General features: G+C 40.0%; 46 protein-coding genes, 1 tRNA gene, 2 pseudogenes and 1 CRISPR repeat array (1 of these 50 running past the window's edge). Of the genes and pseudogenes, 14 read left to right on the forward strand and 35 right to left on the reverse strand.

What is annotated here, in order from left to right:
- The 3 genes and pseudogenes from I8752_RS30335 to I8752_RS30345 all read right to left on the reverse strand — a co-directional run.
- Positions 1–244 (reverse strand): annotated as a pseudogene (locus I8752_RS30335) (IS701 family transposase); the annotation flags it as partial.
- 135 nt (positions 245–379) lie between these two features.
- Positions 380–1,444 (reverse strand): cyanophycinase, encoded by a 1,065-nt coding sequence (locus I8752_RS30340; protein WP_214435903.1) that lies wholly within the window; start codon positions 1,442–1,444, stop codon positions 380–382.
- A 156-nt stretch (positions 1,445–1,600) separates the two neighbouring features.
- The gene (locus tag I8752_RS30345; RefSeq protein WP_214435904.1) at positions 1,601–2,449 is read right to left on the reverse strand and encodes a hypothetical protein; all 849 of its coding nucleotides are present in this window, start codon (positions 2,447–2,449) and stop codon (positions 1,601–1,603) included.
- On the opposite strand from I8752_RS30345, the gene I8752_RS30350 reads away from it, so the two are divergent.
- Both I8752_RS30350 and I8752_RS30355 read left to right on the forward strand, forming a co-directional pair.
- The gene (locus tag I8752_RS30350; RefSeq protein WP_214435905.1) at positions 2,439–3,266 is read left to right on the forward strand and encodes a M4 family metallopeptidase; all 828 of its coding nucleotides are present in this window, start codon (positions 2,439–2,441) and stop codon (positions 3,264–3,266) included. The two genes, I8752_RS30345 and I8752_RS30350, sit on opposite strands and share 11 nt — an antisense overlap.
- 210 nt (positions 3,267–3,476) lie before the next feature.
- Positions 3,477–3,740: a protealysin inhibitor emfourin gene (locus I8752_RS30355; RefSeq protein ID WP_404827131.1), complete on the forward strand. Its 264-nt coding sequence runs from the start codon at positions 3,477–3,479 to the stop codon at positions 3,738–3,740.
- 34 nt (positions 3,741–3,774) lie between these two features.
- Here I8752_RS30355 and I8752_RS38245 read toward each other — a convergent pair whose 3' ends face one another.
- The 4 genes from I8752_RS38245 to I8752_RS30410 all read right to left on the reverse strand — a co-directional run bounded on the left by I8752_RS38245 (position 3,775) and on the right by I8752_RS30410 (position 11,006).
- The gene (locus tag I8752_RS38245; protein WP_263986626.1) at positions 3,775–3,900 is read right to left on the reverse strand and encodes a hypothetical protein; all 126 of its coding nucleotides are present in this window, start codon (positions 3,898–3,900) and stop codon (positions 3,775–3,777) included.
- Between the two features lie 53 nt (positions 3,901–3,953).
- Positions 3,954–5,336 (reverse strand): IS701 family transposase, encoded by a 1,383-nt coding sequence (locus tag I8752_RS30360; RefSeq protein ID WP_214435907.1) that lies wholly within the window; start codon positions 5,334–5,336, stop codon positions 3,954–3,956.
- Between the two features lie 254 nt (positions 5,337–5,590).
- Positions 5,591–9,958, reverse strand: a complete 4,368-nt coding sequence (locus tag I8752_RS37740; RefSeq protein WP_225896005.1) for an ELWxxDGT repeat protein — start codon at positions 9,956–9,958, stop codon at positions 5,591–5,593.
- 508 nt (positions 9,959–10,466) lie between these two features.
- Positions 10,467–11,006 carry a DUF3592 domain-containing protein gene (locus tag I8752_RS30410; protein ID WP_214435908.1) on the reverse strand — a complete coding sequence of 180 codons (540 nt, stop codon included), beginning with the start codon at positions 11,004–11,006 and terminating at the stop codon, positions 10,467–10,469.
- Positions 11,007–11,392: 386 nt separating this feature from the next.
- On the opposite strand from I8752_RS30410, the gene I8752_RS30415 reads away from it, so the two are divergent.
- The 3 genes from I8752_RS30415 (at position 11,393) to I8752_RS30425 (ending at position 12,823) form a co-directional block, all read left to right on the forward strand.
- The gene (locus I8752_RS30415; RefSeq protein ID WP_214435909.1) at positions 11,393–11,887 is read left to right on the forward strand and encodes a helix-turn-helix domain-containing protein; all 495 of its coding nucleotides are present in this window, start codon (positions 11,393–11,395) and stop codon (positions 11,885–11,887) included.
- A gap of 48 nt (positions 11,888–11,935) precedes the next feature.
- The gene (locus I8752_RS30420) at positions 11,936–12,451 is read left to right on the forward strand and encodes an IS630 family transposase (protein ID WP_214435957.1); all 516 of its coding nucleotides are present in this window, start codon (positions 11,936–11,938) and stop codon (positions 12,449–12,451) included.
- Positions 12,452–12,517: 66 nt separating this feature from the next.
- Positions 12,518–12,823 carry a cupin domain-containing protein gene (locus I8752_RS30425; protein WP_318780913.1) on the forward strand — a complete coding sequence of 102 codons (306 nt, stop codon included), beginning with the start codon at positions 12,518–12,520 and terminating at the stop codon, positions 12,821–12,823.
- Positions 12,824–12,965: 142 nt separating this feature from the next.
- On the opposite strand, the gene I8752_RS30430 is transcribed toward I8752_RS30425, so the two are convergent.
- From I8752_RS30430 to I8752_RS30470, 9 genes are all read right to left on the reverse strand, one after another.
- Positions 12,966–13,355, reverse strand: coding sequence for an MAPEG family protein (locus I8752_RS30430; protein WP_214435910.1), 390 nt, complete (start codon positions 13,353–13,355; stop codon positions 12,966–12,968).
- A 191-nt stretch (positions 13,356–13,546) separates the two neighbouring features.
- Positions 13,547–14,194 (reverse strand): PEP-CTERM sorting domain-containing protein, encoded by a 648-nt coding sequence (locus I8752_RS30435; RefSeq protein WP_214435911.1) that lies wholly within the window; start codon positions 14,192–14,194, stop codon positions 13,547–13,549.
- A 499-nt stretch (positions 14,195–14,693) separates the two neighbouring features.
- On the reverse strand, positions 14,694–15,152 hold the full coding sequence (locus tag I8752_RS30440; RefSeq protein ID WP_214435912.1) for a PaaI family thioesterase: 459 nt from the start codon (positions 15,150–15,152) through the stop codon (positions 14,694–14,696).
- Positions 15,153–15,194: 42 nt separating this feature from the next.
- Positions 15,195–16,232 (reverse strand): acyl-CoA desaturase, encoded by a 1,038-nt coding sequence (locus I8752_RS30445; protein ID WP_225896006.1) that lies wholly within the window; start codon positions 16,230–16,232, stop codon positions 15,195–15,197.
- Between the two features lie 21 nt (positions 16,233–16,253).
- Positions 16,254–17,966 carry a fatty acyl-AMP ligase gene (locus I8752_RS30450; RefSeq protein ID WP_214435914.1) on the reverse strand — a complete coding sequence of 571 codons (1,713 nt, stop codon included), beginning with the start codon at positions 17,964–17,966 and terminating at the stop codon, positions 16,254–16,256.
- Positions 17,967–18,078: 112 nt separating this feature from the next.
- Complete coding sequence (locus tag I8752_RS30455; protein ID WP_214435915.1) at positions 18,079–19,299, reverse strand: cytochrome P450; 1,221 nt, start codon at positions 19,297–19,299, stop codon at positions 18,079–18,081.
- Positions 19,300–19,355: 56 nt separating this feature from the next.
- The gene (locus I8752_RS30460) at positions 19,356–20,225 is read right to left on the reverse strand and encodes an SAM-dependent methyltransferase (RefSeq protein ID WP_214435916.1); all 870 of its coding nucleotides are present in this window, start codon (positions 20,223–20,225) and stop codon (positions 19,356–19,358) included.
- 11 nt (positions 20,226–20,236) lie between these two features.
- Positions 20,237–20,506, reverse strand: a complete 270-nt coding sequence (locus I8752_RS30465) for an acyl carrier protein (RefSeq protein ID WP_214435917.1) — start codon at positions 20,504–20,506, stop codon at positions 20,237–20,239.
- A gap of 39 nt (positions 20,507–20,545) precedes the next feature.
- Positions 20,546–21,505, reverse strand: coding sequence for an acyl-CoA desaturase (locus tag I8752_RS30470; RefSeq protein ID WP_214435918.1), 960 nt, complete (start codon positions 21,503–21,505; stop codon positions 20,546–20,548).
- An 863-nt stretch (positions 21,506–22,368) separates the two neighbouring features.
- Between I8752_RS30470 and I8752_RS30475 the strand changes: the two genes are divergently transcribed.
- Positions 22,369–22,692, forward strand: coding sequence for a hypothetical protein (locus tag I8752_RS30475; RefSeq protein ID WP_214435919.1), 324 nt, complete (start codon positions 22,369–22,371; stop codon positions 22,690–22,692).
- On the opposite strand, the gene I8752_RS30480 is transcribed toward I8752_RS30475, so the two are convergent.
- The gene (locus I8752_RS30480; protein ID WP_214435920.1) at positions 22,643–23,260 is read right to left on the reverse strand and encodes a baseplate J/gp47 family protein; all 618 of its coding nucleotides are present in this window, start codon (positions 23,258–23,260) and stop codon (positions 22,643–22,645) included. The two genes, I8752_RS30475 and I8752_RS30480, sit on opposite strands and share 50 nt — an antisense overlap.
- A 302-nt stretch (positions 23,261–23,562) precedes the next feature.
- Here I8752_RS30480 and I8752_RS30485 point away from each other — a divergent pair, with 302 nt between their 5' ends.
- Positions 23,563–25,470, forward strand: coding sequence for a Mu transposase C-terminal domain-containing protein (locus I8752_RS30485; RefSeq protein WP_214435921.1), 1,908 nt, complete (start codon positions 23,563–23,565; stop codon positions 25,468–25,470).
- A gap of 5 nt (positions 25,471–25,475) precedes the next feature.
- Positions 25,476–26,396 (forward strand): ATP-binding protein, encoded by a 921-nt coding sequence (locus I8752_RS30490; RefSeq protein ID WP_214435922.1) that lies wholly within the window; start codon positions 25,476–25,478, stop codon positions 26,394–26,396.
- Positions 26,397–26,442: 46 nt separating this feature from the next.
- On the opposite strand, the gene I8752_RS30495 is transcribed toward I8752_RS30490, so the two are convergent.
- The 3 genes from I8752_RS30495 to I8752_RS30505 form a co-directional block, all read right to left on the reverse strand.
- The gene (locus I8752_RS30495; RefSeq protein WP_214435923.1) at positions 26,443–27,756 is read right to left on the reverse strand and encodes a hypothetical protein; all 1,314 of its coding nucleotides are present in this window, start codon (positions 27,754–27,756) and stop codon (positions 26,443–26,445) included.
- Positions 27,757–27,860: 104 nt separating this feature from the next.
- Complete coding sequence (locus tag I8752_RS30500) at positions 27,861–28,145, reverse strand: helix-turn-helix domain-containing protein (protein WP_214435924.1); 285 nt, start codon at positions 28,143–28,145, stop codon at positions 27,861–27,863.
- Entirely contained in the window at positions 28,138–28,449 is a 312-nt protein-coding gene (locus I8752_RS30505; RefSeq protein ID WP_214435925.1) for a hypothetical protein, read from the reverse strand. The genes I8752_RS30500 and I8752_RS30505 overlap by 8 nt, the downstream gene beginning before the upstream one ends.
- Before the next feature lie 308 nt (positions 28,450–28,757).
- Between I8752_RS30505 and I8752_RS30510 the strand changes: the two genes are divergently transcribed.
- On the forward strand, positions 28,758–29,270 hold the full coding sequence (locus tag I8752_RS30510; RefSeq protein ID WP_214435926.1) for a TniQ family protein: 513 nt from the start codon (positions 28,758–28,760) through the stop codon (positions 29,268–29,270).
- Between the two features lie 280 nt (positions 29,271–29,550).
- On the opposite strand, the gene I8752_RS30515 is transcribed toward I8752_RS30510, so the two are convergent.
- From I8752_RS30515 to I8752_RS30540, 6 genes are all read right to left on the reverse strand, one after another.
- Positions 29,551–30,636, reverse strand: a complete 1,086-nt coding sequence (locus I8752_RS30515; RefSeq protein ID WP_225896007.1) for a hypothetical protein — start codon at positions 30,634–30,636, stop codon at positions 29,551–29,553.
- 1 nt (position 30,637) lies between these two features.
- On the reverse strand, positions 30,638–32,266 hold the full coding sequence (locus tag I8752_RS30520) for a restriction system-associated AAA family ATPase (protein WP_214435928.1): 1,629 nt from the start codon (positions 32,264–32,266) through the stop codon (positions 30,638–30,640).
- Positions 32,263–33,864 carry a restriction endonuclease subunit S gene (locus I8752_RS30525; RefSeq protein WP_214435929.1) on the reverse strand — a complete coding sequence of 534 codons (1,602 nt, stop codon included), beginning with the start codon at positions 33,862–33,864 and terminating at the stop codon, positions 32,263–32,265. Before I8752_RS30525 ends, I8752_RS30520 begins: the two co-directional genes overlap by 4 nt.
- A complete protein-coding gene (locus tag I8752_RS30530; RefSeq protein WP_214435930.1) occupies positions 33,861–35,318 on the reverse strand; it encodes a class I SAM-dependent DNA methyltransferase in 1,458 nt (485 codons plus the stop codon). Before I8752_RS30530 ends, I8752_RS30525 begins: the two co-directional genes overlap by 4 nt.
- Positions 35,319–35,582: 264 nt before the next feature.
- A complete protein-coding gene (locus I8752_RS30535) occupies positions 35,583–35,783 on the reverse strand; it encodes a ribbon-helix-helix domain-containing protein (RefSeq protein ID WP_214435931.1) in 201 nt (66 codons plus the stop codon).
- Positions 35,784–35,807: 24 nt separating this feature from the next.
- Positions 35,808–36,017, reverse strand: coding sequence for a hypothetical protein (locus I8752_RS30540; protein ID WP_214435959.1), 210 nt, complete (start codon positions 36,015–36,017; stop codon positions 35,808–35,810).
- On the opposite strand from I8752_RS30540, the gene cas12k reads away from it, so the two are divergent.
- Positions 35,976–37,973, forward strand: coding sequence for a type V CRISPR-associated protein Cas12k (cas12k, locus tag I8752_RS30545; protein ID WP_214435932.1), 1,998 nt, complete (start codon positions 35,976–35,978; stop codon positions 37,971–37,973). The two genes, I8752_RS30540 and cas12k, sit on opposite strands and share 42 nt — an antisense overlap.
- A gap of 687 nt (positions 37,974–38,660) precedes the next feature.
- Positions 38,661–39,135: a CRISPR direct-repeat array (repeat unit 37 nt; unit sequence CTTTCCAAAGCCATTACGTTAGGTGGTGGGTTGAAAG).
- 432 nt (positions 39,136–39,567) lie between these two features.
- On the opposite strand, the gene I8752_RS30550 is transcribed toward cas12k, so the two are convergent.
- From I8752_RS30550 to I8752_RS30560, 3 genes are all read right to left on the reverse strand, one after another.
- Positions 39,568–39,640, reverse strand: a tRNA-Ala gene (locus tag I8752_RS30550).
- 51 nt (positions 39,641–39,691) lie between these two features.
- Positions 39,692–40,420 (reverse strand): HAD family hydrolase, encoded by a 729-nt coding sequence (locus I8752_RS30555; RefSeq protein ID WP_214435933.1) that lies wholly within the window; start codon positions 40,418–40,420, stop codon positions 39,692–39,694.
- The gene (locus I8752_RS30560; RefSeq protein WP_214435934.1) at positions 40,417–41,334 is read right to left on the reverse strand and encodes a class I SAM-dependent methyltransferase; all 918 of its coding nucleotides are present in this window, start codon (positions 41,332–41,334) and stop codon (positions 40,417–40,419) included. The genes I8752_RS30555 and I8752_RS30560 overlap by 4 nt, the downstream gene beginning before the upstream one ends.
- A gap of 268 nt (positions 41,335–41,602) precedes the next feature.
- On the opposite strand from I8752_RS30560, the gene I8752_RS30565 reads away from it, so the two are divergent.
- Complete coding sequence (locus I8752_RS30565) at positions 41,603–42,784, forward strand: RtcB family protein (RefSeq protein ID WP_214435935.1); 1,182 nt, start codon at positions 41,603–41,605, stop codon at positions 42,782–42,784.
- Positions 42,785–42,841: 57 nt separating this feature from the next.
- Positions 42,842–43,735, forward strand: coding sequence for an ATP-grasp domain-containing protein (locus I8752_RS30570; RefSeq protein WP_214435936.1), 894 nt, complete (start codon positions 42,842–42,844; stop codon positions 43,733–43,735).
- Between the two features lie 840 nt (positions 43,736–44,575).
- Here the strand turns inward: I8752_RS30570 and I8752_RS30575 are convergent.
- Positions 44,576–44,894: pseudogene (locus tag I8752_RS30575) on the reverse strand (hypothetical protein); the annotation flags it as partial.
- Between the two features lie 128 nt (positions 44,895–45,022).
- Entirely contained in the window at positions 45,023–47,110 is a 2,088-nt protein-coding gene (locus tag I8752_RS30580; protein ID WP_214435937.1) for an S-layer homology domain-containing protein, read from the reverse strand.
- Positions 47,111–48,026: 916 nt separating this feature from the next.
- Here I8752_RS30580 and I8752_RS30585 point away from each other — a divergent pair.
- On the forward strand, positions 48,027–52,166 hold the full coding sequence (locus I8752_RS30585; RefSeq protein WP_214435938.1) for a PAS domain S-box protein: 4,140 nt from the start codon (positions 48,027–48,029) through the stop codon (positions 52,164–52,166).
- Between the two features lie 313 nt (positions 52,167–52,479).
- Positions 52,480–53,580: a hybrid sensor histidine kinase/response regulator gene (locus I8752_RS30590; RefSeq protein WP_214435939.1), complete on the forward strand. Its 1,101-nt coding sequence runs from the start codon at positions 52,480–52,482 to the stop codon at positions 53,578–53,580.
- Between the two features lie 23 nt (positions 53,581–53,603).
- Here the strand turns inward: I8752_RS30590 and I8752_RS30595 are convergent, their stop codons facing one another.
- The 4 genes from I8752_RS30595 to I8752_RS30610 all read right to left on the reverse strand — a co-directional run.
- Positions 53,604–55,274 carry a phosphatidylglycerol lysyltransferase domain-containing protein gene (locus I8752_RS30595; RefSeq protein WP_214435940.1) on the reverse strand — a complete coding sequence of 557 codons (1,671 nt, stop codon included), beginning with the start codon at positions 55,272–55,274 and terminating at the stop codon, positions 53,604–53,606.
- A 6-nt stretch (positions 55,275–55,280) separates the two neighbouring features.
- A complete protein-coding gene (locus I8752_RS30600; protein WP_214435941.1) occupies positions 55,281–56,234 on the reverse strand; it encodes an alpha/beta hydrolase in 954 nt (317 codons plus the stop codon).
- 141 nt (positions 56,235–56,375) lie between these two features.
- On the reverse strand, positions 56,376–57,311 hold the full coding sequence (locus tag I8752_RS30605; RefSeq protein ID WP_214435942.1) for an alpha/beta hydrolase: 936 nt from the start codon (positions 57,309–57,311) through the stop codon (positions 56,376–56,378).
- A 9-nt stretch (positions 57,312–57,320) separates the two neighbouring features.
- Positions 57,321–57,671, reverse strand: partial view of an alpha/beta fold hydrolase gene (locus tag I8752_RS30610; RefSeq protein ID WP_214435943.1) — the 3' end only. Its footprint extends 498 nt past the window's final position; only the last 351 of its 849 coding nucleotides appear in the window; its start codon lies off the right edge, out of view; the stop codon is at positions 57,321–57,323.

Here is a 57,671-nt window from a genome sequence, read left to right on the forward strand (position 1 = left end):
AATCTGAATTCGCTATAAAATGATGTAATGATTGAGCTGAGTTTATACTTACAGCTTTTGCTATCTCTGGTAATGATTTTCTTTTAATTGCTGACATTATCCCTAGGTGTAAATATTTGAAGCACTCATAATTCCTTACTTCTTTAAATAGCTCTTTATACTCTGCACAATATTCATCTATGATCGTAACTGTTGGGTGAGGATCTCTTGCCAAATGTTTGAGGATTTGTAATTCTACATCCATTGCTCTACTTACCTTCCAGAGCTTTTTCTTCTATTCCTTTTATTCAGAATACTCGGAAAGTGACAGAAGAGGGGTATTCATGCTCAACTCCTTTAAGTATATAGTTTTGCTTGAACAAGTTTAGTTTTTTACCTATCAGAGAGTGAAAGACTGAACTTGATTTCTCTTGAAACCAGAAATTCCTCCAGTGGTAAACCAGTATTCCCAACTTCCACCTGAAGCAATTGACCAATTATTGAGGTCAAAGTGTCCACTACCTTCTGGAGTTCCTGAAATTTTATAGACTTTAACAGCTTGTCCATTATTATTCCAAATTAAAGGCAAATCTGGTTTTAATTGTTCTGGCGCTGCACCATTAGTTTGTAAAAAATAGGCATCTTGCCCTTTAGTTGTGCCATTGCCAAATACTTGAGCAATTCCTTTTTCATCAATGGCAACAAATGCACCTTCTTCTAAGCCAATAGCATAAACTGGAATTTGATGATTTTTTTCATGGAAAACTCTAGCTAGAAATCCAAAAATTCTTCCGTATCTTGGTTCAGGATGCTCTTTGTCAATCCGGTCTAAGTGCGTGTCTGTAATTACATTTTTGAGAATTGGAACTTTAATGAAGTCGCTGTAATAAATATCCTTTGTATTGTGGTGGAAGGGATTATTCAAAATTTCTGAACTTAGCACACCTTGATGAACAGGTGCATAATAATAGTCGCCGAGAATAGCCATACCAGCACTGGTTCCAGCAATCGGCACTTTTTTTTGATTAATCAAGTAGTTGATTGCTTCTTCTACACCTGAGCCTTCCCAGTAATCTTCATAATCATTTTGATTTCCACCCGCTATAAATAGAGCATCAGCATCGCGGATGTATTGTAGAACTTTTGGATGATTAGCAGCTTCTCGGCTGTTAATAGCAAGTTCAGCAGATGAACTGACAAAATCTCGATAATTATCGCAAATCCAAGCAGCCTGTCTGCCAATCCTTGGTAAGCGCAGAACTAAATAATCTCCTCTATCTAATAGTTTGAGAAACCATCGTGTAGCTGAATCTTCTCCAGATGTTTCTCCTTCTGCACCGCCAATCAACAGAATACAAGGAGTTGGTTGTGGAGAGTTACTATTGACTCTTCCGCATTCACGCAGATAATCAAAGTTATCAATATCTGCTGCTACTAATACAGGGGTGCTGAATGCTTTAATCATAAATATCACATTTGCTTAAATCCAGTTATGGCTTTTAGCCCAGAATTATTGTTTTTGATTATTCAAAATAAGAATTTTCAAGTCTCAAAAATTGGCGAAGTATTGATAACAAAATTTTTTATACTTTCTTTCCGAACTTCGGGCAGACTCTAGCAATTATTCCAGAATGCAGTGAGCAAAGATATCTCGGTTGACAGTTGTATTTTCCTTAACAAAATAGGAACCGTGAGCGCAAGATAGCCTATAGCCAAACCACTCTAATAGACAACCTGTCGGCTGAAGTCCCAGATTTTCCTGGGTAATCTCGAACATATCTCCTAACATCCCGCCAACCAGATCCCCTTGTGCATCAAGGTTAATCCATTTATTCACCATAGAGGGTCGGCGACCATCTTGATTTTGTGGGCGCAAAGAGGCGCGTACTGGCCCAATGGATAACGCACTGCCCACAGTAAAGAAGTTGGAGACTTGTCCCTGTAAAGATTGTTCAGCCTCAAGTCCTCGTAACCCTTCGTAGGCAACTACAGTACCCCAACTGTGGGAAATGATGTCGATTTGATTGTTACTGCCAAGGAGTGGTTTCACAGTATCGGTAAAGCGATTAATGATTTGTTGGCGCATTTCGCTGCTCAACATATAGATAAGAAAGTCATCAATTCCCAAAATTGCACTAGGTTCTATGACACGAGTCTGCATTGCTAGAGATACCTGGCGACCACCGCCAGTTTTTGCGGCTATCTCTTGTCGCTGTCTATCTTCTAATATTGCTAGAATCTCTCGCTTTAATTGCTCCTTTTGTGTAGTATCAACCATATCTACAGCAGTGGATGCATTAACTAAATCACTCCACAATACTTCTCTACGGGTATCACCAAGGTTGCCATCCTCGAAAACTTTCCGAATATAAGGTTGTAATGCTTGCCACCAACTGTTAGAATATCCATGTTGATGCTGGCTAATCCCATGCACATAGACAAGATAACGGTTTTTAGTTATGCTTGCCAATTTGGTGCGGAAAGAAGGCGATCCACCATCTCAAGATGAAGCTGTAAATGAAGCCTACGATTACTCTGGTGATGTCTATGATTTCTACAAAGAAGTATTCAACAGAGATTCACTAGATGATGCTGGATACCCCTTAATTTCCAGCGTCCATGTTGGTGATTCCTTTGGAGGCCCCATGTCCAATGCCTTTTTCAATGGTCGGCAGATGGCCTATGGTGACGGAGATGGAAAATTATTTGTTAGGTTTACAAAGTCACTTGACGTTGTGGGTCACGAACTGACTCATGGCGTAGTCAGTCGGACTAGTAATCTGGAATATTTCGGCGAATCTGGCGCATTGAATGAGAGTTTTGCTGATGTCATGGGTAGCTTAGTTACTCAATGGAAGAATCACCAGACCGCTGACCAAGCTGACTGGTACATAGGTAACGAGATACTTGGCTCAGAGGCGAAAATTAAGTGTCTCCGCACCCTTAAAGGAGAAAAGGCTTACGAGAACGATCCAGTTTTCGGCACAGATCCCCAGCCAAAACACTACAAAGATTTGTACACTGGTTCTCGCGATCGAAACGGAGTCCATATTAACTCAGGTATTCCTAACCACGTTTTCTATCAATTAGCCATGACGATTGGAGGCTATGCTTGGAAGAAAGCAGGTCAGATATGGTACAAGACGATGCTGGCCTTGAACACTAAGAGTGATATGAAGGATGCAGCAAAACAAAGTTATATACAAGCTGGTAGTCTATTCGGTAACAATAGCCTTGAGCAACAAGCTGTTAAAAAATCTTGGGACGTAGTTGGACTTCCGGTGTAGATAGTGTAGAAAATAACTTTGTTATTGAGCAAAAACTGTTCTGAAGTGATGAATATCTTCTGAGCAGTTTTTAGCTATTGATATTAATTGGTTTCATCCTTCTCTTTGCCATTAATCTAAAATTAATTTTAAATAATAATCACTATTCACGGAGGATTTTGTCATCAGGTGAAAATAACTTTTTACGAATCAGGGGAATATCCAGGTTGGGTGAAGGGTTGCGAGGTCGATACAGACACAATGAGCAAAGAAGAAGCCGAGCACCTACGATTGCTTGTGGATCAAAGTGGGATATTGCGCTCTCAAGAACTTCAGTCGTTAAGTAGTGAAGGAGCAGACATGCTCACTTACGAAATCAAGGTGGAAATCGACAATACATTGTACAATTTTATCTTTGATCGGAATAACTTGCCCGCTCAGTTCATTCCTCTGTTGAAATATCTACATGACCGTGCAAAGATAGTACCCCCTTAGATATAGCATCTACATACTAATCTTTTAGTTCGGACTACTGATAACTACTTGCTTGACGGGTAAACATGAGATGATATTCTCCGCCTCTTGCGATTAATTCCGCATGGCTGCCTGTTTCTATAATCTTGCCATTTTCTAAAACGATAATTTGGTCTGCCAATTTAGCCCTCTTCTGTCACTTTCCGGAGTAAGTAAGTAGTAAATAAACGTAAACTATCCAGAAGCATAAGACGGTTTAAATTGATTCATTGCACTAATTAAATGATTGAATCCTAGGAATAAATCGGAATTAGGAAAGATATCTAGCCAGGGGTAAATCAACCAAAATAAGAAGAGCGGTTGGAGAAGAAGACGAAGATTATTTAAAGTATTCTTCCATCCGCTCTCATTGTTCCATAGTTTATGATTAGAAAAATCAACATCACTATCTTCTTTTATCCCTGTTGGGATTTTACCAGATTGACTTAAAGCTAAAAAAGGTTGAGAATTTAAACTAATCATTGTGTAAACAGAAAAAATAATTTCCCACCACCTCTCAATATCCTGGAAATTAGTAAAACGATAATCTGTCCAACCCAACTCCTGTTTACACTGCCGAAAACCAGATTCTACCCATGTTCTTAATCCATATAAGTCCCCTAAAGTCTTTTTCAAATTTCCTTGAAGATTCGTCATAATGAACGAAGTTGAATTTTCAGGCATAGTTTCTGGGTCAGTAGTTACTTCCCAGTAAGTTATGGCTCTTCTTTTACCATAAATTATTTCTCGGATATATCTAGTTTCTGATTTTTGATTACTAAATGTTCTGGAGAATTTGCACCATTTATTAGCCCTAACCCTCTGGTTGGCTGGTAGCCAGACTCCATGATTACTTCTAATTGCTACAACATAACCGAGGTTGTATTCAGTTAATTTTTGAATGAATTGGCTACTTTCACCCTTCGGGTTCGCAGTCGCTTCAAGTCGGCAAAGCCGCCCAACGCGCTGCTCACCATATAAACTATCAGCTAGTACCAATTCCATATTAAAGCCTGATTCAATTAATTCTGTAATAATTTCTGAAGCTAACTCTATTTTGGTTTTGTATTTATCTGACTCTTTTAACGTCCCTTTAGGTTTAAATATTTTTACAATTAATGGAAATGTTATATTACAATAAACTCCATAAGCATTGACTGTAACTATCCCATTATCTATTTTTCCTACACTACCTAAATATTGTCTTGCTACATAATCTGTTTTTTTACCTTTTTTCCTATCTCCTGTTTCATCTATTACTACCGTAATGGCATTTCCATCTAGTACTCTCTTAATTTTATTTAGTCTTCGGATTTTTAACTCATTTACTGACCAATCTGAATTAGCTATAAAATGATGTAATGACTGTGCAGAGTTTATACTCACAACTTTAGCTATTTCTGGTAATGATTTTCTTTTTATTGGTGAAATTATTCCTAAGTGTAAATATTTGAAGCACTCATAATTTCTTACTTCTTTGAATAAGTCTTTATACTCTGCACAATATCCATCTACGATCGCAACTGTTGGGTGGGCATCTCTTGCCAAATGTTTTAGGATCTGTAATTCTACATCCATTGCCCTGCTTACCTTCCAGAGTTTTTTCTTTTAATCCTTTTATTAAGAATACTCGGAAAGTGACAGAAGAGGGGTATATTTAGAGTAACTAAAAATTTTCTGCAATTGAAATAAAATTTTTAAAAGACGACATTTTACAGATGCGACCGCGCAATAGAGATGCACAGCATTGGCTTTCAAAAGCATTGAGTTCCTGGGGCTGTGGCAAATAAAAGTAAGAAATTTTACAAGTCACCTGAAAAAGGCTTGTACTGCTAGAAAACAAAGCTATTGGAGTTGTTGAGTGCTTGCGGAGTTACGTTGTCTAACTCAATAAAGTTTCTAAAAATCGCATTACTACCATAATACCCATTAACAACTGGGCCATCGCGGTCAATTTGCACAATAGTACTATTAGAATTGCTACCTTGTACTAGTCGTACAAAACCATCAGCTATGGCATCGCTGCCGTTATAGCCATTGTAATAAACATCATTCGCAAGGCTATCGAGCAGACTAGTCAGCACAATTTGGTCGCTACCAACAGTAAAATCAGCAATGCGCTGACCGACTTCACGAATATTAGTGTAAACAAATTCATCATTCCCCGTCCCGCCTCTAATCGTTTTGCTACCAGTACCACCTGTAATGCGGTCATTGCCAGCAGTACCAATTAAAGGGTCACGGCTACCATTACCGTTGATGATATTAAATTTGTCGAAGATTGTTACACTAGCAGCACTAGAAGATGTATTTATATCGTAGTCGTCTTGCTCAGAGAGTGTGAGAGTCACAGTTTCGCTACCTTCTGCTAAACCATCATTTATGGGGTTGATGTCGATATCTACAGAAGATTGACCAACACCAAAACTAGCAATACCAGTAAGCTGGGTATAATCGCTGCCATTGGTAGCAGTACCAGCAATGGTATATTTGACAGCTAAGGCAGTATCAAATTGACCAGTACGGCTGATACGGAAGCTGGCTGAGTCGTCTCCATCTTCCGCAGCGTTGGCATCGGCAGCAGTAATACTGACTACAGGGATGAATTGAGCGAGGTTAGTGTTCAATGCCCATAATTGATAATCATTGATGCCGTCATTAGCAGTGAAAAATAAAGTACCGTCAATGTTTGTCAAGTTGTAGGGTCTAGAACCACCAGCACCTGACTTGATATCTGCAACCAGGATGGTGCCTTCAGTTGTGCCATCACTTCTCCACAATTCTGTACCATGTGTTTCATCGTAAGCACTAAAATATAAGGTGCCGTTGACGTTTGTCAGATAGTTGGGGTTAGAATTACCAGCTCCTGGATTAATGTCTTTAACCAGAACAGTACCCTCTGTAGTGCCATCGCTTTTCCACAATTCTTTACCGTGGATGCCATCACTAATGGTGAAATAGAGCGTGTCATTGACGTTAGTCAGGTTGTAAAGTGGGGAATCATCAATTGTTCCTCGGTTGATGTCTTTGAGCAGGACAGTGCCTTCAGTTGTGCCATCACTTTTCCACACTTGTCTACCGTTAATGCCGTCGTCAGCAATGAAATATAAAGTACCGTTGACGTTGATACCATCAGGAATGCCGTAACCATCAGACTGAAAGTTAATGTCTTTAACCACCAGAGTCCCAGTCTCTGTACCATCGCTTCTCCACAATTGACCAATATTAGTGCCCCGACCAAAAAAATAGAAGATGTTGTTGACATTTATACTGGAGGAAATATAGTAATTATTATCATTAACACCTATGTTCTTAACTAAAATGGTGCCCTGTGCGTTGCCATCACTTTTCCATAATTCCTTACTTCTAAAAAAATAGAGAGTGCCGTTAACATTGGTCAGATTGTAGAGTTCAGAACTATCAGACACTGGATCGATATCTTTAACCAAGACAGTACCCTCTGTAGTGCCATCACTTTTCCACAAATTGTTATTGTCGGTAGTGAAATACAGAGTACTGTTGACGTTTGTCAGATTTGAAGCATAGATATTTTTGAGTGGGACAGTACCGTCTTCTGTACCATCGCTTTTCCACAACTTGCCGTCGGCGATGACATAGATAGTGCCGTTGATACCAATCAGATTTGAAGCTGAAGGAAAGATACCTTTAAGCAGGACTGTGCCTTCAGTGGTGCCATCACTCTTCCACTCATAATCGATATTACCGAAATTATCGTTAGTATTGAAATAGAGAACACCACCAACATTTGTAAAGTGGCCAAAATAACTCTGTAGACTCCGAACTACAATTGTAGGAGTAATGTATTTTACTAAATATGGTTGAGCTACCACTGCGGTATTAGTGTCGTCGGCAACGATCGCAGCAGCTGCAATATTAGATGTATCTACGGCATATGTCTGCTGTTTAAACAAAGTCAGAGTTACTGTTTCACTGCCCTCACTGAAGATATCATTTATGGGAGCGATCGCAATATCTACAAAAGATTGACCCGCAGCAATGGTAACAGTACCAGTCAATTGATTGTAGTCGATGTCGTTGGTAGCAGTACCAGCAATGGTATATTTGACATCTAGAGCATTATTGGTATCGCCGATACGGCTGATGCGGAAGATGGCTGACTGATTATCAACTTCACTGGCATTGCTATTGATGGTATTTATACTGATGATAGGGCTGGTTATGGTTGGGTTAGTGTCCAATGCCCATAACTCTCGACCGTGGATGCCATCGTCAGCAGTGAAATAGAGAATGCCACCAATGCTGGTCAGGTTCAAGGGGTTAGAGGAGTTGGGGGAATCACCATCACTATACTTCGTAACACCAGGGTAGATGTCTTTAACTAGTACGGTACCCTCAGTGGTGCCATCGCTTTTCCACAATTCTTTACCGTGGATGCCTTCGTTAGCACTAAAATAGAGTTCGCCGTTAACGTTTATTAGTTCAGAGATACCGGAACCACCAGAGCCTGGGTTAATATCTTTGACTAGGACAGTACCCTCAGTGGTGCCATCGGTTTTCCACAATTCTGTGCCGTGGATGCCATCGTTAGCACTAAAATAAAGTACGCCGTTGAAGTTTATGAGGTTGGAGGGAGAGGAAGGACTAGACCCTGGGTTAATGTCTTTGACCAAAGTAGTTCCCTGTGCTGTACCATCACTCTTCCACAACTCCTCAGCAGAGAAATACAAAATGCCATTAACAATAACATAATCTGTATTATTTGTGGAAAAGGGATCGTCAGAAGGTTCTTCTGGAAGTATGTCTTTGAGTAATACAGTACCTTGTTCTGTACCATCGCTCTTCCACAAACCAATGCGGTCATTGTAGCGACTAAAGAAGTAAAGTGTATTATTGACGTTAAGCAGTTGGGGCGATCGTATGTAATAGTCTTCAAAACCACCAAACTTAATATCTTTGATTAAAACAGTACCATCAGTAGTGCCATCACTCTTCCACAACTCATTATCGATGATGTCGCTTTCATAGTCATTATAAGTACTAACAATGAAATAGAGCGTACCATTAATATTGATCGATGAACTGATATTAAAATTCGTCCGCTCAGGGTAAAGTTCTTTGACTAAAACAGAGCCTTCTTCTGTACCATCACTTTTCCACAAGCTAATATCCTTAGGCTTGTCGTCATTTTTAGTATTATAAAGACTAAAATAAACAACACCATTAACATTTGTTAGCGAGCCAACACTAATACCATTACGCTCATAGGAGTTGACATCATTACCATAGTTAATTCCTTTGACTAAGACAGTGCCAGCATTTGTACCATCACTCTTCCACAATTTTAGTTTGCCTGAACCACTGTCACCATTAAGTAACGTACCATCATCAGCAGTAAAATAGAGGATATCGTTGACATTGGTTAAGTCTAAGAAAGAAGAATAATAATTAAAATAACCAAATTCTTCATCATCGCTACCCCTGTAGACATCTTTGACTAGGACAGTGCCAATTGCACTGCCATCACTCTTCCAAAGTTCTCCTCCACCTCCTTCACCTATACCGTGAACGCCATCCTCAGCAGTGAAATAGAGGATACCATTGACATTTTTCAAGCGGTAGGGTTCAGAACCATCACTACCAGGGAAGATGTCCTTAACTAGATACGGTTCAGCCAGCACTGCTGCATATGCTGCCAATGTTGCAGGAGTAAAAGCAACAGCGGCAGTAGTACTTGCCGTTCTCACCTCCAGTTTCCAGTTTCCCCCTTTTGCCGCACTGCCTGTCTTGTCATCTGATGCAAACACAACAGCCCCAGTCAGTTCGCTTAGTTGCTGCACAAACGCCCTGCCTAACTGAGTTTGAGCAACATCGCAACCATACAGTAATATCTGTGCATCAGTACCCAAAGCTTCGGCCCAATTTATTAATTGTCCAGCATAATGATTCAGGGTTTGTTGCCCTAGTTGAGTATTACCCAAGTACATTTGTCCTGGTGCGCCGTGGGAGACAATATGCAAACTGGTGATTTCAGATTTAGTTGCTAGCAATTCACTGATTTGTTCTACTCCATCACGCTGGGTATTTAAGATGAAAACTTCTGTATCAGGGAGTACACCCGCTACTAAGCTTTGATAGTCTTCAACTGTAGGGTCAATGAATACCAAACGGCTTGAAAGGCTTTGTCTATTGAGTAATTGCAGTATTTGAGTATTTTCCATGACGGTTTTTCAATTAGGGATAAAATAATTAATTAATATCGTTTTTATGACAGGAGTCAAACTTTTTTTAAATAGCAATTTTTAATTTCAGCGAGCTATACTTCGCCGATTTTTTAAAACTTCTCTGAATAAGGGTTTTAGACTATGGCTTTAAACCAGTTCAAAAACCTGAAACCCTACTTTTTGAGTGAGGAACTTAGCTTTTTCGTCTAGCTACAACTCCCTAATTTGGGCGAAGTATTGATTGATATGAATCAACTCAAATTTCTTAACTAAACTAATGGATTTGTCTTAATTTCGAGACAAAACTTTCTTAATAAAACTTTACTAGACAGCAACCTGCTATCAGTTAATCTGCTCGTATCTCAGTACTTAAAATAAATGATCCGTACTGAAAAAGCAATGTCAAAATATTGAGGTGTAAAAGTTTTATTCCTAATTTACATAGATAAAGGAATGATGAAGAGACTGGCATTATTCTTCATTTAAATAAAGGTACTGGGGTTAGCTAGTGGTAGCGAGGTAGAAGCGTCACCTGTAAGGCTTGTCTGAGGATATCTCTCCCATCACAAGAGCAAACATACTTATTGTGCAGCGACAATATCCCGATTAAGAGAAAAATTAAAGAAAACACTCCATAGCCCCAAAGCCTGACGTGAAGTGGAGTGTCAGAATTGATCCTTGCCTGAGTAGGTACGCTGGGGTCATACCGCACCTGAACGGTTTTCTTCTTACAATCGAGTTGGCTTGAACAAGCGCTACTGGTGGTAAAATCGACCGATTTACCTTGATGGGTTTGAAACTCGACTGTTGAAATATATTTTGTCTTGGAACTTAGTGGAGTAATCCCACCACCGAAATATTCCTTTTCCTCCCTCGTTTTAATAACAGTTCCAGTTGCAGAAATTCCATTAGCTTCAAACGCAACCTCAGATCGATAGTATGAGGGATACTGAAATAAAAGTACTCCACCAGCACAGGCAAAAAAAACTCCCAATGCCTTCATACAGAACAGATCGACTGGATTAACTGGGCGTACAGCGCTCATACCTTACCTCTGTTGGGTTGCACTCATCGGTTTGCAGCCTCTTTTAGTATAAGCTCCTAGTACAAAGTATGTATCGTAGGGTTAGGCGACATCACGCCCAGAATAGCGATCGCTTGTATCAACCTGAATTCAATATTAAGTGACGAAAGAAAAAGGAACTGGGGATTGGGTATTGGGTTACAAATCGCTCATATTCTGGTGGGGCTTTGACCCACCACCAAATTTCATCGAAATTTTTCACAGACCCAGTAGCCAAGCTTTGCAATAGAGATGCACAGCATTGGCGCTGAAAACTGTTAATACGGCTCGGCTGTGATACCAATTCTGTATGAAGATGCGCCAAACTACGTCAAACTTTATAGATGGGTGCATTTAGTAATTGTGTTATGAGTCGTCCATTCAAAATCGAGATTTCAGAAAGCCTTGAAGAATTGGAGAAAGCTCTCAGACATGTCACACAGGCAAGCAGCAAAGAAAGATTACAAATGCTCTATTGGCTTAAGAGTGGTCAAGTGAGCAGCAGGCGTAAGCTTGCAGAACGTTTAGGACGTGATGAAGCAACCATAACTCGTTGGGTGAGGAAGTCTAAAGATGAAGGAACAAGGGGCTTGCTAGAAGTCAAACATGCACCCGGAAAAGTTGCGAGCATCACTGGAGAGGACTTAGAACGCTTGAAAAAGCGGTTGCAGGAGCCATCTGGGTTTACTAGCTACGGTCAAATTCAACAATGGCTCAAGAGCGAATTAGGGCTTTCACTTGCCTACAAAACAGTCTATGAAATTGTTCGCCAGCGTTTGGGTGCGAAGTTAAAAGTGCCTCGTCCTCAAAGCATCAAACAACACCCACAAAGTCTATCTCACTTTAAAAAAAACTGCCTTTAGCATTCAAATTCTTACAGGAGGAATTTGGAGAGGGGAAACGATTAAGGTATTTGTGCGCTTGTTGAAACACGTTTAGGATTAAAGACAATTGCAGGACGTTTAATTACAGCTAGAGGGATTAAACCTGTGGGTTTGAGCCAATGGCAACGTGAAAATTTTTATTTATACGGAGTTGTAGAACCCCTAAGTGGATACAGCTTTTTCTATGAGTTCCCCTACCTTAATAGTGATTGTTTTCAACAGTTTTTGGAGTTGCTATCTGCTGATCTTGGTGATGATATCGCGGTTATCCAATTCGATCAAGGATCTTTCCACAAAGCCAAAGCTCTCAATATCCCAGATAACATTATCCCAATTTTTCAACCTCCTCACTCTCCTGAACTCAACCCAATTGAGCGATTTTGGGAATTTCTCAAATCTCAACTCCAATGGGAAAATTGTAAAACTCTCACACAACTACAGCACAAGTTAACTGATGTCCTCAAAGAAATTACACCTTCCATGATTGCCTCTCTCACTTCTTACGACTTTATTCTTGAAGCTTTATTTAGCGCAGCTTCATAAAGAATTGGTATAAGTGGTTATCCAACTAACGAGCGAAAGCAGATTCTTGAACTTGTACGCTATACCATCGCACCGAGAACAAAACTGCCTACTCATACTCATCCGGGAATGCAGATTGAACGAGTAGAAGCGGGAACTTTAACTTATACTGTTGTCAAAGGAGAGGCTAGAGTAACTAAAGCTAACAGTACAGAATTAATTCTTAAAACAGGAAAAACCGTACTACTCACGGTGGGTGATTCTCTGGTTGAACCTGCCGGAATGGTTCATTATGGAGAAAACCAGACAAATAAACCAGTCATTCTTTTGTCTGCTTCTCTATTTAATGCAAATCAACCAAAAGCTATTTTAACCATTCCTGAAAACAAATAAATGAGAAATTTCGACTTTTATCAAAGGCTTACTCATTAGTATTTGAGTTGAATGCTTTACAGTCGGCGCTTTGAACTCTATGTTGTGATATCCCTCAAATAACGACTTCCCGCCACAGCCTCTTCCCCTAACGGTGTCCAAATTAAAAGATCGTTACCCAAATAATGCCAATAAGTGAACCTAGGAGTAATACTAGACTGCTTATAGAACTGATGACAAAACCAATGATCCGCCTCTTAGCAGCTTGATAATATCCCCAAGCGTATGCAATTCGTCCTATCAACCAGATCGCACCAAGTACCGTTCCCCACAATGGACTAACATAGAGAGAAAATAACCATAACACAGGTAAAAATAAAACTAACTGTTCTAGAGTATTTTGCTGGACTCGTAGCACTCTTTCAAAGTCTTGATTTCCAATCATCTGAGGAGCAGGCACGTTGTATTTGACTCTATATCTAGTGACATTAATCGTGAGAACAAAGTATAACAGCAGTGCCAAAACAGTTATCAGACTAACTAAAGGTGACATATTAAAATCCTGACAAATCAAAAAATTAGCTACCGCTTTGCAATTAGATAAGTATGAAAAAATGAAATCTGTATTATTCTCCATGAATACTAACTGCAAACAAGGTTGACGGTGCGATGATGTAGTGATTTAAGAGATGAAAATCCGGATTTAGCAAAGGTTCACCAGCAAAAATCACTACTTTCACAACATTACCAGGATGGTTTCCACCGAGATTTCATCAAGCAACCTATTGCACCAACAGCAATAATTCCAGCTATTGCCGTTGGTTCGGGAACAGAAGCCAAACTAATAGTAGCTTTACCTGTACCAGTAGTTTGAACGCACTGGCTCGAAGAGGGACAAATCGTAACTACTTCTGACTCGATCTGACCAAGGAAAGTAGAGGTATTTAACGGACTTGTGACTCTCCATCGCACTTCAAAGAAAGTCTGTATCCCCGCAAAAGGAGAAGAACCACTGACTATCCCTTGACCCGTCACATCAGCTATTAAATCTTGCCCATCAACCCTATATGAACCTGTTTCAAAAGGAGCAATAGGAACTGATTGTAGTCCCAAAGTCTTCAAAAGTGGAAAATCAAGTAAGAAGTTGAGATTAAAAATAGTTTGCTTGGTGTCCGTATTGAAGGTGGCTACACTTAGTAAATTGGGGTTTTGGCTTGCAGAAATTACCCCAGTAGGAATTTCTCGACCACCAATTGGTAAATTAACTGAATTGAAAGTGCCATTAAAATCAGAAAAAGTCTGTTTAATAGTAGCAGCTGATGCTGATTTAGATACTACAGCAAATAGTATAGTTACCGAGGCAAGGCAGAAAATAGTTTTTTGGACAGACATACTAACCTGTTACTTAGATTTATTTTTTGGTTGACAACTGACAAAATTCTGAGATTGAGTATATAGCAATCTCAAATCATCAATAAACACTTTCTGTTACCTGTTCACAAATCTCATTAGACTACTAAGGATAATTTGAGAAATTGTGCTGACAGTGGAGCGATACAATAATCCTTGTAAAGCAGCCAGTTTTAATCAATCAAATTCTTAACTGATTTAGCAAAAATTGCGGTTCTTCCACTTCAGGGGAGTGGTCTGCTTTTTGAATATATACTTCCTCAGAATCAAGAGTTAACTAGCGAGTCAGACTTTTATCAGTGTGTGCATGAGAACCATTTGTGAGTAAATGATGGTATTGTCAGGCAGTTTTCGTCACTGAAAAAACCTGCCTTGACATACCTTGGGTAACTTTTTCAGTCAATCAATTCAAGTCTTAGCATTCGCCTAATCGACTTGATCTGAAGCGATCGCCAATGCCAATGGCGATCGCTTTGTGGGATCAACCGTAGGGGGTGACGGTAGCTAAACCAGTAGCCACAAGGTTTTCTTTATTCCCTTTCACCGAAAATACATCAGCCCTAGTGATGACTTGGCTAAAGGTAGATTTAATCACATAACCTCTAGCAATCAACTTTTCTCCAACCGCAGGGGCGATAAAGTTCAGCTTGTATTCAGCAGTAACAACATCACCGACTTTAGAAGCTGCTGCCCAACAACAGGCACTATCAATTAAAAAGCCAATCACAGCCCCGTGGGTAAAACCATTATGCTGCTTTAATTCCTCTCGCATAGAAACGATTAATTCAGCAAAACCATCTTCACAAGCAGTAATTTCTGTGTTCATCCAGACTGTAAAGGGAGATGTCTGAATGGCTTCTCGTAGGGAAACAATATTAGCGGGAGTTCTGATTTTAGCAGCAGGTTTGTTGAGTTTTTTGGTCTCGATCGTAGCGTCCATAAGTTAAGAAAGTCCTGAAATTATGCAATTATGAGAAATAAATCAACCAACAATTTCGGGATGAAACCGTTTCGCTTTTACTTGTTCTGGAGTTGGCCGTTTAACATTTGTAGCCCAACCGAGTTTTTCCAACAAGCTAATAAATGATCCACTGGGATCTATTTGCCACCAATCAATGTTGAGTAGGGCAGAACCTGGAAAAGCATGATGATTGTTGTGCCAAGCTAGTCCTAAAGTGGGAATAGCTAGAAACCAAATGTTACCACTGTGACTGTTAGCTTGGTCGATAAAGGGACGAGTACCGAACAGGTGACAGCCTGCGCGAATAATCAAATCTCCCATCAGGGTCATTACGCAAAATCTGAAACATCCCCCCCAGAGAAAAGCAGTCCATGCACCAGCAGCAGTCCCGGTAAAGAGAAAACCTAGTAAAGCTGGCAGGAGGAATGAGGACAAAACGATAGCATAAAAATAGTTATCGATCGTCACCATTGCTGGTTCAGCGAGTACATCCTTGGCATATCGTTCGGGTGAAGCAATTTGGTTAGTTTTGGAGTTATACTTCCAGCCAAAAAATGAGTGCCAGATATTTCTGCTTCGAGACAAAGGTTTTTCAGGTGCGATGTAATGAGGGGTATGAGGATCGCCTTCTCGATCTGCATAGATGTGATGACGACGATGATAAGCCACATACTCAAGAATGGGTGCTTCACCAGTCATTGAACCAGCCAATGCCAAAAGAATCCGTAGGGGTTTGACTACTTTATAGCTTTTATGAGCAAATAGTCTGTGCATTCCTGCTTCTCCTGCCAAACCCACAAGGTTAAACATGAAAAGCAAAATTCCCAGGTCAACCCAACTAATGCCTTGATGCCCAAAAGAAGCGATCGCCGCAATTGCACCAACAACACTGATTATGTCAATGGTAGGATACCACGCATATCTAATCCATTTCCTCATTCCCGACAGGGGTGTATATTGAACATGGCGACGATCTATTTCTGCGGGTTGGAAAACTTCTGTTACTTCTGTAACTGAATACTGCTCCGGGATTTCAGCTAAATAGCTTGTTTGTTGCATAGTCATAAACTTTGTTACTCTTTAGATACTTTCAGTGACTGTTTCGAGGGTTTCCAGTTGTTGCAGTAGATACAGCAACTTGGTACGCTGCCGTTGAATTTTGCCACTGGTAGTTCTGGGAATTCTATTTGACGGCAGGAGTACAGTATCATGTACTGTCAGTTGATAATGGTTATAAACAGCAGTCTGAACGGCTTGTTTAATTTCATCTGCGTAGCGATCGATTTGCTGTACAAACTGGCGAACTACTTCGCTCACCACCACCAGTTTTTGAGCATAAGTGCCAGCGATAGAAAACACAGCACAATTAACTTCACTAAAAGCAGGGTGAGACAGTTTCACTGTTTCCTCAATATCTTGAGGGTAATAATTTTTACCATCAATTACGATCAAATCTTTGAGCCGCCCTGTAATATAGAGTCGCTGCTGAGAATCTAGAAAGCCTAAATCTCCAGTCCGTAAAAATCTCAATCCATCACTATAAACGAATGTTTCCTGATTTTTATCGGGTTGTTGCCAGTAACCGCGCGTAATGCTCGGCCCGGCAATCCAAATTTCTCCAATGTGATGAGAAGGACATTCTTTTAAAGTTTGAGGATTGACGATCCGTAAGGACAATTCTGGCATTACCTGACCATTGCTCACCACCGTGCGGGTATTGCCTTTGTGCTGGGACGCATCCGCATCCAGGACTTCATCGCCGCTACAAGGGATAGTCAAAGCCAAAGGTTCTTCAGATTTATCTGTACCGCTAACGATTAGAGTCGCTTCTGCCAAACCATAACAAGGTAAAAAGGCAGATTTTCTAAAGCCGTAAGGAGCAAAGGTATTGCTAAAATGTTCTAGAGTCTGGAGTTTGATATGTTCAGCCCCGTTGTAGGCTACATCCCAAGAGGATAAGGATAGGTCTGCCAACGACGCGGGATCTGTGCGTTGGATACAGAGATCGTAGGCAAAATTAGGCCCCCCTGTAGTTGTCACCTTTTTATCTGAGATCGTTTTCAACCAAAGTTTAGGACGTTGGAGGAAAGTCACCGGAGACATGAAATAACAGGGAAATCCTACATATAAAGGCTGAAAGATACTACCAATCAGTCCCATGTCGTGAAATAGGGGAACCCAAGCTAACCCGATACTGTTGCTACTGTGACCAAAGGTGCGCTGAATCATTTTCTGGTTAGCAATGATATTCTCATGACTGACTATCACTCCTTTAGGAAAAGAGGTAGAGCCAGAGGTATATTGCAAAAAACCAATTTCGTTACTTTGTCGGTCAATTGGGGAGAGAAGAGAGTCTAGAGTTTCCAGAGAGGGAAAAATCTGGATGGGAAGAGATGCGCTTAAGCCCTCTTTATCAAATAAGTCTCGGACGCTGGCATCAGTTACGATTAAACTGGCATCGCAATCAGTAAAAATCCGTTGATAGTGTTCGCAGTTATGTTTGCGGTTGGGTGAACTGAGAGGAACGGGAATGCGGTTGGTGTACAGACAAGCGAAAAAGGTAATAACAAATTCAGGACTGGTGGGTAACTGAATAGCGACGCGATCGCCACTTGCTGTTTTGTCGGTTAACCATGTCGCTAACTGTTGGACTGCTGTTAATAAACTTGCATAGGTGAGACGAGCATATTCCCGACCTCTAGTATCAAGAAAGTAATAGAGGGGGCGATCGCCTTGATTCTTGGCTCGCAAGAGCAATTTGTCAATCAAACTATTTAAATGACGAGAACTCATTGGTTTTCTTCCCGAAATTCAAGGAGTAGCAATAGTGTGTAGTTAAGCCCTTATCCTGCCGAAATAGATAGAGGTGAAAGGGCTAAAACCATTGAAATTTTGTCAGTATTAATTAACTGGCAGGAATGAAACTCACTGGTAAATAGGTTAAAGTACGGGTGATAAAACCCTCTGGATGCCAACGATAATCACCAGCACCAAATCTTATTTCCTGTACGTGTTCGCAGAGGTAAGTGAATAGAAGTTGACCTTCTAGTCGGGCGATCATTTGCCCCAAGCAATTGTGTATGCCATGTCCGAAAGCAATTTGAGCCGCAGCATCTCGTGTGATATCAAAGGTATCAGCATTGTCAAATCGATCCTCATCGCGGTTGGCAGAAGCTAGACACAGAAGCATTTTTTCCCCTTTGCGAATGGTATGAGAGCCAACTTGTAGGTCACTGACTGCTAGGCGTACAGTTTGCTGTAAGGGTGGATCGAAGCGCAAGATTTCATTGATGACTTGTTTACTAGTAGCTTTTCCCTCTCGGAAGATTTGCCACTGTTCGGGGTGTTGCATAAAGGCTAGAACTCCATTAGTGAGCAATCCTTTGGAGGTTTCGTGACCAGCAACGTAGGTCATCACACAGGCTATACCCAGTTCACTGTCTGAGAGTCGATCTTCTCCGACTCTGGCTTGAATCAATCTACTGAGTAAATCGTCTCCCAAATGAGTTTTGCGGTAGTCAATGATTTCTTGAAAAATAGCCAGGCAAGATTGTAAATCTTGCTCAATGCGACGGATACGCATTCTGGTCAACAAACTCGGTTCTAAGATAGAACGAACGCGGTGGATATATTCATCGATAGTCTTAATGTACTCTTGGGGAATGCCTAGCAAATGGGAAAGAGTATACAAGGGTATTTGATGGGCAATCTGAGCGAAATCAAAACTTTCTTCTGGAATTTTTGGAGCAACTAACTCTGCAATTAGCTGCTGAACGTGGGCGGTGTGGGCGTTGATATTAGTGTTACTGAAAGCTTGTCCTGCCAATCGGCGCAAGCGTGCATGATCTGGGGGATCGGTAAAGACGATCGCCCCTTTGCCTAATTCCACTAAACCGGGAATATCACCAACCTTTTGCTGCACTACGTACTGGGGAATATAGTTAACGCTGACCGCATCCGAGTTCAACACTTGGATAATATCTTGATATTTGGTCATGACCCACATATCTAAGGTATTGTGAATCGGATTTTGTTGGCGCAATCCTTGATAGGTGGTGTAAGGATCTTCCCGAAAACCGGGTGCAAAGGGGTTAAACTTAACGGGAGGCTGAGGGGTGGCGATCATTATTGAGACATGACTCCTTGTTAGTAGATAAAAGTAGCTATCTGAATCATCCAGTTTTATTTAGCTAAGGATTGCATTTCAAAACGCAGGAGTAAGATTTGTCCGAAGTAAAAACCTGCAACTGCTAACTTGAGATACTGTTCGTATTTCAGATAGAGTTCTTCACCAAATTGCTCTACAATCAGCAATTTTTGACGGCGGAGATTTTTCAGCCACAAATCGCAAGTTTTACCATAATGGAGGCGATCGTTACGGTAGGTTTTGACCTCAAATAACCCATCCGATGCCATAAAAATCTCACCAGGACGAGGTAATTCGGAATCAGGAAAAATCTCTGTTTGGGTGAAGACATTTTTATCTTCGGCATTTAACGACCCATAAGCGATCGTCTGCAAGGATAGTTTACCTTTAGGTTTTAACCACTTTTGACAACGGCTGAAAAACTCTCGATAGACACTTATTTTTTCTTCCAACGAGGCTTCTGGTTGGGCAAAATGTTCAAAAGCACCTATAGAGACGATCGCATCATAAGGATCTGTTGGCTGATGGACAATCCAACTCTCTTCGCGGACTTGGATATTAGGGATATTGAGAGCGCGGATATGTAGATATTGATTGTGGCTCAACGTCAAACCCGTAGCATGATTCTGGGGATTTGAGTTGATATGACGTTGCATTAATGCTCCCCAGCCACAACCAATATCTAATAGTCTTTTGCCGATTGTTGCACCTGAAGCATTCAGATGCCAATCAATTTTTTGCTGTTGGGCTGTTTCTAGGTCGTCATCCAAAGAGGGAGAATCCCATAAACCAGAAGAGTAAGTCAAACTAGAATCTAGCCAGAGGGTGTAAAAGTCGTTGCTGACATCGTAGTGGTGCTGGATAGCTGCGGCACTACCGCCCCGATTACTAATACTTGCTACCATCTTAAGCACTCCTAAGCGACATTTTCTAAAGTGTTTTCTTCTTGTGCCATTTCGGCTAGATAGGTAGAAACTTGAGCAATTGTATTGAACTCAAAAAATAGAGAAGGACTTAGCTCAAAACCTAACCATTCTTCTAAATCTCCTACGAGAGAAACGGCTGCTGAAGAATTGAGTCCAAACCGTTCAAATTCATAGTTCTCATCAACTTGTTCTGGCTCTACTTCGAGGATCTCTGCTAAGTAGATTTTGATCCATTGGCTAATTTGTTGTTGAGTCTTCATGACATCTCCTGATTTAAATTGCTAACAGTTTTCGATGAATTAGGCGTTGAGTTCTCGTGCTTGAATTTTGTCTGGGGTAGGAACTTTTACTTCCCAAGCTAGATGTAGAACTTCCAGTAATTGAATGAACCAGTAACCTGGATCTAGGCGATACCACTCCAAGCCAAAGGAAGCCGAGGCAGGAAAGGCGTGATGATTGTTGTGCCATGATTCACCAAAGGTCAACAGGGCAATCGGACCAAAATTATGACTATGTTCTTCGGTTTGAAAACGCTTTGCACCAAAGCAGTGTAAGAAAGAGTTAATTGACCAAATCGTATGTCCTCCCCACAGGATTCTCAACACACCTCCCCAAATAAATCCTGCTAATGCTCCGGCTAGACTCCAGTGGTACAAGCCCCCTAAAAGAGCAGGTAACAATAACCCAAGAGAAGCCCACAGGTAGTAGTAGCGATCGACTCTGATCACAGTTTTGTTTTTGATTAAATCCGGTACGTAGTGGACAACACTGGGATATGGATGCTTGTACATCCAAGTGACGTGAGAGTGAACTAAGCCACGAATGCGATCGCGCCAATCACTACCATTGAGATTTGGTGAGTGAGGATCGCCTGGTTTATCACTCAATTCATGGTGGCGACGATGTAATGCTGACCATGAGATTACACCCCCTTGACCAGCCATTGCACCCCAAATAGCCAGCATGGCTTGAACTGCTTCATGAGTCTTGTAGGAACGATGGGTAAATAAACGATGGTAGCCAGACGAAACCCCAAATCCTGTCATTAGCCAAAATAAAACAAACAGGAATAGCTCAAATGCTCCAAATGGAAGATAGGGTATCAACGGCAGAGCTATTAAAGTTCCTACAAATGGTAAGATTTGAAAGAGGATAAAATGTCTCTTTTGTAAACGGTGCAGAAAGGGGTTATCAACCACTTTTTTCCGCTTTGTATCGTCAGTTAAAATTGACTCGACATCTACTGTTTCTGTATTCATTGGCATTTGCTCAAGCTGCTAATTTAGCATTGCTGAATAGGATTATGAACTCAACACAGTTCGGTCTACTAAAGTTATTAATTTAGTTTGGGAATGAGAAAAAACTCATTAAACTATAACTTTCTTCTGCCAGCCACAAGGGCTTATCCGAAAACTATTGCTTATGAATTGTCATTCTGAATCCAATAAATTGGAGCTAAGAGCCTTAATAGAAGCTTCATTTTGCTTCCATACAATTCAGTGCGAACAAATTTAATTCATACTGCCCATCAGCAACGCTTGCTCTTTTTTAATACAGATCGACTTGTGATGTTTAAGCAAAAAAATTACTCAATTTCTACTAAATCAAATTCTCTTAAGGCTGTAAATATTAATATGCAAAGATTTCAGCAATTGTTAAGTATTGTAAATACTATAGTTTCTGAGTAACTCACAAGTACTTTGCGATCGTAAAGAGTATCTCTTGATACACGGTTTTGTTAGCAAAATATTAAGTACTTAGTTGTCTTTGAAACCTACATTCCACAGATATGTCATATTGAAAAGTCAAAAGCACTTCAAGAGCAGGTATATAAGCTATTTGAAGCCATCAAGGATTTACAAGACATTATTCTGGTTTCTAGCAGTTTTAGCGTTACCGAAATTCTCTATTTAGACCAATTACTTGTAGGGGATATGGACTCCCAAGAGGAGAATTGTCCATTAAATAATTATTGTCCGTTTTAAAGAATTATTGTCATTTTTTATTGAAGAGAATAATCGCCAAAAGCTTGAATCAATAAGGCTTTTGGCGATTTTGTTATTAAACCACTCAATTATAAATTTTTAAATTAAATGATGTCATATTTTTATGAAAGCGGCTTATGCCTAGAAAGTCTACCAGCAAAGCTTTTCCAGCATTTGAAACTGCTGAAGAAACAGCACAAACAGAGGAAGAACAAACAAAGCATCTGCTTGTTCACGAAGATTCTCCACATTACTTAAAAAAGGTGGAACTGATAGATGCCATCCGCCAAATATCTAACAAAGCAGCTCGTAGGGATGCGATCGCAGATGCAGCGAAAGCTTTGGGTAAAAGTACTCGAACCATTAAACGCATGATAGAGAAAGTCGAACAGGTAGAGGTTGCGACTCTAGCTATTGGGCGTAAGGATAAGGGACAATATCGGATTTCCAAGTATTGGTAGTTTGGGCGCGTGTTATGGTAGACTTCAGTGTTTCCAAGTCAGACCCTCCCGTAATCGCCTCAGCATTATAAATGGTCTGAAGACAGTTTACCCCTGTGCTACTAATGAGAATACCAAATGCTGGACAGTTTAGGTCAGACCCCTCATAGTAAACTTGTACTAATACGTCTGCCTCAGTGGCCCCTGCTGGTATATAAAGTTGCTCTTGTAGGACAAAGAAGGAATCTTTAAAAGGTACAGAATAGCCAGCATTAATAATGAAGTCAGACCCTAATGGGGTTTGAAGTAGAAATCTAAGATATCCTGTAGCTTTTGTACCAGCATTACGGGTTACTCCGGATAATCTGAAAACTTCCAGGGCTAACGCCTCTGGGAGCATATTCAGATAAAATAATAACTCTGCCAGGGCAAACACTTGCCCTTCTACCGAGGCAGCTAAAGGGCTACCGGGGCGAAAATCATTTAACTGTCCTCCGGAAGCTTCCCGAATACGGTCAAAGGCTAACTGTACTAACTGATCGTCATTCTGTGGATCTAAGACTAACTTAGGTATCTCGGTATTTGCCATTGACTACCCTTTACCCTTAGTTAGTCACTATGGTAGACTTAGGACAACATTAGGACAAGTTACCTGCGCGTTCAGGTTACCAAGAGCTTACAACATATGGTGTCCATTAAATTATTATTGTCCGTTTTAAAGAATTATTGTCATTTTTTCATTGAAGAGAATAATCGCCAAAAGCCTTATTGATTAAAGCTTTTGGCGATTTTGTTGTCAAACCACTCAATTATAAATTTTTAAATTAAATGATGTCATAAATCCTGTAAAATTTTAAATTAAATGATGTCATATTTTTATGAAAGCGGCTTATGCCTAGAAAGTCTACCAGCAAAGCTTTTCCAGCATTTGAAACTGCTGAAGAAACAGCACAAACAGAGGAAGAACAAACAAAGCATCTGCTTGTTCACGAAGATTCTCCACATTACTTAAAAAAGGTGGAACTGATAGATGCCATCCGCCAAATATCTAACAAAGCAGCTCGTAGGGATGCGATCGCAGATGCAGCGAAAGCTCTGGGTAAAAGTACTCGAACTATTAAACGCATGATAGAGAAAGTCGAACAGGTAGGGGTTGCGACTCTAGCTGTTGGGCGTAAGGATAAGGGACAATATCGGATTTCCAAGTATTGGCATGATTTTATTGTAAGCCTTCATGAATGGGGACACAGAGAGGGTTCTCGGATTAATCACAATCAGATTTTTGGATATTTAAAAGCTTTAGCGTCTAAAGGAGAAGAGCTAAAAGATAAAAAATATAATGAGAAATTTAAAGGATATTCTCAAGTGCGAGAGGATTTAATAGCAGGAAAGCATCCTTCTCATGTCACTGTTTACAAGATAATAAATTGTTATCTTGAAGAAAAAAATAATAAAGTACGTCATCCTGGTTCGCCCGTAGAAAGGCAAATTATTCAAACGACTGAAGGTAATTTAGAAATCACACACAGCAACCAAATTTGGCAAATAGACCATACAAAATTAGATATTTTGTTGGTTGATGAGGAATTTAGAAAAGTTATTGGTCGTGCATACATCACCTTGGTCATGGATAGCTACTCTGGTTGTGTCACAGGTTTCCATCTTGGTTTTGAACCTGCTGGATCACATGAAGTTGGTTTGGCTCTGCGTCATGCAATTCTGCCAAAGTACTATGGAACAGAGTATAAGCTTCAAAAAACATGGGATATTTATGGAGTTCCTGAATATGTAGTGACAGACCGTGCAAAAGAATTTAAATCAGGGCATTTCAAACAAATTTCACTACAGTTAGATTTTATAAAACGTTTGCGTGCTTTCCCTCAAGCAGGTGGTTTAATTGAGTCGATATTTGACAAAATTAATAAAGAAATTTTGTCATTATATGGTGGATACACTGGTTCTAGTGTTGAAGAACGTCCTCCTGAAGCAGAAAAAACTGCCTGTTTGACATTAGATGATTTAGAAAAAATATTAGTGAGTTATTTTGTAGACCACTATAATTATCATGATTATCCAAGAGTCAAAGATAAAAAACGTATTAAGCGATGGAAATCAGGTTTTTTGCTAGAAGAGCCTGAACTTATTGATGAACGTGAACTAGATATTTGTTTAATGAAAATTGCCATACGTAATGTAGAAAAATATGGTTCTGTGAATTTTCTAGGTTGGGTATATCAGGGAGACTGCTTGTTAAATTATCAAGGTAAGCAAGTTTCTTTAAGATATGACAAGCGTAATATTACAACAGTTCTTGCTTATACTCGACCTATTAACGGCGATCCGGGCGAGTTTATTGGTGTTATACAAGCTAGAGATTGTGAACGAGAAAGGATGTCTTTGGCTGAATTAAATTACATCAAGAAGAAATTACGTGATGAAGGTAAAGAAGTTGATAATTCTTCTATTTTGAATGAGCGGTTGGCTAGATTTGAGCATGTTGAACAAACTCGTAAAGAAAGACGCAAGGAAAACCGTAAAAAAGCCCAGCAAAAACATGAGATTAAAACTAACAAATCAAAAGTAGTCGAGTTGTTTCCTGAAAATGCAGTACCAGAGGAGATAACAATATCACAAGAAAATTTAATATCTACTTTTGACGCAGATTCAGAAAACATTGTAAATTCAATAGATAAGCAAGTTCCACACAATAAACCCGATCCCAGTCCAACAGCCAAAACTAGACGACGGCCTAGAGTAGGTGTAAAAGATTGGAACCAATTTATGAAGGATAATTGGTAATTGCCATGTCGGAGACAAACTTAGTCAACGCCAATCTAGAATTTCAGAAGTCGTTTGATGCGAGTTTGCAACCTGCTGAGGAAGTACGGCGATCTCCAGAAGTCCAGGCTGAGGTTGAACGGATTGGTAAAGCCGATACTTATTTTTCCCTAGATCGCGATACGGAATTGTTTGACTGGCTTGATGACCAGCGTGATGCAAAACTCTGTGGTTATATTACATCTGCTACAGGTTCCGGCTTATTAAAAGCCTGTCAACTGTACAGGACACAATACGTAAAGCGAAGAGGAACGTTGTTGGAAATCCCAGCAACTGTAATTTATGCCGAAATAGAGCAGCATGGAACACCAACAGATTTGTATTGCTCTATTTTAGAAGAAATTGGTCACCCACTAACAAATGTCGGAACACTACGGGATTTACGGTCAAGGGTATGGGGGACTCTCAAAGGATATAGTGTAAAAATACTAATAATTGGAAATGCAGATTATCTTACTTTGGAAGCATTTAACGAGCTAATTGATATTTTTATGAAACTGCGGCTTCCCATAATCTTGGTTGGAACTTACTATCTAGGTGATAATATTCTTGAGAGAAAAAGTCTTAGATACGTGCGCGTTCATGACTCATTTTTAGAGTCATACGAGTTTCCTAATTTAACTAAACAAGAAATAATTGAGGTTGTGGACGACTGGGAAGAAACATTTTTGCCAAAAAACCGTCGATTAAATCTTACTCAAATTGATAGCGCAATTTCTTATTTGGAACATAAATCCAAAGGTCTGATTGAGCCTTTGTATGATTTACTTCGTAAAATTGCTATTTTAAAACTAGATGAGCCATCCTTTGAACTGAATCAACATAATTTAACTAGGAAATTCGGTAGACGCAAGGAACCAAAAATTAAGTCTCATAGGAAAGGCTAGAATTTGTCCTTAGTCTAAATGAATAGATATTAATGGACTTAATCTGTTAATCCGTACTTTTGCTGCCAGCAAAACCCAAGGATTGCTCAATTGACTTTAATGCTGATTTAATATCTTCTCTGAGTGCATCTGCTTCAACTTTAATTACAGATGCACCCTTGTTGATTTCTGTCAAAGATTTTTTTATAGTTCTAATTCGTCCCAAAGCTGTGTGAATTTGCTCAAGTTGCTGTTCAATCACAGTTACATCCAGCCCTGATTGAGAAGTACGCAGTTTATTCAGTCGTTGTTGAATTACCAGAAAGCGGATGGCAATGATTAAAAATGGATGAACTGTGGCGATCCAATAACCTGACTCAGAAACTCCCTCTGCCCAATCCCCAATTTCCTGTGCTAATCCTTCACGGGAATAACTTAAAAAAATAGCTGAATTTGCAGAACGCCGCACCATCGCTGATTGTAAATGTTGAGTGATTGCTTGGCGACCAAAAGGTTTTGAGGGTCGGCTTCTAGCTTCAATGACTATTGACAGTTCTATTGCTGCAAGAGATTTGCTGGTTAACTTGACCAGAATATCGCCAGTATCTCCATCCCGACCAAGATGCTCCACCTCTGCTCCACTCAGCTTTGACCAGTGTTGTAATTCAGTAACGACTAATTGTTCATAAGTTATGCCTTTTGCGGTTGTCTGCTCAAGTACTTGTTGCCTTACCTGTTGATCTCGAATTTCTCTAGTCAGCTTTTCCACTTGTTCTGCTAGTGGTTTGACCGAATCAGAAACCACATTTTTAACTGCCGCAGCCAGAGTACCATTTTCCTTAGTAGCATTTATTAATGCTGCTTTAAATACTCCCTGAATAGAATCAGAACGTTTAGCATCTAAGAGTTGACGTAATGAATTCAGAAAGCGGCCAACAACAGAAGTTTCTCTGGCGGGGTCTATTTCCTGTGTAAGCAGAGTACTAACGTTATTCAGTTTTTCAGTAAGGACAGCTGAAGTCAGATTAATTTGAGTTTGCAGTGGAGCTAATAATTGACCATTATCTGTCCCGACTTGATTAATTAATTCCTGTCCAAAAGACTCAGCAATTATTTTAACTGCCTGCTGAAACTCCACCAATAAAGATTCCATCTGCTGCTTAATTAATTCATTACCGTGACGAGTTTGAGCAGTTTGCAAGCAAAGAAATCCTAGCTCAAAAGCATCCAGGCAAATACCCTCGTATTCTGACTGGGGAAATTGTTGTAAATAGCTGATGCCATTTTTGAGAGGAATTGCCAAGCGATAAATTAGGACATGACTTTCGGTTAATTCAATATTCGAGCGCAGGTAATAGGAGTCATTAATGGAGCAGTTCATGAACAGTAAATAGGCTGGTGACGATAAATTGCACCCTACTACCTATTTTTTATGTGGGTCAAGGTGATGGAGAAAAGTTTTGTCAATTTGCAAAAACTGAATAATTAATTTCGTGGTTGACAATTATGCCACTCTTCTAAGAGGGGGTTAATTACTTCAGCATTGGCGAGAAGAAAGTCAGCCACAGCCATAATTCTTTGGTAAGGTAATCCAGCTTCTCGGCGGCTGGCTTGTCCGCCTAACCAGTGATAAGCCGTCGATTTAGAGATGGCACAAATTTTTGCTAATTCTTCGTAACCTAATCCCCAACGGTAACTAAAGTCTTGGGGAGACATGAACATTTGGTTGTGCAGTTCTAGCAACTGTTGATGTTGTTGAGCTTCAGACATGATTGCCTTGAAGCCTTTCCAAAGATAATTTATCTAAAATTTCGATATCTTCCTCGAAAGCGAAGTCGCAAGCACAAGTGTCACGAGAAGGACTGCGTTCATCTAAAAGAACCAAGTAATGTAAGCCAGTAGCAATACAACTAGCTTGTTGAGTGTATATAACTCCGATGATGCGACCGAAGTCGCCGTTGGGTACTTGAAACCAGCGCACCCATTCACCAAGATTAAATTTCTGGTGAGGGAAACTGCTGGGAATTACTTCTGGTAAGGCTACTGGCGGTATCTGGGGGAGAATATCAGGCATAGAGGTTTCCTATGTCTCAAAAACTACCAAGCATTCTTCGAGTGATTGCAAACATTAAATTAATTTTTTCCAATATTGTTATTTTAGCAAATAAACATTGCTGCACATTATTAAACATTGTTAAACATTTTAAAGCCTTTAAAGTCGGTAAACCGAATTTGATTGTTCGGTTTACCGGATAATAATCTCAGCATCCAGCATTTTAACCACCTTGCTGCCAAGATATCCGACTGAACTGCGATAGGGCTTGTTCAACAGTTTTATTTTTCCTAATTTATTGCAGCCGTTTAAGACTTTAAATGTAAGTTATGGAGCCAGAAGCTGTTCAACGTCCGCCTTGGTATATCGAACCCAACGAAGGGGAGAGTATCAGCCACTATTTTGGTCGATTTAGGCGACATGAAGCTGTTTGCGTATCGTCGCCTGGAACTTTAAGTAAAGCCGCAGGAATTGGTCCAGTATTAGCAAGGTGGGAGAAATTTCGGTTAAATCCGTTTCCCAGTGAAAAAGAATTAGAGGCAATTAGTAAATTAATTGGCTTGGATGCAGACCGAATAGCTCAAATGCTTCCACCCAAGGGTGAAAAAATGAAACTGGAGCCAATACGCTTGTGTGGTGCGTGTTATGCAGAGCAACCATATCATCGATTAGAGTGGCAGTTTCAATCTACAGTCGGGTGTAGTAGTCATAAGCTACGCTTGCTTTCAGAATGTCCCTTTTGCAAAGAGCGTTTTGCTATCCCGGCCTTATGGGAACAGGGAGAATGTCAAAAATGTCACGCGCCTTTTAGGAGTATGAAAAAGAGACAGAAAGCTTACTAGGTTCAATCTGTGTAATCTAATTTTTATAATCAAGAGCTTTAGTGATTGAAATACAAAAATTAAGTAGTGGGACTTAGACAAAAAGTAGGCTGAAAAAACCATCCAAGGGATACACCAAAAGACTTTGACATCGTTTTACCCAGTTTCTTGATATATCTGGGTTTGAAGCATTTTTGAGCCTTCGGTATATTTCCCTTGCCCTGTATAGGTTTGAGCCTTGTTTCTGCCTCAAAAATCCTTAAGTCCTGGTAGTGGGTGACTGCACCAAAACTGATTTACTTTATGCAATTGACCTTGGATTTACTTTATTCATAAGAAATGAAATAAGTCGTTGATTACCATTTTTGCAATGTATGTACAGCATTCGGAATACAGCCACTTTTAAAAATGCCTGTTCCCCAAATCCGTCCAACTCAAAGTCACTTGCATAGTCTTCAATTACATTTACTAATTCTTGCTCAGAATTAGGAATATTTTTGCGTTGACACTTCTTGCCAAAAGCTGTAACCCAACTAATAAACTCTGCATCTAGATATCTGACATATCGCTCTCGGATGCAGAATACCTCATCCCATGTAGAAATTTCTTCAGAGTAGGAGTTAAAATTAATTTCCCATCTTGGTAGCGGTTCTCCTAATGTTCCGCTATTTCCAGCAAAAGGCTCGCTGTTATCCAGAGAAATCTTAACTATTTCGTGTTTATTATAAGGATCAAAGGATCTACGACGTGTTCCGTCAGTTCTATAAAGTATGTTTTTAGTATGTTTATAAAGAGAATTACACTTATAACCCATTGGGACAAGATTGAGTAGATTTGCAGCCGCAAAGGGATATAAATCTTTTAATAAATAATGATCTAGTGCTTCATATCGACTCCCTATCCCTAGTGCATCAAATTTTTCGTATCCGCAAAAAGGACATACATGACTTGGTATAGACTCATAAATTATATGATATTGCTTGTGACGGATTTCTATATCTGTAATAATTTCAAACGCATATTTAAACAGAATTTGCACTGGCTCACGAATAGCTAGTGGTAAGTCAGTAATAGCCTCACAGTCACACTGACAAGCCAAAAGAAGAGCTATATTGTTCTGCTCATTAAATGCTTTTAAAATTCGGTTTTGCTCCGCAGGAGTTAGCTTTAATAGTGCTGTCTGATAGTTGTTTAATTTATCCCCCAATTTTCCGGGTCTTTTGAGACGACTTTTTAGCTTTTCTAGATATGGCTCTGGAATTACTTTAGACCAGTCATTTATTTTATTTCCACTTGCTACATTAGTATGGATTACTTGCATAATTTTGCAAAAGCATTCATGAAGCCAATTATCTGATGTTGCTTCAATGGGATATCCAAAAAGCATCCTATACCCCATCCTTATTTTTTAGCTGCCTTAGTCGATCAGCAAGAAATGCTTTTTCGACAGAATCACCTAGATTCTGCATTCCTACCCTAATATCTTCGGGATTTTCACTTTTCATCAATCCTTTAATCTCATCACGAGCAACGCCTGAAATAGGTGGACGGACTTCAAAGCATTGCTCAATAATTGTGTCAAATGTACTGCCAAATGTTTCAATATTAGGATTTTGGACTTTTATCCTTCCTTCTTCGTCTTTGCTGAAAATAAAAACTTTTTCTCTGTGCATATCGGAAGGTACAAAGGGTGAGTGTGTTGTCAACAAGCACTCTTGTTTAGTAGCCTTTGAAGATTCTCTACGATCACCATGTTTAGTAGGTAAATCGAGTATTCGGGAAATGAAATTCACCCGCCATTGCGGATTAAAATGCGACTCAGGCTCATCAAGTAGGAAAAGTACGTTAGGAAATGACAACATACAAAATGTTCCAAGAATCTGCCCAAGCTGATGTTCGCCATCGGAAAGCGATACGTAGTCTACTTCTTTACCACTCCTTTGGGCAGTAAACATTACCCTTTCAAACCGGAAAACTTTATCTTCATCTTGAGGCTCTGGAAGACGTGAAGCAAACCTTCCCGAAATACTGTCTCTCCGAAACTGGTCACGCACTTTCTTTGAAAGCACCAGGTCATTTAACATGGCAAACTTGTGGAAGGAGGAATAGAGATCGAGTGTGCTTTTCCAAAAAAAGCGAAACGCTTCCCTTGTCTGCTCATTGATTAAATAGTCAAAAGTGTAAGTTCTTGTCCTATCCTCATATGCGTAGCACGTAGCGCAGCATTTTAGCTGATCGAGATAATCTTCTAACTCCTGGGTAAGCAGTACTTCTTTTAGTCTGCCCTTGGGTTTTTTCTTTTTAGGATTATTAGGTGCTGCACTATGTGCAAGTTGAACTATGCAACGAAATGAATGCAAGTTTTCTAGTTTTGCATCCTCTAGCAAAAACTTCCACTGTGAATCATTACCCAATAGAAGATTAGCTACAAGAACTTCAAGATTCGTTCCATAATCAATAAGCATCAGCCGAGTATCTGGAACTTGTTTTGGCTCGCCTAATGCACTTTCAGTCACATCCTTCGCATACCCACTGCGGTTCCTAAGGAATGGTACGCTGAGTGTTTCGTTGTCGCCTGAAGTGTAGCCTACGACTTTGTGAGGCAAAAGTGCATGAGTATCTGGACTATTTGGGTCACAATCTATCCATTCGTATGTATCTTCATCTCTCCGCTCAATTACAAGAACCGGACTTTTTCTTCCAGTTGTTTTCTTTGAAATGCGGACACGAACAGGTAGCGGTTCATCTTCTGGATGAATCACATACTCTAGCTCGAATTGTAAGCCAGCACTTGCGTCGAAACGTTCTTCATTAGGAATGCATTTATGGAACACAGACTGAAAAATTTCTGTTAGCACTTGCAAGAACTGAGATTTACCTGCGCCATTCGGCCCAATAAGACATAAAGGATCAAAACCGGAATAGTTACTAAATGGATTCCGTAACTGTAAATTCAGTCCATCAAGTAGCCCCCCGCAAGTTTTAGCAGAAATAATGTGAACCCTTAAAATCTTCATTTGCCTGCCCGAAAAAAACGCATCGCTCGCTCCTCTTGATCGAAAACCTGTGTAAGAATCGGCTCGGCTTCACTGAGGAGTGTAAACAGGATATCTTTTAGTGAGTCATAATCACCAGTGAGGTTTTCACGCAGTTCATCAAATGAAAATTTGTCCTTAGGTAATTGTCTAATTGCTTCCTTAACAGATTCTTTGGTCATTTTGGTTATGGCTGTTTTTCTAGAAGTCATGGCTCTATTGGCTTTAGATGGTTGTGCTGCTCGATCGGTGCGAATCTGCTCCAACAGCGACGATACTGATTCATCGTTGGGATCTTGAGGCACTAGTTCACCACGAAAGGCTTTAGCCAACAGCGCGGGTGTCAGACGCTCGACTTGGGCGTGGGCAGCTTGATAGTGGGCTTCGAGATGATTAATGTAGGCGAACAGTGCGTCAACTCGACAGACAATTTTGCGTTGTTCTGCAAGCGGTGGTAAAGCAAATGGATAGGGATTCAAAACTTCAAGTTTTATGTTTGGCTGTCCACCGCCTGCGTAAGAGATTCGCCGTATGTCTTCTTTACGGTGACGTAGAAAAAGCTCAATATATCTATTACTGAATTGATAACCGCTATCAATACCGATCATACTGTCAGTGAAGCACATATCGTAAGCCAGAATACCTGTATTGCCAATAGTTGATCCAACAATGGCAATGACAACGGTTCCCTTTGGGAATTTTTTGCTTACTGCTAACCCTTTTTCATTCACTGTCTGCTTGTGAGAAGTTATCCATCCACCTTCGCTCGGCAGGTCACCTATCTGAATGAATGGATGTTCGCCATTAAAATAAGCAGGATCATTTCGCGGACGGACAGAAAATCTTCCTCTTGAGCATTGAGCGTAATTTCCAAGTGCTACCCATTCCCAGGTGTCTGGTAATAATGGTAAATCTTCTTTTGAAACGGCTAGGCTGTATGTTTTCTTTTTTACTAAAGCAGGTTCTATATCAAAATTTTCTTCTCGCCAATCCTCGGTTAGTTGCCCCGATGTTGCGGCTGCGAGGACAGCTTGGCGGAAGCGTTTGAGGATGGGGGGAATGCGCTCCAGTCTCTCTCGACAGGTATCAACCCTTGTAAGCAGGGCATCGAGCTTATCAGCAATGCGTTTTTGTTCGTTGAGTGGGGCGAGGGGAAGTTCAATCTCGGCAATATCTTTCTTATTAAATCCATTTTGAGCTGAACGAGAAACTAGACGCAATGGTGCTTGAAATATCTCAGACCTCAATAGATGATATACAAACCGCCTATCTATTGCTTCTGGAATATCTACCTTTGCCATTGCCACATTATAAGCACCAGAAAGCCCTGTTAATATTCGTCCTAAAGATGCGCCATATCTGGCAATGAGAATGTCTTGCTCAGTACATCTTTTTATAGTATGTGTATCGCGAATGTAAGTAGGAACAGGGTGTTCACCAAAGTCCCGAATCTGTAACAGTTGTATGTAACCAGGCTGGGGTTCATATTGGAAGTTACTTTTGGGAGGCTGTGTACCACCCTGAATATCAAATACATCCATAAACTTGGTTAGCGTCCAGCCTTCAGGAAGTTCGTTCACGCTTCAACTTCCTCTGCCAACTCTCCCAAAATTCCGCGCAATTCTTCCAGAGCGGCTTCAAGTTCGGCCATCGCTTCTTGTACGAGTGCCGCTGGTTCGAGTTGTGCATCTGTGTCAGCTTCGTTTTCGTATTTAAGCCAGGAAATATCCAGATTGTCACTGCGTTCAGCGATCCATTCACGGGTAAATTTTCTGAAACGCCCTTGCTCGCCAGTATCTACGCGCTTAGTAAGACTAGCAGGGCTACCAAGAGGGTCATCGCCAAAGGCAACTTCAAACTCAGCAAAGTGCTTACGTGTGAGTTGAGTGCGCTTGCCAAACTGCGATATGTTAGCACGCAGATCATACACCCAAACTTCTTGGGTATTACCGTTTTCTTTTTTACCACAAGTGAAAAACAGCACGTTAGTCTTAACACCCTGAGCGTAAAAAATACCACTTGGTAGGCGCAAGATCGTATGTAGATTGCACTTTTCCATCAATTCAGTGCGAATCTGCTTACCCACATTGCTGTCAAATAACACATTGTCTGGAAAAACTGCCGCAGCACGTCCACCGGGCTTGAGACCAGCATAAATATGTTGCAAGAAGCAAAATTGTTTATTACTGGTAGAAAAAGTGAAGTCCTTGCGAGTAGCTAGACCACCCCCTTTCTTTGAGCCGAAAGGTGGATTGGTAAGGATCAGCGTCGCTTTCGGCAATGCTGATCCCTCTGGCGAAAGCGTATCGCCATAGTGGATACCTGCCCCTTGCGGGTCAAACTCTAGCCCATGCAGCATTAGATTCATTAACGCCAGACGGTGCGTGTCCTGCACATGCTCCATACCGTAAAAAGTATTGCTACGGTACTTGTGCTTCTGTTTTTTTGTCCAGGTATTGGGATCACTGTTTTCGCGTATGTAACGATTGGCGGCAATTAAAAAACCGCCTGTTCCTGCTGCGGGGTCTTGAATAATGTCCTCCAACGTAGGGCGCATAACATGCACCATACTATCGATCAGCGAACGGGGCGTAAAGTACTGACCAGCACCGGATTTCTTTTCATTGGCGTTCTTTTCCAGCAGCCCTTCATACACGTCACCCAGACCTTCTCGCCGAGCACTGTACCAGTCAAGTTTGTCGATTTCGGTGACTAGTGTAGAAAGCGTGTTGGGCTTTTTGATAGAAGAACTGGCGTTAGCAAAAATTTCTTTCACGAGCGTGGAACCGTTACTACCAAGATGGAGCAACAGGAGTTTGTAAAAATCCAAACGCTCAGTTGCTGCTCTGCCTTCTAGGTCGTCCCAGCGATAACCCTCAGGAAGTAGGTTTTCTGTGCCAGTCTCTTTTGCCATCTTCAAAAACAACAGGTACGTCAGTTCAATGACGTATTGGTGATACGTCACGCCATCATCCTTGAGGACGTTACAGAGATTCCATAGCTTGGCGACGATATCGTGGGTAATGGTAGTCATAAGCGATATCACTTTACCTCAACAAGGGAATCTTTATTGCAGCCAATCTCTAATCGACTCTTTTAAAGCCTGCGACACTTGCAGACAAGCACAGTCGATTTCAAAAGTAATTTTTAGGTCTTGAGGAACCCTCCTCTGAAACTCTCTACTTTTCTCTAGCATTACTATTTTTAGCAAAATTTCGCGGCTTTCATTGTTGCACAGCCTATGAACAAAATCCATGTATTGCTCAAAGGTGAAATAACGATGGCATAAGCGTGATTATTATTGCTGTGGATTCTGTTGCTTTTCTCGCTCTTCAACCGCCTTACTGACAATTCTCACAACAAGATTACTGATAGGACGGTCTTCTTCTTCCGCCCATCTCACCAACGCCTCGTGGATATCTTTGGGGAAATATATTGAAGTTTGTACGCGATCGCTTTGGCTCATCAACTCTATAAGGATTTGTCGCCAATCCATCATACCCTCACAACCTTTTTACAAGGCTCAATAATGTTTAACAATGTGTGGCAATGTTTTTATGGTAGATTGAAAACATTGTTGAACAAGTACAACAGTCACGAGATTTGTGTATGGCGATCGCGTCAAGAAGTGGCGATCGTTATCTGGCAAAGACCAATAAGAAATTATTTGTTTTACGGAAAGGTTGCTACTATGAGCCGCAAGAGTAATAGCAAATCTACGTCTGCAATTCATAGAACCATTAGATGCTATTTACACGCTAGCGAAGATGTACTTCGTAAAGTTTGGGAAGAAATGACCCAAACAAATACTCCTCTGATTGTTCAACTATTGAAACTTGTAAGTGAGCAACCAGGATTTGAAGTCAATAAAGAAAATGGAACAATAACTAAAAAAGAAATCACAGAATTACGTAAACCTCTAACAGATAATTCTGATTTTCAAGAACAGTCAGGCCGTCTGAAGTCATCAGCAGACTCCTTAGTAACAGAGGTTTATTCCTCATGGCTTGCGTTATATCAAAAAAGAAAAAAGCAGAAAGAAGGTAAAGAATACTTTCTTAACAATATACTTAAAAGTGATGCTGAACTTGTGCAAGAAAGTCAATGTGATTTACAGATTATACGATGTAAAGCGCAAGAAATCCTGAACCACCCAGAAAAATTATTAGAATCAATTTCTAATAATACGAATACAAAGAAAAACAGGTCATCAACAAAACAGAGTGAAGAAAGTAATAATAAAAAAATAAAAGCAACTAAAAATAAAGCCTCCAAAGAAAATATAGATAAAAATCCTCCAGAAGCATTAACTGATATTTTATATAAAATTTCTAAATCAGCCCAGGATATTCTAACTAAATGTGCAGTTGCCTACCTGATAAAAAATAATAATAAAGTTAGTGACCTAGAGGAAGATATAACAAAATTAGAAAAGCGTCGCACTCAAAAGCAAGTAGAGATTAAGCGTCTAGAAGAACAGCTACACAATACTCGATTACCTAATGGTCGAGATATAACAGGAACACAATATAGCCAAGCATTTAACAATTTAATGAATCAAGTACCCCAAGATAATGAAGAATTTGCACAATGGATAGCTACTTTTTTGAAAAAAGTATCAAATCTACCATACCCAATAAATTATGGTTCTGGCGATTTAAGTTGGTACAAAAATGAAAAAGAAAAGATTTTTGTTTATTTTAATGGTTGGTCTCAATACCACTTTCAAATTTGTTGTAATAAACGCCAACTTCATTTTTTTAAACGCTTTTTAGAAGATTACAAAGCTTTAGAAGCAAGTGAAAAGGAAGAAGAAAAGCTTTCTGGTAGCTTGGTTACACTACGTTCTGCACATTTATTATGGCAAGAAGGGAAAGGTAAGGGTGAACCGTGGAAAGTCCATAAATTAGCCCTGCATTGTACCTATGATGCTCGTTTATTAACAGCAGAGGGTACTGAGGAAGTGAGACAAGAAAAGACTGATAAGGTTCAAAAAGAAGTAGATGAAGCAAAAAGTAATGAAAACCTCGATAGTAAACAACAAAAAAAACTGAATAAAAATAAATCTTCGTTGTCTCGACTGAAGAATTCATTTGTTCGTCCTAGTAAATCGGCTTATCAAGGTCAATCTAATATAATTGTTGGTGTTAGTTTACATCCTGTTGAATTAGTAACACTTGTTGTAGTTGATGCCAATACTAAAAAAATACTCGCCTGTAAAACGGTCAAAGAGCTACTAGGCGATGCTTTTCCCCTGTTAAGTCGTAGAAGAAGACAACAAGTTCATTTTCGTAAGGAGAGAGAAAAAGCTCAGAAAAAAGATTCTCCATGTCATCTAGGGGAGGCCAAGCTAGGAGAATATGTTGATAGTCTGCTGGCAAAACGAATAGTGGAAGTCGCTAAAGAATATCAGGCTGGGCGTATTGTATTACCTGGATTAAAAGGCATTAGGGAAATTCGTACTAGCGCAATTCAAGCAAAGGCAGAAACTAAATTTCCAGGCAATATCAATGCACAAGAAATATATGTGAAGGAATATAATCTCCAGATACACAATTGGAGCTACAGCAGGCTTCAAGAATCTATAAAATCAAAAGCTGCTGAATTAAAAATTAGTATTAAATTTGGTACACAGGCATCTTATGGTACTCTTCAAGAAAAAGCGAGAGATTTAGCATTGTCTGCTTAGTAATGCAAAATTCATACTATTGGTAGATAAATTTCTATCTAAATGTTGTAACATCTAGTTTAATAAATCGGTGCCATCTACTATGATGCGACAGTATAACCCCTTTGTTTAGATACTGTAAGAATGGGTTAGTTTATTAACGACGCTTGCAAAAGTGTTTTCTTTCTGACCCTGGTAGCTGCCAACTCTACCTGTGCGTTCATCTAAATGTTTGTTAGCAGTAATTGTTTGGGTAAGTAAATGCTGCTTTTAGATGAGAAAGGACTCGCACCGAGACGCATGGGAAGTATAAGGTGTTAGGGTTCCAAACAGCCCAGAGCCTTAGCTCTTGACATCAAACTTTTTTAGCTTGGTGTTACGTGCCAGAGCGGCCTGTACTACTGAAATCTAAGATTTTGGTTTTACGAGGAAGATCATTACCTCTTACTTTACAACAAAGTAAGGGTACGGGTATACCGTTATGGTGGCTATCGAACAAACTACCCCCTAATTTTTATTTTTGGCAAGCCAAAGCGGGGGCAAAATCCCTGGGGTGCTGCCAAATACCTAAAACTATTGTTTGCACTGGGTATTACTGTTTTAGTCATGAATAAAATTTTATTCATTGACCGTAGAAAATAGTAGTTAAAGAAGGCGTGCCATATTTGCCTTCAAAAACCATTGTTGGCAAGAGTTTTCAGTGGTAGGCTTTCCAAAGCCATTACGTTAGGTGGTGGGTTGAAAGAACCGCCCCAACCATCTGTATCTGAGCCGCAGATGACTTTCCAAAGCCATTACGTTAGGTGGTGGGTTGAAAGTGGAATTCGGATGAAACCAAAGTGCTAAAAAAATCTTTCCAAAGCCATTACGTTAGGTGGTGGGTTGAAAGGGAAGATTTGTAAATATATTCTCGTCGCCATGCTGGGCTTTCCAAAGCCATTACGTTAGGTGGTGGGTTGAAAGATTTGATTTTGCATTGCAGCGATCGCTGGGGATGTTCGCTTTCCAAAGCCATTACGTTAGGTGGTGGGTTGAAAGAATGAGAACTCAACCTTTCTAAACTTGCTAACTTAAACTTTCCAAAGCCATTACGTTAGGTGGTGGGTTGAAAGTTATAGATTTGAAAATAGGCGGCACTATTTCTGGCTTTCCAAAGCCATTACGTTAGGTAGTGGGTTGAAGTTCTTCTTGTTGAAGACACTACTTTAGTTATATAATTCTGTATTAGGGTGGTTTGAAAGGAGCGCTGCGATCGCACGTAAAACGCAGCTATTTTATAGTAATGGAGCCTCTGCTTGGATGAAAACAGCAAAAGGAGAGGTAGTAGATTTTTATAATTAGACTCCAAAATAAAGTACTTTATAGCTAGTCTTGTAATTCAAGAAGCTTGGGCTTTCTGTCACAACACAAATTAAATCAGAGAACATATATTTTGACGAGTTTAATAGGCTAATTTTGGACAATAATTCTTTAAAACTGGTTTCAACTCTGGACAATAATTCTTTAAAACTGGATTGATCGCTGTAAGTCAGGAAAATACGTAACTTATGTTCCTTATCTTCGTAAAATTGGACAATAATTCTTTAAAAGTGACAATAATTATTTAATGTACATATGGAGAATAGGGAAGTCGAATCCCTGACCTCTGCGGTGCGATCGCAGCGCTCTACCAGCTGAGCTAATTCCCCTTAATCAGTGCTGAGTCTTACTAACTCAACATCTCACTATCAGATGATATTCTAACATTCACTTACTGTAGGCTGAACCTCTTTTTGCGAATAGACTTCCTGTACCCGTTCTAATTCCAAATCAGTCAAGTAATCTACAGTCCAATTACAGCAACGCTGGAGCATGTGGAATGGGTAAGTATTCGCTACACCAACGACTTGCATGTTAGCTCGTTTCGCCGCTTGGATGCCAGCAGGAGTATCTTCTATTGCTAGACACTCTTGGGGTTGCAGATTTAATTGGGGATATTCTTGATTCAGGCGTTCGACTGCCAAAAGATAACCATCGGGTTTGGGTTTACTGTTGGTAATATCATCACCCGACACGATAACTTGAAAATATTCAGCCAGTTTAGCGCCGTTGAGTACCAGTTCTATTTCTTTGCCAATTGCCCCACTGACTAACCCTATTTTCAAATTCCGCGATCGCACCTGATATATTAAGTCTTCTACACCTGAGTATATAGGCAGTTTTTCAAGTTTTTCTATTTCCTGTGCATAGGCTTGTGCCTTGCGCTTCAGTAACTGAGTTAAATACTCTTCTGTAGCTACTCTACCGCGATTAGCGAGCAGTTCTTGAAAATAAGCGCGGTCGCTACGTCCCAGAGAAGCTTGACGTTCGCTCACCTTTTGAAGTTGAAGATTTTCCTCAATCAGAATTTCATCTATTAGTTGCAGGTGAATAGACTCATCTTTAATGATGACACCATTGAAATCAAACAGAACTACCTTTAAACTCATGCCGTTATGCCAAAAACTGGAGAACCTAAGCCCTCCAAATCATTATTATCTATTGTGCTATCGATTGATGTTGGCGTGTACCGTCGTACTTTCTTTTGAATAGTTACATCTGTGCCAGGAATGGGTTTAATGCCACTAGTTACCTGATTTATCCACCAAACATCTTGAGTTTGTACTGCTTCAAAGCCCGCCGCATCCATAATTGCATCTAGATTCCCCGCGGCGTACTCACGAATATAAGGTTCTTCAAAAATATCATTGAGCCACTCTAACTGACGTAAAGTCTTTTGATTGCCATCAAGAATCAATACTTGTCCACCAGATACCAGCAACCGGAAACTTTCTTGCAGAACTGCCTGGGATGCTGTACTCGGTAGTTCGTGAAACAGCAAAGAAGCTGTGACTAAGTCAAAAGCAACGTCGGGGAAGTTGGTTTTTTCAGCATTTCCATGTCGCCAGAGTATTTCTAAACCAGCACTTTCGGCTTTATCTTCTGCCCTCACCAACATATAAGGAGATAAGTCTAAACCGATGACTTCTGCTTGTGGGAAAGCTTGCTTCAACATCAAGGTAGTTGAACCTGTACCACAGCCTAAATCAAGTATGCGTCGCGGGTGTACTTTGACCGTATCAATCAAAGCTTGACGAACTACAATTTCGTTCGGTGGCAGCAGATATTGAGTAACTGGGTCATAGGAAACCGCCGCTTCTGGGTTGAGATATCCGCCCTCAATGCCGTGAAAATTTTGGTTACTGTAGTATGAGGGAACTATAATATCAGACCGCCGAAAGCGATCGCTCTGTTTTTCCCAGTCGATACTAGCCGCATAACGCCGCCACTTCTCCTCATCGATCAAAAAACGCACCATCGGGGAAAGAAAATTTTCCCAGATTGTATTTTGACGCACTGCCATAAATGAACTGTTTTTAATCAGGTCTTTTTATTTACAAATTTTAATGTATCGCTTGTTGAGCGATCGCATTGACGCTCGAAATCTTTTGTAGTACATTTGTAATATACAATATCTACCTGTAGGAATAGTAATTCTACCTGACAAAAATTTAGAGGATTAACTGCAAATATTGTGCAAAATTTAAATTTTTATAACTAGCTACTGATAAAACGCTATATTCAGCGTTTAAACTCGAATTTTATTTTAATCATCCAAACTAGAGAAAATTATGCCCTACGAAAAGTTAGAAATTACCACACCAACACCCGTTTTGTCTTGGGCAAATCATCCTTTGGGACATGAAGAAACCAAGATGGCAAAGAATGTAGCATCGCTACCATTTGTATTTAAACATGTAGCTTTGATGCCAGATGTTCACTTAGGAAAAGGTGCTTTAGTTGGTTCTGTATTAGCAACAAAAGAAGCAATTATTCCCGCAGCTGTAGGTGTAGATATTGGTTGCGGGATGTGTGCTATTAAAACACCATTTACCGCAGAACAACTTGAAGGCAAGCTTAAGAAAATTCGCTTGGATCTAGAAGCTGCAATTCCTACCGGATTCAACGAAAATAAAGACGTTGAAAAATCTGTCACCAACTGGCAACGCTGGCGTGATTTTCCAGATTTGCATCGAGGCGTACAAGATTTGCAAGGTAAAGCGATGAAGCAGATGGGTTCTCTCGGCGGAGGAAATCATTTTATTGAAGTATGCCTCGATACAGAGAACCAAGTTTGGCTGATGTTGCATTCAGGTTCGCGCAACATTGGTAATAATCTCGCTCAATGCCATATTCATACAGCCAAAGAATTAGCCAAGATGGTAGGTAATAAATTACCCGACCCAGATTTAGCTCACTTTGTAGCTGGTACTCCTGAATTTCAAGCATACTGGAACGATTTGCAATGGGCGCAAGACTATGCAAGTTTCAACCGCGATGTGATGATGGCACGTTTCAAGCACATTGTGGAAAAACATCTGGCAGGTGGTAAAGCAACTAAACCTTTATTGGAAGTAAATTGTCATCATAATTACGCCGAAAAAGAAGTACATTTTGGCGAAGATGTTTATGTTACCCGCAAGGGTGCAGTACGCGCCCAGACTGAAGACTATGGTATTATCCCTGGTTCGATGGGGGCGAAATCTTTCATCGTCAAAGGTAAAGGTAATACCGACAGTTTTTGTTCTTGCAGTCATGGAGCAGGACGTTTATTGTCTAGAAATAAGGCAAAAAATGTCTATACACTTGATGATTTAATTGAACAAACCAAAGGTGTAGAATGCCGCAAAGATACTGGCGTTTTAGATGAAATTCCTGGCGCTTACAAACCGATAGAACAAGTGATGGAAAATCAGTCAGACTTAGTTGAGGTTGTGGCCACACTCAAGCAAGTTCTTTGCGTGAAGGGATAAATTTAGAAGAGTGGGCATTGCCCACTTTTTTTGAACGTCGAGTTATTTGATAGATTGATGATTGTTTTAAGTGAATCGATAGAACAAATAGAACAATCTGCTAGCGCCAGGGAAAATAAATTCATGACTGAAGCAGCCGAATTATTGGGCTGTAAAGTTTACTATATACTGCGAGATTTTGAACGTTGTGGCAATGCAGAAAATGCTCTATGGCATATTCCTAAATTTGCGAAAGATACGGCTGGTATTTGGGTGGGATATATTTCTGAATTAGAGCGGTACGAAGCGATATATCAAGCTGCTTTGGCTAAGGGCATCAAACTACTAAATACTCCTTTAGAACATCGAACAGCGTTGGAGTTCGATTTATTTTATCCCCATTTAAAAGAATTAACACGTGAGAGTGTAATTATTACATCGACAAATGAATGTATTCAGGCTGGTAAATTATTAGGATATCCTGTATTTCTTAAAGGCGCAGTTCAATCGCAAAAACAACAAGGATGGGAGTCTTGTGTAACGAATAATCAAGAAGAATTGATGAGATTAACCGCATGGTTATTAAAACTTAAATATGGCTCGCGGGGCAAAGTTATTGTCAGAAAGTTAGTGAAGCTGCGACACCAACGCCTAGCTCCTAATGGTTTTCCTATGGGCAGAGAATTTAGATGCTTTATTTATAATCGGCAAATTCTCAAATATGGATATTATTGGGATGGCAAAGACGATCTCAGTCAGTTATCCAAGGATGAAGAAAAGCAAGTGTTAAACTTGGCAATTTTAGCTGCTGAACGTCTGAGAGTTCCTTATGTAGCAATTGATATTGGACAACTAGAAAGTGGAGAATGGATTGCGATCGAGATAGCAGATGCTCAATTTGCTGGTGTTTGTCAAATTCCGGCATTAGAGTTATGGAATAAGTTGAAAGATATCTATAGGAATCCGGTTTGATTTCTGAAACAATCTACGTAGTCAGGGAATAGGGAACAAGAAAGAAGGCTTTTTAAAGAGTACTGAGTTTTTTCAAAAATCAAATACTAGTCCTATAGCAGAATTCGGTTGTCGTAGAGACGCGATTAACCTAAGTCTTTCCAAGAGTCAGTTGTCAGAAGTAAAACAATCTGAATATCTAGTAAAGAAAATACTCTTACCTCAGCACTCAGCACTCAGCACTTTCAATTCGGTAGATGCGTTATTGGTTTTCGTTAGATATGGCTTTGAGTTTTGATGTGAATGACTCAGAGCGATCGCTTGTTTCTGGGGTAAATTGCTCAATAGGAGGATGATTGGCAGCAGGAGGTAAAGCAGGCTTGGATGCCCCTTGCTTTAAGTCTGCAAAGCCTTTCGGCGGTTCCTCTGGGGGAGCCACTCCGTCGGCGGGTTTCCCCCCGTTGTAGGCGGAACGCTTTCCTGTCAGGTAGGAAGTAGCTTGGAAACCCTCTTTTTCTGACTGCTTCACCAATGCAGTAGCTTTACTTTGCGCCGTTAGCGCAGCGTTAGCGAGTTCTTGAGCGTCACTGCTAAACCCGGAGGGCAGCGATTTTGTCTCTGGAGGAGAGTTCTGCAATAAGAAATTTATTTCTTTTGAACTCAGCTTTTTAGCAGCAGGAATATGACTGAGAGTGGAAGATGCCAAAATGCTTTCTACTCGCTTGCCTTCTTCTTCATGCCTCGATTGTAAGCTTGCAGTTTGATACTCGCATTCATTGTCAACCGCCGCAGGTGAGGCATCGTCCAGCGCTGGTGATGATTGAGAATTGCTGACTGTCTCAAACATAATGTCTTTTTTAGCAGGCGGTAGTACTGGTGCAGCCAATGCTGTTAGGCTCTCAGGAAATTTGCTACAAATCAGACGTTCAAATTCCATATTGAAATGATAAGTAGCCTGACCCCGCCGCAGCCAAAACGCTAAGATTTGCTGCACTGAGATACCTTTATAGCGACCTTGATACAATGCCTCAATCACTGCAAGATGCAGCCAGTCAATTGGGTATTGGACTTGCCAACGGTTAATTAACTCACTGGCACTGTACCCACTGAGGTCAAAACTATAGTGAACTAACAAGGCTGCTGCCAAGTCAGCGGAGGTTTTTGGAGCTGATTTTGACATTGAACTATTGGCTTCTGGCAGTAGGTATAAATTTTCTACCCGCCGCCTATAGCCTAGCGTGTTTTTAGCTATAGGATTTGTTACCAAGAGTTTCCTATTGAATAAATAATGTTTTTCATTTTACTTGGTCAATTGCCGACTGTCGAAACAATATATCGTGAATTAATATTTGGCAATCGCTCGATCGCAACTAATGCTTGATAAACCATTACTGCTACTTCGGCGCGTGTGGCTTCTCGTGTAGGCGCTAGCTGCTGGGGATCGGGATAGTTGACAACGATTTTTTGTTGTGTGGCTGTCACCACTGCTTTCCGAGCGGAGTCGGGGATCGCATTACTATCGCTATAGGGAAGTGAGATATTGCTATTTACTGCTGGCAAGGCAAGTCCGTTGACTAGGGATACGATCGCTTGTAGCCTTTGCACATTTCGATCGGGGCGAAAAGTGCGATCGCTAAAGCCGCTGACAAAGCCGCCGCTAGCCGCGATTTGGATAGCCTCATAAGCCCAAAAATTCTTCGGTACGTCAGTAAAATCAGGTGCTAGGCGTTTGGGTGTAGGGTTAAAGGCAACGGCGATTAAAGCCGCATACTGAGCGCGAGTCATAGGTTTATCTGGCTGGTATTTACCATCAGCAAAACCATGAGTTAAATTCATACTGGCTAATCCCCGAATAAACGGTTCTGCCCAATGTCCTGTGAGGTCGCTAAAAGAAGGAATATCGACATCAGGGCTGACAAGAAAAGCTGAAGCGATCGCTTTTTCTTTGCTGCTGGCTACTAATGCCTGATAAATTAATACCGTCACCTCAGCACGAGTAATATCTCGTAGTGGTTCTAATAGGTCTGATTGCGGATAGTTGACAATTAACAGTTTTTGTGTAGCAACTGCTACAGCATTAGTGGCGTAACTGGGAATTTGAGCGCGATCGCGATATACAGTTAATAAATTGGGATTGCCGCCACTCAGCTTTAACCCATTCACTATCGATACTATTGCTTGAACTTTCGTCAAATTTTGCCCCGGTCGAAACGTCCCATCGGGGAAGCCGCTAATAAAGCCACTCTCAGCCGCACTAGCAATGGCTGTTGCTGCCCAAAAATCTGATTTGACATCGGGAAATTTATTTTTATTGCTTGGGGGCAGCTGAAAAGTTTTGGCGATAATAGCGGCATACTGGGCGCGGTTAATCGGGGCATCCGGGCGGAAAGTGCCATCGGGAAAGCCACTAATTGCACCTCTACTTACTAGCGCTTCCACAAAAGCTGCCGCCCAATGCCCTATCAAGTCAGCAAAACTAGTACCAATCGAGATTTGTTGGAGATTGTCTTCTATGGCAGCAATAAATTCTACCTGTCCTTTGACTTGGGTAGGATTCAACTGATTGCCTGCTGAAACTAGCTGCACTGAGGTGGCATTTTGCAAATCAAATTCGCCATTGCCTTGAAAAATATTGCCAGCGGCATCTTGGTTGCTACCTAAATCGGGGACTGCATTGCCATTCACTAACAATCCACCTTGAGTATTATTGGCAATTAAATTATTCCGCAGCACAGGGCGGGCATCGCGAGAAAGTGCGATCGCCGAGCGGTTATCTGATAATTTATTATTTGCGATTAAAGGGGCAGCAAAGTCACTAATTGCTATACCCAAAGGATTTTTTTGAAATACATTCCGCAGTACTTCTCCCTTACTATTACGCGCCATCATTAAACCACTGGCGGCGTTTTGCACAAATAAATTATCTAAAATTGCGGGTTTAGCTGTACCAGTTGTAAATATGCCTTCTCGGCCGCAGTTGCTGAAAGTATTGTTAGCCACATTGGGGGCTGCCGATTCAATCCAGACACCAGTGCCTTTTGCTATGGGATTAGTAACAGTCACACCTACTAAACTGGCATCACCCAGCAGTAGCAGCGTCATGTTTTGCACTCCAAAGCTAGGACTAGAATACTCACCACTCCCCGAAATCGAAATCCCTGCACCTTTGGTAGCTTCGTTACCCACTATAGTTACTCCCGCAGGGATAACCAGTGGAAACACTTCACCGCTGGCTTTGCTGTAAATCCCAGATGCTAGCTGAATAATCGCGGGTGTTTTATTTGCTTTTAAAGCACGGGTGAGACTTTTAAACGGACTCAACCGCGAACCATCATTGGCATCATTCCCTGTTACTGGGTTGACATAGAGTGTGGTTACGAGAGTAGAGTTCACCATTGATTGTTGATTGTTGACTGATGACTGTAAACAACTTTAAGCAGGATAGTTTATATCAAGTTTGAATAATTATTTATGATTTAAATCTCTCCAAGTCTCCGCGTCCTCGCATCTCTTGGAGTTTGCAAGGGTGGGGAACCCCGCAAGCAACTAGCTTCTCTTGGCAACTTCTGTTTGTGTCTCTTCTTCATTAATATTTCAGGAATACTGTAAAGATAGTACCCTTTGGATGATTATCTTCAACAGTAATATTGCTGCGATCTGCCTCGATTAGTGGTTGTTGACCGCTGACTGTCAACAGTCAACTTTGGTCAATGTGCAATTTCAAAGCGTAACAGCTTATGAGAGTAAAGATTAAACTGATCGCCACGCTCAAATTATTTAGTAATAAAATTCCTACTTTGACTCTATTTTTTGTGTAAAAACTAAATAACAAATTTATTTACAACACTCATCCCAAATAAATCGCTTGTCCTGTCTTGAGATAATATTCTTGGTTATTTAGAAATGGCAAATTAATTTTAAAGGTCGAGAATAAGAGGTCATTTATAAAGTAAAAACAAAATTCTTGTAGGGTGTGTTAGGCACAGATTTCAACATAATTTTTCATGAAAAATACTTGAAAAATGCCTAACGCACCATTTAGATAGCGGTGCGTTAGGCTAAAGCCATAACACAACGGCAATAAAGCGGGAGGAATATCCACGCCGCTTTTTGCCTCCCCTACTTCAGATTTACTTTATCAATAGTCTCTAAGTTTTTATCTGGTGTCATCAGCAACTAATAAATATTGCTCAACACAGCGATCGCAATCTGCAAGCTCCTGATAAATACTGATGATTTTTAAATTTTAATAAACAATAATATTGGTTTATTCCTTGATGAATAGCAAGTTTATTCAAAACTTATATCGATAATGATTACTAACTCTCTCAGTATTGAAGATTTACAACATACTATTATTCGTCATCCTCTAATTGTTAGCTCTAAAATTCTACTTATAGATGTAGTTACTCTCATAAATCAAGCACAAAAAAATTTTGGTAATTGGTCAATCAAAAATGGCAAATTCTTAGAAGATTCGATTAAAGAAGTTGGCAGTATCACACCTCAAGCTGATAGTTGTGTTCTAGTGATGGAAAACTCACAGTTAGTAGGTATTTTTACACAGCGAGACTTAATTAAGCTGACAGCAGAAGGAAAGAGTTTAGAAAATCTCACTATTGCTGAAGTGATGACGAAAGAATTAGTAACGCTGAAGATGACAGAGTTTAAAAATGTTTTTACTGCTTTAAATTTACTCAAGCGATATCGTATTCGCCATTTGCCTATTTTAGGAGAGGAAGGAAAAGTAATCGGATTAGTTACTCCTGCAAGTCTGCTATCTGTCACTATTCATCAAGCAGGACTGTACAATTATGCACGAGTTAAACTTGCAGAACGCCAGAGAATCGAAGCAGAACTAAGATTAGAACGCAACTTTGTTTCTGCTGTTTTGAATTTAGCAGATGCTCTAGTAATTGTGCTGGATTGTCAGGGTAGAATTGTGCGCTTTAATCATATTTGCGAACAAATTACAGGGTATGCATTCTCTGAAGTCAAAGGAAAGTTTCTCTGGGATATTTTCCTAATACCTGAAACAAAAGAATGTATAAAAGATGCTTTTGCAAATTTGCTAGAGAGAGATTTTCCCAAACGTTACGAAACTTATTTAGAAACTAAACAGAGCGATCGCCACTTAATTTCTTGGTCAAATAATGTCTTACTGAATTGTGACGATCGAGTTGAGTATGTTGTCTGTACAGGCATAGATATTACAGAAAGTCGAAAAGCCCAAGAAGAACTTCAGCAAACTCGCAACTTTCTGGTATCAATGATTAATAATCTCCCTGTTGCAGTCTTTGTAAAAGATGCCAATCCAAAAAGTTTCGGGACATTCAAACTCTGGAATCATACCTGCGAGAGCATATTTGGCATCACAGCCGAACAAGCTATTGGCAAAACAGATTACGAATTTTTCCCGCAAACCCAAGCAGATTTGTTTCGCCAACAAGACCGAGAAGTTTTTTCTAGCAGTATGCTTCAAGATATTTCTGAAGAATTTATTGACATACCCAACTGTGGCAGAAAAATTTTGCATACGACTAAAATACCTTTATATGATAAATATCAACAACCTGAATATTTGCTGTGTATTGCAGAAGATATTACAGAATACAAACAGGCCAAGGAAAATCTCCAACAAGCAAAAGAGCAATTACAAACTGTTTTAGATGCAGTACCTGGCTTTGTTTCTTGGGTCAGTACAGATGGATATTATTTAGGAGTTAATCGCCATTTAGCTGAAAGTTTTAACTTGACTACTAATGCTTTTATCGGTCAAGAATTGGGGTTCATGCAAAATAGCCAGCAGTTTACAGAATTGATGCGTAACTTTTTGGCTAGTCAAGATTTAGTAGCTTCTAGCGTTATTGATTCTCAAGTTAATGGCGTAATACATAATTATTTGCTCGTAGCTCAAAAATATCAAAACAATACAGCTGCTGTTGCAGTCGGAATTGATATTACAGAACATAAGCAAATAGAAATCGCCTTGGCCGAGTCTGAAGCAATGCTTCGCTCTTTGTTGAAGAGTACTCCTAGTGTTGTGGCAATGATTAATAGTCAGGGGAAGATTTTATTTATTAACCAAGCAATGCTTAACTTATCAATTGAGGAGATTATAGGAAGTAATATTGATGAATATGTATTTTCTGAAGACTGTCAAATTCAGCGTTCTGCTTTAGAAAATGTCTTCGCTCGCGGGGAAGTTGTTAGTTATGAAATCCGTGTAGTGTCAGCGAATGGATCTTTCACCTATTATCAATGTCAAACCGGGCCGATTTGGCGCGAGGGGCGAGTTACAGATGCGGTGATTGTCTTGAATGATGTTAGCGAACAGCAAGCTGCACTGCGCGATCGCAAACAAGCTGAAGCTGCACTGAGAGAGAGCGAACAAAAATTCCGCTTACTCACAGAAAATATTAAGAGTACATTTTGGATCGACGATATTAAAAAAGATGCTCGCCAAATTGTTTACGTCAGTCCCGCTTTTGAGGAAATCTGGGGACGTTCTACACAAGAGGCTTATGCATCATCTGACACCTTTTTAGAAGCAATTCATCCTAGCGATCGCCAGCGCTTCATTGCAGAGACACCAAAACGAACCCAAGGCGAACATGATGAAGAATACCGAATTGTCCGACCAGATGGGGCGATCCGTTGGATTCGCAGCCGTACCTTCCCGATCAAAAACGAGCAGGGAGAAGTTTACCGCATCACTGGGATTGCTGAAGATATTACAGAACGCAAGCAAGCTGAAATCGCTTTGCAAAGTTTGATCGAAAGCACAGCTTCCACCACAGGACATGATTTTTTCCCGGCATTAGTTGAGTACATTTCTTCTGCTTTAGATGTCCGTCATACTTTAGTGACAGAGTTAATTGATGGACAAGTCAACACTTTAGGATTTTGGTCTGATGGGGAGTTACAGCCTAATATTTGCTACGACCCAACATCAACGCCTTGTGAAATCTTGCTCAAGCAAGGAGCGTACTACTGTTGTTCGGGAATTCAGCAACTTTTCCCTACTGCTGAAAGATGGGCTGCAATGGAAGCCGACAGTTCGATGGGAGTTATTTTGAGCGATGATTTTGGTAATCCCATTGGTTCATTATGCATTGTAGATGAAAAGCCTATACCTGACCCCTACAAATTTGAAGGAATTCTCAAAGTATTTGCAGCTAGAGCATCTGCCGAACTGCAACGACAACGGGTGCAAGAAGCTCTCCAACAACTCAATCGAGATTTAGAAGCTAGGGTTGAGCAACGCACTTTAGAACTGCAAGAAAGTGAGGCAGAGCTAAGAGCTATTTTTAATCAAGCAGCGGTGGGAATTAAACTCCAAACTTTGGATGGGCAGCTTCTCAAAGTTAATCAGAAATTGTGCGAAATTTTAGGTTACAGCCAAGAAGAACTACTGAACAAAAACTATCTCGATATTACTTATACAGAAGATATAGAATGTCATCAAAATAATTTACAAAAATTGATTGCAGGAGAAGTTGAAACATTCTCAATTGACAAACGTTGTTTGCATAAAAATGGAAATTTAATTTGGATCAATCTCACAGTTTCTCTGATTCGAGACATCATCGGTAAGCCGATTTATTCTATTGGTGTAGTTAAAGACATCCGCGAACAGCAAGCTGCGTTACGCGAACGCAAACAAGCCGAGGAAGATATTTGTAAAGCTTTAGCAAAAGAAAAAGAACTCAGCGAGTTAAAATCTCGTTTCGTTTCGATGACATCCCACGAGTTCCGCACTCCTTTAGCTGTGATTGCCTCTTCTGCGGGAATTTTAAAAAGTTTTAGCCACAAACTAGATGAAGCACAAAAGCAAAAACATCTCCAATGCATTCAAACCTATGTTCAACACACAACTCAACTTTTAGATGATATTTTGCTCATTAATAAGGCTGAAGCTGGAAAATTAGCATTCGCTCCTACTGATATTAATTTGGTTGATTTTTGTCGTTCGTTGGTAGAAGAAATACAACTCAGCGCTCCCAATCATACTTTAGCCTTCTCTCCCCAATACTTGAGTAGTTCAGCAGGTAATAACTTCGTAGCTCGGATGGACACGAAGCTTTTGCGACAAATCCTCAGCAATTTACTTTCAAACGCTGTCAAATATTCTGACGCTAACAGTAATATTCAAATTGATTTATTAGTTGCAGCAAAAATAGCAGTTTTTCTCATTAAAGATGAAGGTATTGGTATTTCACCAGAGGATGGACAGAACTTATTTGAGTCTTTCTATCGAGGTAGTAACGTTGACACAATTCCAGGCACTGGATTAGGATTGACAATTGTCAATAAGTGTGTAGACCTGCATGGAGGACGAATTACTTTTGCTAGTCAAGTTGGATCGGGTACAACATTTAGAGTAGAACTGCCACTAATAAGTAGAAGGCAGGAGGCAGAAGGCAGAAGGCAGAAGGGAAAAGCCAGTTGATAATAGGGTTTCACAGATTGACATTTTACATTTAATTATGTCCACCTATTTAGCAAATCATCACAATTTGTAATTAAGTAGTGCTACGACCTTGCGCCTTTAATCTATTGCCGGATTTTAAACAATTGTATAGATTTGTTCGCTTGGGAGTATCCTATGTGTCGGTTATAAATAATTTTGGGAAAAATAAACAACGAGATACTACTTGGAACTAAATCTCTAGCAGTCTACTTTAATCGATGAAATTACTTGCATAATGAATATTTTATTTATAGACATAAAAAACTAATATATTTATCTTGCAAAAATTAAAATGTACACAATTTTGATCGTAGAAGACGAACATCAAGTTCGGGAAAATATTCAAGAGATTTTAGAACTTTCTGATTTTGCAACTTTAATCGCTCCGAATGGCAAGATTGGATTAGAAATTGCCAAAGAAAAATTACCAGACTTGATTATCTGTGACATTATGATGCCAGAATTGGACGGCTATAGCGTACTGTCTGCTCTGCGTCAACATGAAGCAACTGCCAATATTCCTTTAATATTTGTCACAGCTAAAGCCGATCGCTCAAATTTTCGTCAGGGTATGGAGTTTGGAGCCGATGATTATTTGACAAAACCATTTACGCCGGAAGAATTACTAAATGCAATATCGACTCGTCTAGAGAAACAAGCTGTAGTTAAACGTAAATCTCAAGCTCAACTAGATGAACTACGCATGAATATTGCTCACTCCTTGCCTCACGAACTGAATACTCCTTTAAATGGTATTCTCGGTATGTCACAGTTATTATTAGATAATTGTGGCAAGATTCATGAATCTGAAGAAATTGAAATTGCCGAATTAATTCATACTTCTGCCAATAGATTATATAGATTAACCCAAAGATTTTTACTTTATAGTAATCTGGAATTAATAGCAAGAGAGCCGGAAAAAGTTCGTCAGCTTCAAGAAAAATCAGTTAAATGTATAGCTCAAACAATTATTAATGCAGTTTCTCTGCAAAAAGCTAAAGAAGTAGATAGAGAAAAAGATTTAAAACTCGAATTGCAAGCATCTATTGTTCAAATCCCAGAAGAAAAGTTGAGTTCGATTATAGAGGAATTAATCGATAACGCTTTCAAATTTTCTTTACCAAGTAGTGAAGTTCGAGTAATTTGTAGTGTGAATAATAATAAATTTCGTTTGTATATAATTGATAATGGCAAAGGAATGACAGTTCAGGAGATTGAAAAAATTGGAGCTTTTTTCCAATTCAATCGCAAGTCATACGAACAACAAGGCTCTGGATTGGGGCTGAGTATTGTGCAGCATATCGTGAAATTATATAATGGTAAATTTACTATCAATAGCATTCCAGGGCGACAAACTATAGTTAAGATTGTTTTACCTTGCGAATGTAATTAGAATTTCCTAAATCTGCATGAATTTTAAGCTCCAGGTTTGAAATAATCGAGGAGGCGATCGCCTGAGTCTGCACGAATCAATGCCACGACTACATCGGGTAAGGCAGCTATATTGGGGTAAATCAGATAACGTGATTGCCAACAAGGGCGAAACTTTTCTTTATATGCGTGCAAACCTTTAAAGTTGTAAAAGCGATTTAAATGTTCGTAAAGATAGTGCAATACCCTCTCTAAACGCCGTGATTCCGGAGTTTCACCAACTCCAGCAAGGGCAGAAAGACCGAAATTGAAGCTATCGTAGCCTTCCTCTTTAAAATGCTGAAGCATGGAAACAAACAAAAAGTCCATCGTGCCATTTTCAAGCGACTGGCGATGTCGCATCATGTCAATAGTGACTTCGTTAAGCTGGTACTCTGGCAAAAGATTGGCAAAAGCACCGATTTGACCGTCGGAAGTATGCACCACAGCAATTTCGCAATTTCGCAAATAAGCTTCATCAAACCAACCTAGAGAAAAGCGTTTCTCGGAACCTTGTACCATCTTCAGCCATTCATCACTCACAGCTTTGATTTGATGCAACAAGTCATCGGTAATTGGTGGTTGATAAAACTCGATCCGGTATCCTAATTTAGTCAAACGATTGATTGAAGGTCGAAAGTTTTTACCAGCTTTGCCTTGTAAAGTAAAAGTTTTTAAGTCAACGATCGCTTCTTCGCCAATTTTCAATGCTTTAAATCCCAAAGATTTGTAAAGCTCAAGCTCGTCGGGTAAAGTTTGGTAAAAAGCAGGATACCAATCATTACGCTGACAAAACTGTTGAAAACTCACAATCACCTCGGCGCGGTCTTCAATGGGGCCAATGGGATCTCCTAAAGCGATCGCACCGCGTCCTTTAGGAACGTAAGCGATCGCGCTCCGACCAGAAGGACTAAAATAATAACTCTTGTCGTTTAAAAGTGTTAACGCTGCTAAAGAAGAACATCCATATTGCTGTACTATTTCTTTGGCTTTTTTCTGCTCGGTTGCATTTGCCGAACTATGCACAAAAACTGGTTGTAAAAGCATGACTATCGCAAAAGTTATTGTGCTAGCTGCAATCACATAAATAGAATTTGCAAAAAATTCCCCAAATCTAGTTTGTGGTTGCAAACCCCAATTATCCTCAGTGAAGAACATTGCCAAAGTCTGAAGTATGGCATCGCGCCAATTGAAATTTTCGGAAAATTTGCCGTCTAATAAATAAAAACCGATTGCTCCGTATGCCAAGGTAAATAACAAAGCACCAAACAACACGCGCACTCCCCGCGCGACTGATGGACGGTCTGATTGTGCTGTAAAAACATGGCGCATGAGAATTAATTGCACCAACAAAATTCCAGATATCAAGCTTTCTTCATAGTCTAAACCTTTCAGTAAATGGCTAAAAATAGAAATAATTAGTAAGCCGATTGTCAGCAACCAAGCAACTCTTTTTCGCCGCAATAAGTTTGTAGCTAATGCTAGTAAAACAAACCCAGTTAGGGCTGCGAATATATGTCCAGTGGCGCGAATTTCAAAGGGAAAAAATTCTTTTAACCATTGATTTCGCCCGTATAAGTTAGGTGTGACAGCCGATAATAAATTTATAATTCCGACTAAACCTGTAAATAAAGCTGCGCTCCAAAGCCCAATCTGATTTTTTAACTTATTATTCATTATTAATTAGTTATTAAAATAATTTCCTTTGGCAGATGCTTTCTGCACGGTTTTTGCAGGTTCTTTGGAATTGTTAAACTGCTCCCCTACATAGGAAAGCGAGTCTTTAAGATGTTTGTGGAAATAGTTCCAGCCTATATCCGCTCCAGACAAACCATGACCTCCAGGAAATGTATAAAATACATTAGCAATACCTATCTCGTTCAAAGTGACATGAAAAGCTTTGGTAGAAACTACAAAATTAGTATCATTTTGACCAGCATCAAGATATACACGCAATCGCTTTCTGTCTGCAATTGATAACTGTTTGACAATTTGTTGGGGACTATTTTGCGGGCCGCTGTTATCGATAAAGTAACCGCTATGGCTAAATAAAATGTTGAAGTTTTTTAAATAGCGTAATCCGATATTAAATGCGCCCCATCCTCCAGAAGATAGACCTCCCAATGCCCAAAACTGGGGTTTTTCCAAGGTGCGATAACGTGACTTGACAACTTGCACTAATTCCGAACCTATCAAAGTTCCTAATTTGCCATTCGGCCCATCAAAATAATCGGGGTCATACAAAGGGCTAGAACCACGATTATCATTGCCATCGGGTGTAATTACAATCGATGGCGGCAATTTTTTACTTTTATATAATTCATGCAGTACATCTAAGATTGCATATTTATCAACATAAGCGCGGGCATCATCATGACCCCCGTGGAGTAAAAATATTACAGGATAACGCTTTTGTTGATTTTTATTATAGCCAGGCGGCAAAATTACGCCATAGCTGCGGACTGCATTCATTGCTTGGGAATTGAAACTTTCTAATTGAAACTTTAGCCCGGTATTTGCTTCTTCTTGAGGTGGGTCAAATTGGGGTGCGCCTAATATAAATACATAGTAGTAACCTGCGGCAGTTAAAACAGCGATCGCCCCTGCCACACCGACTAAAATTTTATTAATCTTCATATATCGTTATATATTACAATAAGCTAACCTAATTGTAAATTTGATTTTGTGGATCTATTGAAGTAATACCATATAATTTTTAGCATTGACATCCGAATGCCAATGCTATTTTAAAAGTTATATTTTATCAATTGCTAACTGTTAGGGTCTTTGAGCATTGTTGAAAGATTTAAAATTTAAATCTTTCGTCGTGCTTGCTATGCGTGAGGAGCGAAATTGTTCGCCCACGAAAGTTAAAGAATCTGCGAGATGTTCGCGCCAATATTTCCAAGTGTGGCTACCAGGGAACTGACGAAATGAATGAGCAATTTTTAGACGTTCTAGTACTTGAGCAAAGTCTTGAGCGTCTTTAATTTCTTCAATATCTGATGTACCCGAATCTAGATAAATCCGCAACCTTTTTTTAGCTTCCGGGGAAATATGTTGAATATAAGTTATTGGGCTATTTATTGCCCCACTTTTATCCTGAAAGTAACCACTATGACTAAATAAAATCGAGAAGTTATTCACATTATGTAAACCGACATTCAACGCTCCCCAACCGCCAGAAGATAATCCTCCCATGGCCCAAAAATTAGGGCTAGGTAGGGTACGATAACGAGTTTGCACCACTTTTACTAGTTCGCTGCCAATGGTAGTAGAAACTTTACCGTTAGGGCCATCAATATATTGGGGGTCCCAGTAACGACTAGAGCCGCGTTTGTCGTTTCCATCTGGTGTGATGATAATACTTGGTGGCAACTTACCTGTAGTGTAAAGCTGTGTGAGAGTTTTTAGAGCTTGTCCCTTCTTTTCTAAAAACCAGTCGTTGGGTTCGCCATGTCCGCCGTGGAGGAGAAAGATTACAGGATAGCGTTGTTGGGGATTTTGTTCGTAGCCAGGAGGTAAAGAAACACCATAGGTACGGCTTGTTCCCATAGTTTGACTATTGTAGGTTTCAATTTTATAAGTCAGAGGAGTAGCTAAGACACTAGAATTTGATTGTGGTGGTGTGGTGGCGACAGTTTGCGAATATTGACAGCCAAATAAGCTGAGGACTGAAATTAATAACAGAATTTTAGATAATTTGGAGTTCATTGCTGGAAATTAATTATAGACTTGTTTGTTTAACCATTCAGCGATCGCTTGATTGACCAACTCTGCACGTTCTGCCATTACCAAATGTCCCGCATTGGCAAAATGTATGTGAGTACCATTATCAAAGTGACTTGCTAACTCATCTCCCATCTGGCGTGTAAACATAGGATCTTGTTGGGCCGTAATTACCAAAGCCGGGATGTGCATTTTCGGTAAAGGGTGACGGACAAAAAAGTTATAGTTCCAAAAGATTTCTAAACTTTTGTAGGCATCCAAGTCTTTTGGTACTGGGTTTTCAGCAAAAAATCTCTCCATCACACTATGGCGGTAAGAAGTAGAAACAAAGTTGTTAAGTACTTG

The organism is Dendronalium phyllosphericum CENA369 (assembly GCF_016056275.1).
GTDB lineage: Bacteria > Cyanobacteriota > Cyanobacteriia > Cyanobacteriales > Nostocaceae > Dendronalium > Dendronalium phyllosphericum.

Coding starts and splice junctions, on each gene's coding strand:
- I8752_RS30590 (WP_214435939.1), top strand. CDS start 52,480: ATGTACACAATTTTGATCGTAGAAGACGAACATCAAGTTCGGGAAAAT.
- I8752_RS30470 (WP_214435918.1), bottom strand. CDS start 21,505: ATGAATACAGAAACAGTAGATGTCGAGTCAATTTTAACTGACGATACA.
- I8752_RS30485 (WP_214435921.1), top strand. CDS start 23,563: ATGCCTAGAAAGTCTACCAGCAAAGCTTTTCCAGCATTTGAAACTGCT.
- I8752_RS30510 (WP_214435926.1), top strand. CDS start 28,758: ATGGAGCCAGAAGCTGTTCAACGTCCGCCTTGGTATATCGAACCCAAC.
- I8752_RS30565 (WP_214435935.1), top strand. CDS start 41,603: ATGCCCTACGAAAAGTTAGAAATTACCACACCAACACCCGTTTTGTCT.
- I8752_RS30480 (WP_214435920.1), bottom strand. CDS start 23,260: ATGGCAAATACCGAGATACCTAAGTTAGTCTTAGATCCACAGAATGAC.
- I8752_RS30505 (WP_214435925.1), bottom strand. CDS start 28,449: ATGCCTGATATTCTCCCCCAGATACCGCCAGTAGCCTTACCAGAAGTA.
- I8752_RS30445 (WP_225896006.1), bottom strand. CDS start 16,232: ATGCAACAAACAAGCTATTTAGCTGAAATCCCGGAGCAGTATTCAGTT.
- I8752_RS30500 (WP_214435924.1), bottom strand. CDS start 28,145: ATGTCTGAAGCTCAACAACATCAACAGTTGCTAGAACTGCACAACCAA.
- I8752_RS37740 (WP_225896005.1), bottom strand. CDS start 9,958: ATGGAAAATACTCAAATACTGCAATTACTCAATAGACAAAGCCTTTCA.
- I8752_RS30410 (WP_214435908.1), bottom strand. CDS start 11,006: ATGAGCGCTGTACGCCCAGTTAATCCAGTCGATCTGTTCTGTATGAAG.
- I8752_RS30465 (WP_214435917.1), bottom strand. CDS start 20,506: ATGAAGACTCAACAACAAATTAGCCAATGGATCAAAATCTACTTAGCA.
- I8752_RS30495 (WP_214435923.1), bottom strand. CDS start 27,756: ATGAACTGCTCCATTAATGACTCCTATTACCTGCGCTCGAATATTGAA.
- I8752_RS30340 (WP_214435903.1), bottom strand. CDS start 1,444: ATGATTAAAGCATTCAGCACCCCTGTATTAGTAGCAGCAGATATTGAT.
- I8752_RS30435 (WP_214435911.1), bottom strand. CDS start 14,194: ATGTCTGTCCAAAAAACTATTTTCTGCCTTGCCTCGGTAACTATACTA.
- I8752_RS30360 (WP_214435907.1), bottom strand. CDS start 5,336: ATGGATGTAGAATTACAGATCCTAAAACATTTGGCAAGAGATGCCCAC.
- I8752_RS30555 (WP_214435933.1), bottom strand. CDS start 40,420: ATGAGTTTAAAGGTAGTTCTGTTTGATTTCAATGGTGTCATCATTAAA.
- I8752_RS30350 (WP_214435905.1), top strand. CDS start 2,439: ATGCTTGCCAATTTGGTGCGGAAAGAAGGCGATCCACCATCTCAAGAT.
- I8752_RS30440 (WP_214435912.1), bottom strand. CDS start 15,152: ATGGACGCTACGATCGAGACCAAAAAACTCAACAAACCTGCTGCTAAA.
- I8752_RS30560 (WP_214435934.1), bottom strand. CDS start 41,334: ATGGCAGTGCGTCAAAATACAATCTGGGAAAATTTTCTTTCCCCGATG.
- I8752_RS30455 (WP_214435915.1), bottom strand. CDS start 19,299: ATGATCGCCACCCCTCAGCCTCCCGTTAAGTTTAACCCCTTTGCACCC.
- I8752_RS30515 (WP_225896007.1), bottom strand. CDS start 30,636: ATGCTTTTTGGATATCCCATTGAAGCAACATCAGATAATTGGCTTCAT.
- I8752_RS30460 (WP_214435916.1), bottom strand. CDS start 20,225: ATGGTAGCAAGTATTAGTAATCGGGGCGGTAGTGCCGCAGCTATCCAG.
- I8752_RS30595 (WP_214435940.1), bottom strand. CDS start 55,274: ATGAATAATAAGTTAAAAAATCAGATTGGGCTTTGGAGCGCAGCTTTA.
- I8752_RS30530 (WP_214435930.1), bottom strand. CDS start 35,318: ATGACTACCATTACCCACGATATCGTCGCCAAGCTATGGAATCTCTGT.
- I8752_RS30475 (WP_214435919.1), top strand. CDS start 22,369: ATGCCTAGAAAGTCTACCAGCAAAGCTTTTCCAGCATTTGAAACTGCT.
- cas12k (WP_214435932.1), top strand. CDS start 35,976: ATGAGCCGCAAGAGTAATAGCAAATCTACGTCTGCAATTCATAGAACC.
- I8752_RS30450 (WP_214435914.1), bottom strand. CDS start 17,966: ATGAGTTCTCGTCATTTAAATAGTTTGATTGACAAATTGCTCTTGCGA.
- I8752_RS30605 (WP_214435942.1), bottom strand. CDS start 57,311: ATGAACTCCAAATTATCTAAAATTCTGTTATTAATTTCAGTCCTCAGC.
- I8752_RS30540 (WP_214435959.1), bottom strand. CDS start 36,017: ATGAATTGCAGACGTAGATTTGCTATTACTCTTGCGGCTCATAGTAGC.
- I8752_RS30580 (WP_214435937.1), bottom strand. CDS start 47,110: ATGGTGAACTCTACTCTCGTAACCACACTCTATGTCAACCCAGTAACA.
- I8752_RS30600 (WP_214435941.1), bottom strand. CDS start 56,234: ATGAAGATTAATAAAATTTTAGTCGGTGTGGCAGGGGCGATCGCTGTT.
- I8752_RS30430 (WP_214435910.1), bottom strand. CDS start 13,355: ATGTCACCTTTAGTTAGTCTGATAACTGTTTTGGCACTGCTGTTATAC.
- I8752_RS30585 (WP_214435938.1), top strand. CDS start 48,027: ATGATTACTAACTCTCTCAGTATTGAAGATTTACAACATACTATTATT.
- I8752_RS30415 (WP_214435909.1), top strand. CDS start 11,393: ATGAGTCGTCCATTCAAAATCGAGATTTCAGAAAGCCTTGAAGAATTG.
- I8752_RS30520 (WP_214435928.1), bottom strand. CDS start 32,266: ATGAAGATTTTAAGGGTTCACATTATTTCTGCTAAAACTTGCGGGGGG.
- I8752_RS30490 (WP_214435922.1), top strand. CDS start 25,476: ATGTCGGAGACAAACTTAGTCAACGCCAATCTAGAATTTCAGAAGTCG.
- I8752_RS30570 (WP_214435936.1), top strand. CDS start 42,842: ATGATTGTTTTAAGTGAATCGATAGAACAAATAGAACAATCTGCTAGC.
- I8752_RS30535 (WP_214435931.1), bottom strand. CDS start 35,783: ATGATGGATTGGCGACAAATCCTTATAGAGTTGATGAGCCAAAGCGAT.